61 protein-coding genes are annotated in these 51,617 nt (G+C 67.7%); 34 read left to right on the forward strand and 27 right to left on the reverse strand.

What is annotated here, in order from left to right; translation table 11 throughout:
* Positions 1 to 93 precede the first annotated feature (93 nt).
* Complete coding sequence (locus UK23_RS20055; RefSeq protein ID WP_156213241.1) at positions 94 to 456, reverse strand: hypothetical protein; 363 nt, start codon at positions 454 to 456, stop codon at positions 94 to 96.
* A gap of 279 nt (positions 457 to 735) precedes the next feature.
* Here UK23_RS20055 and rpmE point away from each other — a divergent pair, with 279 nt between their 5' ends.
* The 5 genes from rpmE to prmC all read left to right on the forward strand — a co-directional run bounded on the left by rpmE (position 736) and on the right by prmC (position 5,609).
* Positions 736 to 948, forward strand: a complete 213-nt coding sequence (gene rpmE, locus UK23_RS20060) for a 50S ribosomal protein L31 (protein WP_045313107.1) — start codon at positions 736 to 738, stop codon at positions 946 to 948.
* An 85-nt stretch (positions 949 to 1,033) separates the two neighbouring features.
* Complete coding sequence (gene prfA / locus UK23_RS20065; RefSeq protein WP_045313108.1) at positions 1,034 to 2,098, forward strand: peptide chain release factor 1; 1,065 nt, start codon at positions 1,034 to 1,036, stop codon at positions 2,096 to 2,098.
* A 22-nt stretch (positions 2,099 to 2,120) separates the two neighbouring features.
* Positions 2,121 to 3,329, forward strand: coding sequence for an acyl-CoA thioester hydrolase/BAAT C-terminal domain-containing protein (locus UK23_RS20070; protein WP_045313109.1), 1,209 nt, complete (start codon positions 2,121 to 2,123; stop codon positions 3,327 to 3,329).
* 9 nt (positions 3,330 to 3,338) lie between these two features.
* Positions 3,339 to 4,724 (forward strand): dihydrolipoyl dehydrogenase, encoded by a 1,386-nt coding sequence (gene lpdA, locus UK23_RS20075; RefSeq protein ID WP_045313110.1) that lies wholly within the window; start codon positions 3,339 to 3,341, stop codon positions 4,722 to 4,724.
* An 18-nt stretch (positions 4,725 to 4,742) separates the two neighbouring features.
* Positions 4,743 to 5,609: a peptide chain release factor N(5)-glutamine methyltransferase gene (gene prmC, locus UK23_RS20080; protein WP_045313153.1), complete on the forward strand. Its 867-nt coding sequence runs from the start codon at positions 4,743 to 4,745 to the stop codon at positions 5,607 to 5,609.
* Here the strand turns inward: prmC and UK23_RS20085 are convergent.
* From UK23_RS20085 to UK23_RS48800, 15 genes are all read right to left on the reverse strand, one after another.
* Positions 5,606 to 5,866 (reverse strand): hypothetical protein, encoded by a 261-nt coding sequence (locus UK23_RS20085; protein WP_045313111.1) that lies wholly within the window; start codon positions 5,864 to 5,866, stop codon positions 5,606 to 5,608. The genes prmC and UK23_RS20085 overlap by 4 nt on opposite strands.
* Before the next feature lie 558 nt (positions 5,867 to 6,424).
* On the reverse strand, positions 6,425 to 6,643 hold the full coding sequence (locus tag UK23_RS20090) for a hypothetical protein (RefSeq protein WP_045313112.1): 219 nt from the start codon (positions 6,641 to 6,643) through the stop codon (positions 6,425 to 6,427).
* A complete protein-coding gene (locus tag UK23_RS20095; RefSeq protein ID WP_045313113.1) occupies positions 6,640 to 6,948 on the reverse strand; it encodes a type VII secretion target in 309 nt (102 codons plus the stop codon). Before UK23_RS20095 ends, UK23_RS20090 begins: the two co-directional genes overlap by 4 nt.
* A 27-nt stretch (positions 6,949 to 6,975) precedes the next feature.
* Positions 6,976 to 7,218, reverse strand: coding sequence for a YbaB/EbfC family nucleoid-associated protein (locus tag UK23_RS51730; RefSeq protein WP_156213242.1), 243 nt, complete (start codon positions 7,216 to 7,218; stop codon positions 6,976 to 6,978).
* Positions 7,215 to 7,964: an ESX secretion-associated protein EspG gene (locus tag UK23_RS20100; RefSeq protein WP_045313114.1), complete on the reverse strand. Its 750-nt coding sequence runs from the start codon at positions 7,962 to 7,964 to the stop codon at positions 7,215 to 7,217. The genes UK23_RS51730 and UK23_RS20100 overlap by 4 nt, the downstream gene beginning before the upstream one ends.
* Positions 7,961 to 9,127, reverse strand: coding sequence for a hypothetical protein (locus UK23_RS20105; RefSeq protein WP_045313115.1), 1,167 nt, complete (start codon positions 9,125 to 9,127; stop codon positions 7,961 to 7,963). The genes UK23_RS20100 and UK23_RS20105 overlap by 4 nt, the downstream gene beginning before the upstream one ends.
* An 87-nt stretch (positions 9,128 to 9,214) precedes the next feature.
* Complete coding sequence (locus UK23_RS20110) at positions 9,215 to 9,751, reverse strand: DUF3558 domain-containing protein (RefSeq protein WP_045313116.1); 537 nt, start codon at positions 9,749 to 9,751, stop codon at positions 9,215 to 9,217.
* Positions 9,751 to 10,185: a type VII secretion target gene (locus tag UK23_RS20115; RefSeq protein WP_045313117.1), complete on the reverse strand. Its 435-nt coding sequence runs from the start codon at positions 10,183 to 10,185 to the stop codon at positions 9,751 to 9,753. Before UK23_RS20115 ends, UK23_RS20110 begins: the two co-directional genes overlap by 1 nt.
* A gap of 100 nt (positions 10,186 to 10,285) precedes the next feature.
* Positions 10,286 to 10,450 (reverse strand): DUF397 domain-containing protein, encoded by a 165-nt coding sequence (locus UK23_RS50390; RefSeq protein WP_082114814.1) that lies wholly within the window; start codon positions 10,448 to 10,450, stop codon positions 10,286 to 10,288.
* Positions 10,437 to 11,273, reverse strand: coding sequence for a helix-turn-helix domain-containing protein (locus UK23_RS20120; RefSeq protein WP_231114588.1), 837 nt, complete (start codon positions 11,271 to 11,273; stop codon positions 10,437 to 10,439). The genes UK23_RS50390 and UK23_RS20120 overlap by 14 nt, the downstream gene beginning before the upstream one ends.
* Before the next feature lie 78 nt (positions 11,274 to 11,351).
* Positions 11,352 to 11,474 carry a hypothetical protein gene (locus UK23_RS54620; protein ID WP_269112292.1) on the reverse strand — a complete coding sequence of 41 codons (123 nt, stop codon included), beginning with the start codon at positions 11,472 to 11,474 and terminating at the stop codon, positions 11,352 to 11,354.
* Positions 11,471 to 11,608: a hypothetical protein gene (locus UK23_RS51735; protein ID WP_156213243.1), complete on the reverse strand. Its 138-nt coding sequence runs from the start codon at positions 11,606 to 11,608 to the stop codon at positions 11,471 to 11,473. Before UK23_RS51735 ends, UK23_RS54620 begins: the two co-directional genes overlap by 4 nt.
* A gap of 25 nt (positions 11,609 to 11,633) precedes the next feature.
* Positions 11,634 to 11,789 (reverse strand): hypothetical protein, encoded by a 156-nt coding sequence (locus UK23_RS51740; RefSeq protein WP_156213244.1) that lies wholly within the window; start codon positions 11,787 to 11,789, stop codon positions 11,634 to 11,636.
* A gap of 84 nt (positions 11,790 to 11,873) precedes the next feature.
* Positions 11,874 to 12,932, reverse strand: coding sequence for a hypothetical protein (locus UK23_RS20125; protein WP_045313119.1), 1,059 nt, complete (start codon positions 12,930 to 12,932; stop codon positions 11,874 to 11,876).
* 75 nt (positions 12,933 to 13,007) lie between these two features.
* Entirely contained in the window at positions 13,008 to 14,273 is a 1,266-nt protein-coding gene (locus tag UK23_RS48800; protein ID WP_052684835.1) for a hypothetical protein, read from the reverse strand.
* Between the two features lie 247 nt (positions 14,274 to 14,520).
* Between UK23_RS48800 and UK23_RS20135 the strand changes: the two genes are divergently transcribed.
* The 13 genes from UK23_RS20135 (at position 14,521) to UK23_RS20195 (ending at position 28,226) form a co-directional block, all read left to right on the forward strand.
* Positions 14,521 to 15,171, forward strand: a complete 651-nt coding sequence (locus UK23_RS20135; RefSeq protein WP_045313120.1) for an L-threonylcarbamoyladenylate synthase — start codon at positions 14,521 to 14,523, stop codon at positions 15,169 to 15,171.
* An 81-nt stretch (positions 15,172 to 15,252) separates the two neighbouring features.
* Positions 15,253 to 16,392, forward strand: coding sequence for a glycosyltransferase family 4 protein (locus UK23_RS20140; protein WP_045313121.1), 1,140 nt, complete (start codon positions 15,253 to 15,255; stop codon positions 16,390 to 16,392).
* An 89-nt stretch (positions 16,393 to 16,481) separates the two neighbouring features.
* Complete coding sequence (locus UK23_RS20145) at positions 16,482 to 16,928, forward strand: hypothetical protein (RefSeq protein ID WP_045313122.1); 447 nt, start codon at positions 16,482 to 16,484, stop codon at positions 16,926 to 16,928.
* A gap of 150 nt (positions 16,929 to 17,078) precedes the next feature.
* Positions 17,079 to 17,858, forward strand: coding sequence for a F0F1 ATP synthase subunit A (atpB, locus tag UK23_RS20150; protein ID WP_156213245.1), 780 nt, complete (start codon positions 17,079 to 17,081; stop codon positions 17,856 to 17,858).
* A gap of 73 nt (positions 17,859 to 17,931) precedes the next feature.
* Positions 17,932 to 18,177, forward strand: a complete 246-nt coding sequence (locus UK23_RS20155) for an ATP F0F1 synthase subunit C (protein WP_419503895.1) — start codon at positions 17,932 to 17,934, stop codon at positions 18,175 to 18,177.
* A 29-nt stretch (positions 18,178 to 18,206) separates the two neighbouring features.
* Entirely contained in the window at positions 18,207 to 18,755 is a 549-nt protein-coding gene (locus tag UK23_RS20160; protein ID WP_231114589.1) for a F0F1 ATP synthase subunit B, read from the forward strand.
* A 3-nt stretch (positions 18,756 to 18,758) separates the two neighbouring features.
* Entirely contained in the window at positions 18,759 to 19,592 is an 834-nt protein-coding gene (locus tag UK23_RS20165) for a F0F1 ATP synthase subunit delta (RefSeq protein ID WP_156213246.1), read from the forward strand.
* Between the two features lie 46 nt (positions 19,593 to 19,638).
* A complete protein-coding gene (gene atpA, locus UK23_RS20170) occupies positions 19,639 to 21,285 on the forward strand; it encodes a F0F1 ATP synthase subunit alpha (RefSeq protein ID WP_045313125.1) in 1,647 nt (548 codons plus the stop codon).
* 8 nt (positions 21,286 to 21,293) lie between these two features.
* Positions 21,294 to 22,208 (forward strand): F0F1 ATP synthase subunit gamma, encoded by a 915-nt coding sequence (locus tag UK23_RS20175; RefSeq protein WP_045313126.1) that lies wholly within the window; start codon positions 21,294 to 21,296, stop codon positions 22,206 to 22,208.
* Positions 22,201 to 23,637: a F0F1 ATP synthase subunit beta gene (atpD, locus tag UK23_RS20180; protein ID WP_231114590.1), complete on the forward strand. Its 1,437-nt coding sequence runs from the start codon at positions 22,201 to 22,203 to the stop codon at positions 23,635 to 23,637. The genes UK23_RS20175 and atpD overlap by 8 nt, the downstream gene beginning before the upstream one ends.
* 128 nt (positions 23,638 to 23,765) lie before the next feature.
* Positions 23,766 to 24,974, forward strand: a complete 1,209-nt coding sequence (locus UK23_RS20185) for an MFS transporter (RefSeq protein ID WP_045313128.1) — start codon at positions 23,766 to 23,768, stop codon at positions 24,972 to 24,974.
* A 16-nt stretch (positions 24,975 to 24,990) separates the two neighbouring features.
* Complete coding sequence (locus tag UK23_RS20190; RefSeq protein ID WP_082114815.1) at positions 24,991 to 26,496, forward strand: ABC transporter transmembrane domain-containing protein; 1,506 nt, start codon at positions 24,991 to 24,993, stop codon at positions 26,494 to 26,496.
* On the forward strand, positions 26,493 to 28,226 hold the full coding sequence (locus UK23_RS20195; protein ID WP_045313129.1) for an ABC transporter ATP-binding protein: 1,734 nt from the start codon (positions 26,493 to 26,495) through the stop codon (positions 28,224 to 28,226). The genes UK23_RS20190 and UK23_RS20195 overlap by 4 nt, the downstream gene beginning before the upstream one ends.
* A 450-nt stretch (positions 28,227 to 28,676) precedes the next feature.
* Here the strand turns inward: UK23_RS20195 and UK23_RS20200 are convergent, their stop codons facing one another.
* Both UK23_RS20200 and UK23_RS20205 read right to left on the reverse strand, forming a co-directional pair.
* A complete protein-coding gene (locus UK23_RS20200) occupies positions 28,677 to 29,891 on the reverse strand; it encodes a hypothetical protein (protein WP_156213247.1) in 1,215 nt (404 codons plus the stop codon).
* Positions 29,882 to 30,370, reverse strand: coding sequence for a SigE family RNA polymerase sigma factor (locus UK23_RS20205; protein WP_045313131.1), 489 nt, complete (start codon positions 30,368 to 30,370; stop codon positions 29,882 to 29,884). The genes UK23_RS20200 and UK23_RS20205 overlap by 10 nt, the downstream gene beginning before the upstream one ends.
* A gap of 106 nt (positions 30,371 to 30,476) precedes the next feature.
* Here UK23_RS20205 and UK23_RS20210 point away from each other — a divergent pair, with 106 nt between their 5' ends.
* Entirely contained in the window at positions 30,477 to 30,842 is a 366-nt protein-coding gene (locus UK23_RS20210; protein ID WP_045313132.1) for a F0F1 ATP synthase subunit epsilon, read from the forward strand.
* Positions 30,843 to 30,864: 22 nt separating this feature from the next.
* The gene (locus tag UK23_RS20215; RefSeq protein ID WP_045313133.1) at positions 30,865 to 31,296 is read left to right on the forward strand and encodes a DUF2550 domain-containing protein; all 432 of its coding nucleotides are present in this window, start codon (positions 30,865 to 30,867) and stop codon (positions 31,294 to 31,296) included.
* A 59-nt stretch (positions 31,297 to 31,355) separates the two neighbouring features.
* Here the strand turns inward: UK23_RS20215 and UK23_RS20220 are convergent, their stop codons facing one another.
* Positions 31,356 to 31,928 (reverse strand): cob(I)yrinic acid a,c-diamide adenosyltransferase, encoded by a 573-nt coding sequence (locus UK23_RS20220; RefSeq protein WP_045313157.1) that lies wholly within the window; start codon positions 31,926 to 31,928, stop codon positions 31,356 to 31,358.
* Between the two features lie 10 nt (positions 31,929 to 31,938).
* Positions 31,939 to 32,754 (reverse strand): SDR family oxidoreductase, encoded by an 816-nt coding sequence (locus UK23_RS20225; RefSeq protein ID WP_156213248.1) that lies wholly within the window; start codon positions 32,752 to 32,754, stop codon positions 31,939 to 31,941.
* An 87-nt stretch (positions 32,755 to 32,841) separates the two neighbouring features.
* On the opposite strand from UK23_RS20225, the gene UK23_RS20230 reads away from it, so the two are divergent.
* Together UK23_RS20230 and murA are read left to right on the forward strand one after the other, a co-directional pair.
* The gene (locus UK23_RS20230) at positions 32,842 to 33,249 is read left to right on the forward strand and encodes a MarR family winged helix-turn-helix transcriptional regulator (protein ID WP_231114591.1); all 408 of its coding nucleotides are present in this window, start codon (positions 32,842 to 32,844) and stop codon (positions 33,247 to 33,249) included.
* 29 nt (positions 33,250 to 33,278) lie between these two features.
* Positions 33,279 to 34,541, forward strand: a complete 1,263-nt coding sequence (murA, locus tag UK23_RS20235; protein WP_045313135.1) for a UDP-N-acetylglucosamine 1-carboxyvinyltransferase — start codon at positions 33,279 to 33,281, stop codon at positions 34,539 to 34,541.
* On the opposite strand, the gene UK23_RS20240 is transcribed toward murA, so the two are convergent.
* Positions 34,538 to 34,825 (reverse strand): hypothetical protein, encoded by a 288-nt coding sequence (locus UK23_RS20240; RefSeq protein ID WP_045313136.1) that lies wholly within the window; start codon positions 34,823 to 34,825, stop codon positions 34,538 to 34,540. The genes murA and UK23_RS20240 overlap by 4 nt on opposite strands.
* Before the next feature lie 101 nt (positions 34,826 to 34,926).
* Here UK23_RS20240 and UK23_RS20245 point away from each other — a divergent pair, with 101 nt between their 5' ends.
* The gene (locus tag UK23_RS20245) at positions 34,927 to 36,921 is read left to right on the forward strand and encodes a protein meaA (protein WP_045313159.1); all 1,995 of its coding nucleotides are present in this window, start codon (positions 34,927 to 34,929) and stop codon (positions 36,919 to 36,921) included.
* A 17-nt stretch (positions 36,922 to 36,938) separates the two neighbouring features.
* Positions 36,939 to 37,697, forward strand: coding sequence for an enoyl-CoA hydratase-related protein (locus tag UK23_RS20250; protein ID WP_045313137.1), 759 nt, complete (start codon positions 36,939 to 36,941; stop codon positions 37,695 to 37,697).
* Here UK23_RS20250 and UK23_RS20255 read toward each other — a convergent pair.
* Complete coding sequence (locus tag UK23_RS20255; protein WP_045313138.1) at positions 37,612 to 38,466, reverse strand: helix-turn-helix transcriptional regulator; 855 nt, start codon at positions 38,464 to 38,466, stop codon at positions 37,612 to 37,614. The genes UK23_RS20250 and UK23_RS20255 overlap by 86 nt on opposite strands.
* Positions 38,467 to 38,568: 102 nt before the next feature.
* Between UK23_RS20255 and UK23_RS20260 the strand changes: the two genes are divergently transcribed.
* On the forward strand, positions 38,569 to 39,267 hold the full coding sequence (locus UK23_RS20260) for an SDR family oxidoreductase (RefSeq protein WP_082114819.1): 699 nt from the start codon (positions 38,569 to 38,571) through the stop codon (positions 39,265 to 39,267).
* Here the strand turns inward: UK23_RS20260 and UK23_RS20265 are convergent.
* Both UK23_RS20265 and UK23_RS20270 read right to left on the reverse strand, forming a co-directional pair.
* Complete coding sequence (locus UK23_RS20265) at positions 39,264 to 39,671, reverse strand: hypothetical protein (protein ID WP_045313140.1); 408 nt, start codon at positions 39,669 to 39,671, stop codon at positions 39,264 to 39,266. The two genes, UK23_RS20260 and UK23_RS20265, sit on opposite strands and share 4 nt — an antisense overlap.
* Positions 39,668 to 40,258 carry a DJ-1/PfpI family protein gene (locus UK23_RS20270; RefSeq protein WP_045313141.1) on the reverse strand — a complete coding sequence of 197 codons (591 nt, stop codon included), beginning with the start codon at positions 40,256 to 40,258 and terminating at the stop codon, positions 39,668 to 39,670. Before UK23_RS20270 ends, UK23_RS20265 begins: the two co-directional genes overlap by 4 nt.
* A 105-nt stretch (positions 40,259 to 40,363) precedes the next feature.
* On the opposite strand from UK23_RS20270, the gene UK23_RS20275 reads away from it, so the two are divergent.
* Complete coding sequence (locus tag UK23_RS20275; protein ID WP_045313160.1) at positions 40,364 to 41,284, forward strand: helix-turn-helix domain-containing protein; 921 nt, start codon at positions 40,364 to 40,366, stop codon at positions 41,282 to 41,284.
* Here UK23_RS20275 and UK23_RS20280 read toward each other — a convergent pair.
* Entirely contained in the window at positions 41,281 to 41,817 is a 537-nt protein-coding gene (locus UK23_RS20280) for an NUDIX domain-containing protein (RefSeq protein WP_045313142.1), read from the reverse strand. The two genes, UK23_RS20275 and UK23_RS20280, sit on opposite strands and share 4 nt — an antisense overlap.
* Before the next feature lie 54 nt (positions 41,818 to 41,871).
* Here UK23_RS20280 and nucS point away from each other — a divergent pair, with 54 nt between their 5' ends.
* Positions 41,872 to 42,531, forward strand: a complete 660-nt coding sequence (nucS, locus tag UK23_RS20285) for an endonuclease NucS (protein ID WP_045313143.1) — start codon at positions 41,872 to 41,874, stop codon at positions 42,529 to 42,531.
* On the opposite strand, the gene UK23_RS20290 is transcribed toward nucS, so the two are convergent.
* Positions 42,483 to 43,067 (reverse strand): hypothetical protein, encoded by a 585-nt coding sequence (locus UK23_RS20290; protein ID WP_156213249.1) that lies wholly within the window; start codon positions 43,065 to 43,067, stop codon positions 42,483 to 42,485. The two genes, nucS and UK23_RS20290, sit on opposite strands and share 49 nt — an antisense overlap.
* Before the next feature lie 169 nt (positions 43,068 to 43,236).
* Between UK23_RS20290 and UK23_RS20295 the strand changes: the two genes are divergently transcribed.
* From UK23_RS20295 to UK23_RS20310, 4 genes are all read left to right on the forward strand, one after another.
* Complete coding sequence (locus UK23_RS20295) at positions 43,237 to 44,928, forward strand: sodium:solute symporter family protein (RefSeq protein WP_045313145.1); 1,692 nt, start codon at positions 43,237 to 43,239, stop codon at positions 44,926 to 44,928.
* Positions 44,929 to 44,939: 11 nt separating this feature from the next.
* The gene (locus UK23_RS20300; RefSeq protein WP_045313146.1) at positions 44,940 to 45,173 is read left to right on the forward strand and encodes a hypothetical protein; all 234 of its coding nucleotides are present in this window, start codon (positions 44,940 to 44,942) and stop codon (positions 45,171 to 45,173) included.
* 234 nt (positions 45,174 to 45,407) lie between these two features.
* The gene (locus UK23_RS20305) at positions 45,408 to 46,421 is read left to right on the forward strand and encodes a DUF3558 domain-containing protein (RefSeq protein WP_156213250.1); all 1,014 of its coding nucleotides are present in this window, start codon (positions 45,408 to 45,410) and stop codon (positions 46,419 to 46,421) included.
* A gap of 76 nt (positions 46,422 to 46,497) precedes the next feature.
* A complete protein-coding gene (locus tag UK23_RS20310) occupies positions 46,498 to 48,003 on the forward strand; it encodes an aldehyde dehydrogenase family protein (RefSeq protein WP_045313148.1) in 1,506 nt (501 codons plus the stop codon).
* Here UK23_RS20310 and UK23_RS20315 read toward each other — a convergent pair whose 3' ends face one another.
* Positions 48,004 to 48,999, reverse strand: coding sequence for an ABC transporter substrate-binding protein (locus UK23_RS20315; protein ID WP_045313149.1), 996 nt, complete (start codon positions 48,997 to 48,999; stop codon positions 48,004 to 48,006).
* A gap of 143 nt (positions 49,000 to 49,142) precedes the next feature.
* Here UK23_RS20315 and dhaK point away from each other — a divergent pair, with 143 nt between their 5' ends.
* The 3 genes from dhaK to dhaM are packed head-to-tail and all read left to right on the forward strand — an operon-like array spanning position 49,143 to position 51,452.
* Positions 49,143 to 50,135 (forward strand): dihydroxyacetone kinase subunit DhaK, encoded by a 993-nt coding sequence (dhaK, locus tag UK23_RS20320; protein WP_045313150.1) that lies wholly within the window; start codon positions 49,143 to 49,145, stop codon positions 50,133 to 50,135.
* A gap of 1 nt (position 50,136) precedes the next feature.
* On the forward strand, positions 50,137 to 50,763 hold the full coding sequence (gene dhaL / locus UK23_RS20325; protein WP_045313151.1) for a dihydroxyacetone kinase subunit DhaL: 627 nt from the start codon (positions 50,137 to 50,139) through the stop codon (positions 50,761 to 50,763).
* The gene (gene dhaM, locus UK23_RS20330) at positions 50,760 to 51,452 is read left to right on the forward strand and encodes a dihydroxyacetone kinase phosphoryl donor subunit DhaM (RefSeq protein WP_045313152.1); all 693 of its coding nucleotides are present in this window, start codon (positions 50,760 to 50,762) and stop codon (positions 51,450 to 51,452) included. Before dhaL ends, dhaM begins: the two co-directional genes overlap by 4 nt.
* Positions 51,453 to 51,617: the final 165 nt, after the last annotated feature.

Consider the following 51,617-nt stretch of genomic DNA (forward strand, 5'->3'; position numbering starts at 1 on the left):
CGCCTGTTGCTCAGGGCGGCTGCGCGTTGCGTAGGTGGTGCGGTCCGGTGGGTCCCGTCACGAGTCGCACCGGAGCGAGCCACACCCGAGGGGTCAGCGGCAGTTCGAGGCTGGCTGGCTCTCGTCGTTCTGCACCAGGCACTGGAACACCAGGCCCAGTAGCACCGGCAAACCCACCACCGTGGTGACCAGCGCGGGGATCTCCACTGCGCCCACCACGACGCCGAACGCCAGGACTGCTGCCAGGTACGGCCAGCGCAGCCAGATTCGCTGCCACGGGCGCTTCCACCGCACGCCGCTCGACACGGCGGCCGCCACCGCCACGCCCGCGCCGGACACGACCGGTGACAGCGGCACCGTGGTCCAGGACGCGGTGATCAGGCCCGCCGACCCCATCAGGCCGAACACGGCGAAAGAGAAGAGGAACGGCACGGCCAGCCACAGGCGCTGGCTCACGGGCCGCTCGGCAGTGCAGAACACGGCACACAGTGTGATGGACGCTCACCAACAACACGGAGCCGTATGTGGCCGAACGGCTGCACCTTGCGCCGAACGGCGTATCAGGGACGTTAAGTGGTTGTGACTTCTGCCACCTGTGAGGTGCTGTGGAGGGCTCGGGAACAACCGCGTTTTTGCTGGTGTTGAAGCGTCTGGCAAACTAAATGGTCGAGTCCGGCTCCGGTTCACCCGTTCACCAACTGGGACCCGGCGGCCATCCTTGAAAGGGACAAGATCTTGAAGACTGGAATCCACCCGGAGTACACCGTCACCGAGGTGACGTGCAGCTGCGGCAACGCCTTCACCACGCGCAGCACCACCTCGGCGACCGAGGTTCGCGTCGAGATGTGCTCGAACTGCCACCCGTTCTACACGGGCAAGCAGCGCATCCTGGACACCGGCGGTCGCGTCGCGCGCTTCGAGGCGCGTTACGGCAAGCGCAACAAGTAGCTGCTTCAACGGCGCCTGACCTCGGCAAATTTGCCGGGGCAGGCGCCGTTTGCCGTCTTGCAGGCCACTACGAGGGAGTCCTGAAGTGTCGCAGTCGCTGGACAGTCTGCTCGCCGAGTACGACGAGCTCGAGAAGAAGCTCGCCGACCCCGCCGTGCACGCTGACCAGGCGGGCGCGCGCAAGCTCGGCAAGCGGTACGCCCAGCTCGGGCCCATCGTGAAGACGGCCAGGGAGATCGAGCAGGCGAAGAGTGACCTCGAGGCCGCCAAGGAGCTCGCGGCCGAGGACAAGGGCTTCCAGGAAGAGGTCGAGCAGCTCGAGGAGCAGCTCCCGAAGCTGGAGGAGAAGCTCACCGAGCTGTTGTTGCCGCGTGACCCGCACGACGGGGACGACGTGCTGCTCGAGATCAAGTCCGGCGAGGGCGGCGAGGAGTCCGCGCTGTTCGCCGGCGATCTGCTGCGCATGTACACGCGGTATGCGGAGCGGCACGGGTGGAAGGTCGAGATGCTCGACGGGACGGACTCGGACCTGGGTGGGTTCAAGGACGTCACGGTGTCCATCAAGACCAAGTCCGCCACGCCGGACGGGGTGTGGAGCCGGCTGAAGTGGGAGGGCGGCGTGCACCGGGTGCAGCGCGTGCCCGTCACGGAGTCCCAGGGGCGCATTCACACGTCCGCGGCCGGTGTTCTGGTCTTCCCGGAGACCGAGGAGACCGCCGAGGTCGAGATCGACGAGAAGGACCTGCGCATCGACGTCTACCGGTCGAGCGGCAAGGGCGGGCAGTCGGTCAACACCACCGACTCCGCGGTGCGCATCACGCACCTGCCCACCGGGATCGTCACGTCCTGCCAGAACGAGCGCAGCCAGTTGCAGAACAAGGCCCGCGCCATGCAGGTCCTCCAGAGCCGTCTGGTGGCTCTCGCCGAGGAGCAGAAGGCGCAGGAGCAGAGCGACGCGCGTCGCACCCAGATCCGGACCGTTGACCGGAGTGAACGGGTGAGGACCTACAACTTCCCCGAATCGCGAATTTCTGATCACCGGGTTGGGTACAAAGCGCATAACCTGGACCAGGTGCTCGACGGTGACCTGGACGCGGTGGTGGACGCGCTGGCCGCCGCCGACCGGGCAGAACGGCTCGCAGGCGGGTAAACCGACGTGAGAGGGGCGCGTTGTGGCCGAGATCCTGGTGAATCCACAGATAGCGCCTCTCGACCAACCGGTCGACATCGTCGTCGTGGGGCTGAAGCCCGGCAACGAGATCACCGTTCAACTGTCCACAGGCGACCGTGCGTCCCATGCCGTCTTCACGGCCGATGACCGCGGTGTCGTCGACCTGACCAGGCACGCGCCGGTGGACGGCAGCTATCGCGGCGTTGACCCGATGGGGTTGTTCTGGTCGATGGAGCGCACCGGGGGCAAGCCGAGCCCAATGTGCCTGTCGGTGGAGGGCGTGGGTGACCGCCTCCTCGAACGGTTGACCGTGCCCGAGGGCGTCGAGCGCGTCGAGGTGCGGGAGAACGGGCTCGTGGGCACGCTGTTCGCCCCTGAGGACGACGGCGCCGAGCTGCCGGGCGTGATCGTGCTCGGCGGGTCAGAGGGCGGGCTGCACGAGTCGGACGCGGCGTTGCTGGCCGCGCACGGGTTCGTGGCGTTCGCGCTCGGCTACTTCGGCATGAAGGACCTGCCTGAGCACCTCGTGGACATCCCGCTCGAGTACTTCGGCACGGCGATCGAGTACCTCTCCGAACGCTGCGGCGAGATCGGCGTCATCGGTGGCTCGCGCGGTGGTGAGCTGGCGTTGCTGGTTGCTGCGACGTTCCCGCAGATCAGGGCCGTGGTGAGCGTGGTGGGCAGCGGTGTGGTGACGCAGGGGATCGGGCCCGGTGCGAACCTGCTGCAGATCCTCCAGCACGACGCGGCGTCGTGGACCTTGAAGGGCGAGCCGCTGCCGTACCTGCCGTACTACGTGGGCGGCGAGCTGCGGTCGAAGATCGTCAACGGTGAACCGGTGCCGTTGCGGCTCGCTTTCGACACGTCGGACGGCATTCCCGAGGACACCGAGATCCGCGTCGAGAACATCGTCGGGGGTGTGTTGCTCATCTCGTCCGGGCACGACGACGGGTGGCCGTCGACCGAGCTGAGCGACGTCGCGATGCGGCGGCTGAAGGATCACGAGCACCCGTTCCCGTTCGAGCACGTCGTGTATCCCGAGGCAGGACACCTGATCGCGGCCCCGCCGTACCGTCCGGCTACCGAGGTGACCTATCCGGGGCCTGGTGTCACCTTCTCGGGTGGTGGTGTTCCGCAGGCCACAGCGCACGCTCAGGCGAACGCTTGGAAACGGACGGTTGAGTTCTTGCAGGAGCAGCTCGGGACCTAGGGTGTGCTTATGAGCGCACACTTTGATGTCGTGGTCGTGGGTGCGGGTCCCGGCGGGTACGTCGCCGCGATCCGTGCGGCTCAGCTCGGGCTGAAGACCGCCATCGTCGAGGAGAAGTACTGGGGCGGCGTCTGCCTGAACGTCGGCTGCATCCCGTCGAAGGCGCTGCTGCGCAACGCTGAGCTCGCGCACATCTTCACGCACGAGCAGAAGACGTTCGGCATCAACGTCGAGGGCACCGTCAGCTTCGACTACGGCGCCGCGTGGCAGCGCAGCCGCAAGGTCGCGGACGGCCGCGTCAAGGGCGTGCACTTCCTCATGAAGAAGAACGGCATCACCGAGTACAACGGGTGGGCCGACTTCACCGACGACCACACGCTGACCGTCGGGGACGAGACGATCACCTTCGGCCACGCGATCATCGCCGTGGGCGCCACGACCCGGATGCTGCCGAACACGCAGAAGTCCGACCGCGTCGTGACCTACGAAGAGCAGATCATGACCGAGCAGCTGCCCGAGTCGATCATCATCGCCGGTGCGGGCGCGATCGGCGTCGAGTTCGCCTACGTCATGCACAACTACGGCGTGAAGGTCACCATCGTCGAGTTCCTCGACCGGATGGTGCCGCTCGAGGACGAAGAGGTGTCCGCCGAGCTGCTCAAGCGCTACAAGAAGCTGGGCGTCGACGTGCGCGTCGGCACCCGCGTCGAGTCGATCGACGAGTCGGGTCCGAGGGTCCGCGTGACGGTGTCGAAGAACGGCGCTCAGGAAGTGCTGGAAGCCGACAAGGTCATGCAGGCCATCGGTTTCGTGCCGCGCGTCGAGGGCTACGGCCTGGAGAACACCGGCGTGAAGCTGACCGACCGCGGCGCGATCGACATCGACGGCCGCGGCCGCACGTCCGTGCCGCACATCTTCGCCATCGGTGACGTCACCGCGAAGCTGATGCTCGCGCACACCGCCGAGTCGATGGGCGTCATCGCCGCCGAGACCATCGCGGGTGCCGAGACGATGGAGCTCGACTACGTGATGATCCCGCGGGCGACGTTCTGCCAGCCGCAGATCGCGTCGTTCGGCTACACCGAGGCGCAGGCCCGCGAGAAGGGCTACGACGTCCAGGTCGCGAAGTTCCCGTTCACCGCGAACGGCAAGGCGCACGGCCTGGCCGACCCCGGCGGCTTCGTGAAGCTGATCAGCGACGGCAAGCACGGCGAGCTGCTCGGTGGCCACATCATCGGCCCCGAGGCCACCGAACTCCTGCCAGAGCTGACTTTGGCGCAGCAGTGGGACCTCACCGTCCACGAGGTCGCCCGCAACGTCCACGCGCACCCGACCCTGTCCGAGGCCGTGAAGGAAGCGGTGCACGGCCTGGCCGGGCACATGATCAACTTCTGAGATAACTTTGCGCTGATGATGAACCGGCAGCCGCTCCGTCTCGCGATCTCCGAGGCGGCCAAGATCCTCTCCGACGCGGGGGTGGACAGTCCGCGCGTCGACGCGGAGTACCTGGCCGCGCACGTGCTCGGGGTCGAACGCGGCCGGCTGCCGCTCATCCCGCTGGTCGATCCGCCGGTGATCGACCAGCTGCACAAGCTCGTCCTGGTGCGGGCCTCGCGCATTCCGCTGCAGCACATCCTCGGCTGGGCTCCGATGGGTTCGATCTCCGTCGAGGTCGGGCCGGGGGTGTTCGTGCCGCGCCCGGAGACCGAACTGCTGATGGAGTGGGGCCTGAAGGCGCTCGTCGGCGTTTCCTCACCCGTGGTCGTCGACCTCTGCACCGGCTCGGGCGCTCTGGCGTTGTCGATCGCCGCCGCCCGCCCGGACGCCGTCGTGCACGCGGTGGAGATCGACCCGCAAGCGCTCGCCTGGACGCGCCGCAACTCCGATCTTCGTGTCGCTGCCGGTGACACGCCGATTCTGCTGCACTCCGGCGACGCCACGGATCCTTCGCTGCTGTCCGATTTGGACGGTCTGGTGGACCTCGTGGTGTGCAATCCGCCTTACGTGCCAGAGGGTGTCGAGGTGCAGCCCGAGGTCGGCGTGCACGATCCGCACCACGCGGTGTTCTCCGGCGCGGATGGCCTGGACGTGATCCGGCACGTCGTCTCCGCTGCCGCCCGGTGGCTGCGGCCCGGCGGCTTCGTCGGGATCGAGCACGACGACACGCAGGGCGAGTCCGTGCCGGCGCTGCTCTCGGCGCGCCGGGTTCTGACGGACGTGGCTGACCATCTTGATCTGGCCGGACGCCCCCGTTTCGCGACCGCCCGCCGCGTCTCCTAGAACAGCACGTCGAAGGCTTTCTCCAGCTCTCTCATCTGCTCGCCGAGCCCGCGGTCGGCCAGCCGTTCCATCAGGACGGCCGTGATGTCCTTGCTGGGCTTGGGTTTGCGCGCCTCGACCCGCAGATCGTCGATGGTCTCGATGGTCGACGTCGGAGCCTTGGCGTCGTTCAGATCCTCGCGCAGCTCGTCGAGGAGCCGCAGGACCTCGCTGACGTCTCTGATGTGTCCGATGTGGACGAAATCCCGGTCACTCATGTGCTTCCCCCGCACTCCTCGCACGGCGTGCTGTCGTTGCTGCTCCCGGACAACCCGCCGGTGAGCCTGCAGGGCATCGAGAACGGCGCGGTCAGGCCCACCGCTCTGCCGGGCGCGCGCGGTCCGCGCGGCGAGACCGGCACGAGTACGAGCGGCTATCCACTCCCGGCGATCGGCGCCGGACGACCCCGGAATGGGTCCAGCGCCCTCCATGGGAGATGACATTGTCCTGTCCACTTTCTGTCATTGAATCGCACACCTGGCATCTGTGCTGGTCAGAGGCTTGGTGAGCGTGCTTTCGGTGCTCTTTCTGCTGTTTGCTGGCACAATAGTCGGTCCAGCTCGGAATTGACCAGACGCGGCCGAATTGCGAATTGTCAATGCGCCGAATGAGGGCTGTCGGGGTGCGCAGTGGTGGGCATGAGTTGCCAAATCCTGGCCAATAACCTGACGTTTGGTCACGTTGGGGCCAAACGGTCGTATCTTCTGACGTTGGGGAGGGCACGCGGTCACGCGCTCGAGGATCCGCCGCCTCGCGCGTGACCGCGTGTGCGCCACTCAGTTGCCAGTCGGCGACGGTTCGCGCACAGGACGCCTCGCCACGAACAGTATGAAGGCGGCGTTCAGGAGCACGGCTAGCGGCAGCAGCAGGCCGTACATCAGCGTGGTCTTGTCAGGTTCGAGGGAGTCGACCGTCTGGACGAACGACTCGACAGGCCCGGCACCCGCGTAGTTGTCGGGGTTCCACCCGTCCTGGTTGAACCCGGTCCAGCTCATCGGGGGCCTCCGAACCGGCCGCGGTTGTCATCCTCGTGGGATTCGTACGTCTGGGCCGTGGCTGTGGTGTCCTCGGAAGCGTTGCCCACGGCGGTCGCCAGTTCCTTGATCGCCGCGGTGGCGTCGTGGGCGAACTGCTGGGCACCAATGGCGAAGAAGGACAGCAGCTGGCCGAACGTGTCGCCGCCGAGGTCGACTGCGGCGGACTTGTCAGCTGCCGCGTCCAGGGCGTCCTGCCTGGCGCGCTGGCCCTTGGCGAACTTGTGGAGCTCGCTCGCGTCGACGCGGAAGCCGGGGCCGGTCATCGCAGCACGCTCCCGAAGCCGTCGTCGTCATCCGGCCTTTGGGTGCTTGGCGGCGCGGGCTTCTGCGCAGGGCCGTTCCACTCCACAATGGACGCCACCTGCTCGGCGGACTGGATCTGGGCCGTTGGGGGCGACGCGGACAGTCACCGCCTCGTTGGGAGAGGTGGCCGTGCTGCTCGCTTGCTGGATCTGCTCCTGCAGCTGCTGGGAGCGTTGCTGCAGCTGCTGCGCTTTGGACTCGAGGTCCGCGATCATCTGTTCCGGGTTCATCGTTCGCTCGTCATCGCCAGCACCTGGCCGAGGTGGCGGGCCAGCCCCATGTTGTCCGCCGGGCTGATGGTGAACCAGCCGCTGCGGGTCTCGACGTTGGAGTAGCGGCCCTGGTTCGTGTCGATCCAGGTGACCGGCGGGAAGTCGCGCTTCGTCCGTCCCTGTCCTATTTGGACGATGAAGTGGCCGTTGCCGATCGCCGGGCCGGTCAGCATTTGCTTCGCGATGCGCACATCGTCGTTGTCGGTGCTGCGGACGGCCTGCCGGAATCCTTCTTGTCGCTGCGGGGCTTCGAAGGCCTGGGCCGGCACGGTGACGAGCTTGCCGGGTCCTGGCCTACCCGGTGGCATCGCGTTGGCGAGGCTTGCCGCGATCTCGTTGGGCTGCACCAGGTTCAGCGTGAAGGTGGTGTCCTCCTGGGTGAACAGCACCGCGTAACCGCCCCGCGCCACCACGCTGGCGCGGACGACCTTCTGCTGGTTCAGGTCCGGCATGCACAGGGCGATGACGCGAAGTTCGGGGCGCGCCAACAGGTTCAGCGCGTCCTCGAGATCAGGCTCCGGCCTGCCCCGCCGTGCCAGATTGCGACGTTCGAGGTCGGCGTGCACGGCGGCCTTGATGCGGGCGCGCTCGTCGAGCGTCTCGCCGTGCTGGCTGACGTCGAAGGGGTAGGGGACGCTCCCCGCCCGCAGGTCCTCCCAGAGAACCTCGAACGCGGGCAAGGAGAGCTGGGCGATCTGCCTCATCCGCCGATCACCGGTGGCGCGACCATGCGATCGTCGTCGAAGAACTCATCGGTGGGGATGAGGTAGTTCGACTTGTGCTCCTTGTCCTCCTCGCCACCCTTGCCGCCACCGGCACCGCCCATGCCACCGGCACCGGCCGCCCCAGCTTTGCCGGCCGCACCCGTGGCCGAGCCTGCCGCACCTGATCCGCCGGCGCCCATGACGCCCGCACCACCACCGGGGTTGGACGGTCCGAAGCTTCCCCCGCCACGACCGGCCGCGCCGCCCATGCCGCCAGGGCCCATGCCGCGACCACCGGCGCCGCCACCACCGCCACCACCACCGGGTCCACGTCCCGTGCCAGGACCGCCCAGGCCGGGCCGGCCGGGCTGACCACCGCCGGGCGGACGCATGCCGGGAGGCAACATGCCGGGCGGGGTGAACGGAGGCCGGTTCGTGCCGCCACCGGGCGGGTTGTTCTGGTTGCCGCCCGGCGGAATCGTCGGCTGGTTCGTCGGCGGCGCGACCCAGGACGGGTTCGTGGTGCCGTTGTTCCCACCGGGAGGCGTCATCGCGGGCACGTTCGGCATGCCGGTGTTGCTGAACCGCTGGTTGCTGTTGACGTTGCTCAGACTGTGCGAGCTGTTGGTGCTGCTCGTTTGCGTGACGCCTTGGTCGTTCGTGACCTGCGGGGTGGATTCCATGGTGGGCATGGACATCGCGGCCGACATCATCGTGTTGTCGCGCGTCTGCATGACCTGAACAGCCTCGGCCTTGGCCTCTTGCTGCTCGTTGTGCTTCATGAACATCTCGACGGGCGAGGCGACCATCGCCGGGGGGAAGATGACGGAGGCGCCCGCCCATTTCTTGGCGATGTCGAGGGGGTTGAAGTCGACCGGCTCGGGCATGCTCTTGTTCGCCTGAACCGCCGCGTCCCGCTGACTGGCGATGGCGTTCGAGGTGCGCGTGAATCCTTCGCCCGTGGTGTCGGCGAACGTCCCCACCTTGCCGAGCGCTCCCCGGACCGCCTCGGCCGCCTTGCCCGTCCACCCTGTCTGCGACCCGTTGACCAGGATGTTGAAGTCGGTGGCCAGTTCCTTGAACTTGCTGCCGAGCGCGCCCCAGCCGTCGATCACCAGGTTCGCGTCGGTCGGGCTGTACTTCTCGGTTACCAGCTTCTTCATTTCTTCATGCGGCTGGCCGGGGTAGTTCGCGTTCGGGTGTGGAACGGTGGGTTTGACGGGTGCCATGAGAATCCCCCTCGGGCGGCGTTAGGGCAGTTTCGGTGCGATCAGATCGGCGGCTTTCGAGGCGCGCTGACAGGCGGCTGCGGTGTCCTCGGAGCTGAGGTCCAGTGTTGCGATCACCAGAACAGACGACGACTCGGTCACCGAGATGCCGATGGTGCAAGCGTTCTTGGCACCGTCCTGCGCCTCGACCTTCTTCGCCTTGAACTTGCCGACCTGAGTTTCCGTGATCTTGTCGCCGTCGAGGTTCAGATCGTTGACACCTGCCTTCGAGCGGATGCCTGCGCTGACACCTCCGTTGCCGCTGATGTTCCACGCGCAAGCGTCGGCAGTGCCGACCTGTTTGGCTTTGCCCGGATACGTGAGGCCGAGGCTCTTGACGTCGGCTTCGGTGAGCAGATCACAGGGTTTGATCGCTTCGAGACCTGAAGCCGAGCCGGAGTCGGTGGTAGGAGTCGCGCCACCGCTGGTAGGCGTCGGTGTGGGGTTGCCCGCGGTGCCGGTGCACCCGGCGGTCAGAGCGGCCAGACCGATCGTGGTGGCGATGAGAATGCGCTTCATTACTTCCCGTCGAGTTTCTTCAGTGAGTCGGCGTGCGCCTGGTCCGTGTTGTGGTAGGTGGCCCGGCTCTTCTCGATCTGTGTCTTCAGGTCGTCGATCGCCTTGCTGAGATCTTTGAGCGTTTGCTGACCGGCTCGGCCGAAAGTTCTGTTTTCCTTGCTGATCTGCTCGGCGTATCCACCGCCCAGCTTGGTGTCCGCGCTGAGGTGCAAGGCGCTGTCCTGGACCTCGTTGAGCGCGTCCTTCATCTCGGTCAGCTTCTTGATCATGGTGTCGACCAGGTGTGGGTCGACGGACAACTGCTGAGTCTCCACTGCGACGGCTACAGCTTTGCTGGCCTCGGCAACGGCCTGGAAGCCGCCGGTGAAGATGTCGGTCCAGGAGCCGCCCGATAGGGCTCCGACCTTGCCGCTTGCCGCTACTTCTTCGGACACAGAAGCTCGACCCTCCCCGATTGCGCTCTGTGGTCGGCTCATGACCTTACAGTTGTGCGCCCGTTCGGGGGATGCGTTGAACTACTTAACCCTGTTTGGGCTAAAACTTCACTCTGGTCAGGAAGGTTCTGAACGCGCTGAGTGAGAATAAAAGTGCAGGTCCGGACGTGTGCTTGGAGTCACGGACGCCCGCGTGGGAGGTGGTCAACGCCACCTCGACGCAGTTCTCCTGGCTGCCGCTGTAGCTGCTCTTACGCCAGTTCACCCTGCTCCCATCGACCCGCCAGCTCGGTGATCACCTCTGCCGATTCTCCCTCGGGCAAGGCGCGCCGGACCAGGAGCCGAATGGCTTTCTCGTACGACTCGATCTCCTCGGGCTCTTCCAGGAAGAGGCTGGAAGTGAGGTTTTCCAGGTAGACCACCTTGTGGCCACTCTCTCGCTTGAGCAGCAGAAACGCGCCGTTCACGCCTGCATGGGCGCCGGAGTTGGCGATCACGCGAAGCGAGATGTTCGCGAGTTGGGCAGCCTCGACGAGGTGGAGAAGCTGGCGGTGCATCGTCACTGGGCTACCGATCCGCCGCCTCAGTACCTGCTCGTCGATGAGCGCGAGCATCCGCGTTGGCTCAGGTCGGAGCAGGATCGAGTGGCGCTGTGACCGGACCGCTAGGCGATGAGGTATCTCGTCGGCTGGGATCAACTCGCATTCGTGCAGGAGAGCTTCGGTGTAGACGGGGAGTTGGAGCAGGCCGGGAACGTTCGTGCACTCGTAGTTGACGATGAGGTCGGCCTTGCGCTCCAGGTTGAGCAGAGTGCGGACGCGTTCGTCGAACGTGGGTTTGGCGCGCTGCCACCAGCCGCGCCGGTCCACCTCGTGGGCGAGCGTCAGCAGTTCGGTGCGGAGTGGGCCGACGCAGCCGTAGATGGCGAGCAGGGCCGCGACGTCCTCGGTGGAGCCTTCGCGGAGGCCGTTCTCCAAGCGGCTCATCTTCGTGGCGGAGGCGTCGATGAGTTCACCGGCGCGTTCCAGGGACAGGCCTGAGGCCTCGCGGAGGCGGCGCAGGTCGTCTCCCAGCTCCTCGGCGCGCACGGTGAGGTTCATGTGGACGATGGTGCCGGGTTGCCGGAGGGCGAAAAGGGGGTTGCGGCCCAGGCAAACCCGATCGGGTCACCTGAGGAGGTCGGAGACCTTGCCGTATGTGCAGAGTTCCTGTGGTGGCAAGGGAGTCAGGAAGCCGATCGCGGCTGTGGCCACCAGGAGCAGCGCGAGGCCGATGAGCGGGCGCTTCACTGGTCGTCTGCCAGGAGGGCGTTGCCGAGATCGCGGGCGAACTCGCCCACCTTTTCCAAGCCGGTGTCCGGCCAGGCCGAAGAGAGTTCGATGATCTCTTCGCCGAGCTGGACGAGGTTCGACGGGTCGGGCATGAAAGGCCTCCAGTTGAACGAAAGTTCAGCCCACGCGACGGAAGTTTCCGGCGCTGAGGTGCGTGACCAGCCGCTCGAGCAGCTCCATCGGCACGGTGTCGGCGCACCACGCGTTGAGGCACAACCTGCAGATGACGTTCAACTGGTCGGGCGGCTCGAACGTGCCGAAGACGGCGGTCACGGGATGTGGGCAGAGCACGACCTCAAGGAAGCCAGCAGACATCCTGAACGGGAAGGTGTTGCCCCACGGGCAAAACCGATCGGGTCAGCGGAACACCCCAGCCGAACGGATCACTTGAGTGGCGTTGGCGTTGGACACGGTGACACTCACGTTGTCGGCGAGAAACGACCCGGCAGCTTCGCGGTGGTAGCGGGCTGCCGCGTCGGGGCGATCCCACACCACGAGATCCACCTGCAGGGTGCGGCGCGGACCCGAGTCGGTGATGTTGCTGCGCTTGCAGGAGAGTTGGACTCGTCGGGAGTTGCCGCGGCCGGCCTCGGACTCCGGGATCGGGGCGAACAGCGGGTAAGAGCCGTCCACAATGGACGCGAAACCGTCGGAGGACGGGAAGGCTGCCGCGTAGGCCTCGGCACTGGCGACGGTGCACGGGTCCTTCACGTTGCTGGTGGGAGCGTCGTAGGCGTGGCGCATCGGAGCGGTTGGGCCGGCGGAAATTCGGGACAGCACAAAGGGTTCCAGCTTGGACATGAGGGCGTCGACCTCGAACGCCCCGGTGGACTTCGCAACCTGCAAGGAGATGGAGACGACCAGGTCCGCATTCCAGATCGCGAGGTGCTCGGAGTCCTCCTCACGCCAGGAAGCGACCGACATGCCGGCAGCAGAGCGGACCGGCGAGCCGAGAACGGTCGCCTGGTCCGCCAGGTGGGTCAGCGTGGCGGTGGTGTTGAACGGCGTTTGGTTCACCGAGACGTCCACGACCTCGTGGCCCCACAGCGTGTAGGAGCAGGTGCTGACCGGGTTGGAAGACGGAGAAGCAGCCGGGACGTCGCCGGCCAGGTGCGAGTGGGTGATGGCGTGGTCGCGGGAGAGCCGGGCGCCCATGGACGACAGCCCGGAGAACGTGACCAGCGCGCAGGCGTCGTGGACCGGGACGCCGCCGTACTGGAGGGCTGGACCGTCGCCCGGCATTTGGAACATCACGGCGGACGAAGGGTCGCCGTTCACCTCGCCGGGCAGGTCGTCGTTGATGCGCAGCAGGACGAAGGGAAGCCCGAACAGGCCGACCATCGAGAAGAAGACCAATGCCAGGAAGACCGCGATCCCGATGAGCGCAGGCGCGGCGAGGTCGTTCTGTTGTTTCATCAATCCCCCCAGGTCGACGCCAAAGTAACTAGCCGAAGCTGAGGGGACGCTGAGTGGCCAAAGCCCTTGCCGCAACTACTTCTGCACGCCCTGTTCCGCGATGTGCCGCGCCGCCGGTAGCAGTTCGTCGCGCAGGCCCTCCACAGGCGGCAGGGTGTACGAGGCCGGTCCTCCGTGGTCACCCTGCACGCTGACGTTGACCTCGCCCAGTTGGAAGTCGAGCACCCAGTCGATCTGGAGGTTGGTCATGCACGCCTGACCCGTGCCCAGGGAGGGAGTGATCGCCACCGGTGGGCCGAAGGGGTGTTTGTCCGCGGGGTCGCACTGGTACGCGTTCCGGTCGATCGCAGCCTGCGGCTTGTCCCACATCCTCAGGGAGGCTTCCAGGACGCGGTAGTTCGCCACGTCGAGGCTCGCTTCGGGGGCGATGTTGTAGCGCTGGCACAGCGCGCCGCCCTGCAGAGCCGACTCCGGATGCCGTTCCATCGGTGTGTCGGATGCGAAGACGTGGAACTGGGTCTTGACCAACGCGGGCAGGCCGGCGTTCGGGTAGGACTTCCGGTACGCGTCCGCGCTCGCGACGTCGCACGGGTCCTTGAACTTGCCGGCGAACGGCTCGGGGTAGATGTGGAGCATCGGTGCCGTCGGGCCCTTCTGGATCGCGGCCTTCACCAGCGACTCCAGCTTGTCGGCGAACGCCTTGGCGTCCAACGAGCCGTACGGCTGCTTCTTCTCGGTTTGGAAGGAGACCTCGACGATCAGGTCCTGCTGCCAGAGGGAGATGTCCCAGGTGTTGTTCTTGTGGTCCTGGTAGTTGGCGACGGAGAAGCCGTCGGCCTGGTGGACCGTGTGGCCGCCGCGCTCCGGCTTGCCCTTCCGGGACTCCATGTCCTTCTGAGCGGTGAACGGTGGCTGGTACACGAAGACCTGTACCCACTCGAGGCTCTTCATCGAGTAGTAGCAGTGGGTCAGCGGGTCCAGCGTGCCCTGGGGGAGCGCCTTGTCCGCCGGGACGTCGATGTCCACGTAGTCGTGGCCGACCGGGAACTGGTCGGTCAGCGTGATGCCGAGGTTCGTCAGGTCCGCCATGGTGAGCAACGAGCACGCGTCGTAGACCGCCGTGTCGCCGTACTTGCGCGGTGGGCCTTCGCCGGGCTGCTGCTGCAACAGTGCGGGAGCAGCGGCGGTCGCCTCCGATGAGGTCGACGGCGCCTCCGGCGTGGAGCTGGAATCGCGGTTCAACAAGAGGAACGCACCCGTGCCTCCGCCTGCCAGCAGCAGCACCAGAACCACGGCGAGCCCGACGAACAGGCCTGTGCGGGACTTGCGCGGTGGAGGCATGGGCGAGCCGTGATGTGGATACGCGGGTCCCTGGAACGGTTGCGGCTGGAACTGCCCTGGATGCGGCGGCCCTTGCTGTGGGCGCGGCGGATACTGCTGCATGACTTCCCCCAGATCGATCAGACGAGGGGAATCTAGTGAACTGGGGCCGTTCGGCGGGGTGGGTTCGCCCGGTCTGGTGAGTGGATGCGGGGCTAAGGCGGGCCTTGCGAACACCCGATCGGGGTGGCTGGCTAGGCTCACCGAGGTGAGCACGGTCTACGACTGCAGCGAACCGAGCAACCGCGCGGCGGGTCTCGCCGCCGCGGCCGGTGCGGTGCGAAGCGGACGCCTTGTCGTCCTTCCCACCGACACCGTTTACGGGATCGGCTGCGACGCGTTCGACGCCGAAGCCGTCCGGAGCCTTCTCGACGCCAAGGGGCGCGGGCCTGACATGCCCGTCCCGGTGCTGGTCGGGTCCTGGACGACGATCGACGGGCTGGTCCTCAGCGTGCCCCGGCAGGCGCGGGCGCTCATCGAGGCCTTCTGGCCCGGTGGGCTCAGCATCGTGTTGCCGCACGCGCCGAGCCTGGCCTGGGATCTCGGGCAGACGCGCGGCACGGTGATGCTGCGCATGCCGTTGCACCCGGTCGCGTTGGAACTCCTCCGCGACGTCGGGCCCATGGCCGTGTCCAGCGCGAACCGGACCGGGCACGCGCCGGCCGCGAGTGCGCAGGAGGCGCGCGACCAGCTCGGTGACGCGGTGCCGGTGTACCTCGATGGGGGGCTGAGCGGCGAGAACATCGCCTCCACCATCGTCGACCTCACCGGGCCGGACGCGCTGATCCTCCGCGAGGGGGCCGTGAGCAAGAAGGAAGTCGACGAGGTGCTCGGCATCGAGGTCGAAGTCGCCCGCTGACCAGCGGGTGCCAGAATTGATCATGTCGCCGCGAGTACCGTGGCGAGCACCCCGAACTGCTCCCGATTGATTGGTAGGCCCGTGGGGCCCGCATCCTCGTTCGTCCTTCCCGTGCGCGAGTACCTGCTCGTCGCGTTGATCGCTGCCGTCGTGACGTTCCTGCTCGTCGGGCTGGTGCGCGCGATGGCGTTCCGGCTCGGGGCGGTGGCCTACCCGCGGCAACGTGACGTGCACGTGCAGCCGATGCCGCGCATGGGTGGTGTCGCCATCTACGGCGGCGTGCTGTGCGGCATGTTCGTGGCGCACCAACTGCCGGTGCTGCGGGCGGCGTTCGACTTCTCCAACGACCCGTGGGGCGTCATCGTCGCGGGCGGCGTCATCGTGCTCGTGGGCGCGATCGACGACAGGTTCGAGCTCGACTCGCTCACCAAGCTCGCCGGGCAGGTGACGGCGGCGGGCATCCTGGTGCTCTTCGGTCTGCAGTGGATGATCGCGTGGGTGCCGTGGGACGGCGGCGCGACCATCAGCCTCGACCAGAACCAGGGCGCGCTGCTGACGGTGCTGCTCGCGGTCACCATGATCAACGCGATGAACTTCGTCGACGGCCTGGACGGGCTGGCCGCCGGCATCGGGCTCATCGCCGCCGCGGCGACGTGTGCGTTCTCGATCGGCCTGCTCGTCGAACGGCAGGGCGCGGTCGAGGCCTACCCGCCCGCGCTGATCGCCGCCGCGCTCGCCGGCGCCTGTCTGGGCTTCCTGCCGCACAACTTCAACCCCGCGCGCATCTTCATGGGCGACTCGGGCTCGATGCTCATCGGTCTCATGCTCGCCGCCGCCACGACCAGCGCGTCCGGCAAGATCAACCAGGCCACCGGCAGTGCCGCGGACCTGCTCGGTCTGCTCTCGCCGCTGATCGTCGTGGCCGCCGTGCTGTTCGTGCCGCTGCTCGACCTGCTGATGGCGATCATCCGGCGCACCCGACGGGGTGAAAGTCCGTTCTCGCCGGACAAGATGCACCTGCACCACCGGTTGCTGGAGATCGGCCACTCGCAGCGGCGCGCGGTGCTGCTCATCTACTTGTGGGCCGGTGTGCTCGCGTTCGGCGCGGTGGCGCTCACGTTGTTCGACCCGATCATCGTGGCCACGTGCTTCGTCATCGGGTTGATCGTGACGTTTGTGGTTTCGGTGATCCCGAGGCTCAGGGACGCCCGCAAGCCGTAAACGGCGTTCATCTTGTTTGGGTCCGCTTAACCGTCGTTAACTCCGCCCCGCGCGCAAGCACGACCGGCGCAGTTCCTACACTTCGGGACATGAGCGACGCGGACAAGGCCGTCACGCACGAGCTGACCGTCCAGCGGCTCGCCGGGGAAATGTTCCGCGCGGCCGCCTGGGCCGCACTCGGCACGTTTGTCCTCGGCGTCGTCGTGTCAACTGTGATCTGGGGGACCGCTGGTCTCATCGGGTCATTGATCGGTGGTGCGATCGCCATCGCTTCGAGCCTCGCGACGTTGTTGTTGATGCGCAAGACCGCAGCACTCGATCCCATGTTCGTGATGGTCGCCGCACTCGGTGGATTCATGGGCAAGCTGATCGTGCTGCTACTGGCGGTGATCTTGTTGCGCAACCAGCCGTGGCTCGAACCCAAGGCACTGGGAATCACCCTGGTGGCGACGGTGCTCGTGACGTCGTTCCTGGAGGCCAGAGCCTCCAAGCGCAGCCGTAGTCAGATGGTGGTCCCCGCCTCCGAAGGCGCCTGAGACCTGCTGATATGGTCCGCGCAGACCAGGGACACCCGATAGCAGGGGTGCCTCTGGTAGTCGCTTGCGAACCGTAAGGTACGTTAAGTCCAGATCGTGACGATTCCCCCGGCGGAGTGAACGCCGGCCGGGAGAACCGGAAGGAACACAGTGACCGAGATGGTGCTGGCTTCGGGTGACAAGTTCGTCGCCCCTGGTGTGAAGGACTTCTTCCTCCCGCCGATCTTCGGCGAGGTCACCAAGCCGATGGTCCTGCTGGTGCTGTCGATCCTGATCATCGGCGCCTTCTTCATCGCGGCGAGCCGCAACCTGAAGCTCATCCCTGGCAAGTTCCAGTTCGCCGCCGAGTCGGTTTACGACTTCGGGCGCAACAACATCACCAGGGAGCAGATCGGCGCGAAGGACTTCAAGCCCTTCGTCCCGCTGATCCTCACGATCTTCTGCTTCGTCCTCGTGAACAACCTGTTCGGTCTCATCCCGATCATCCAGTTCCCGACGATGTCGCACATCGGCTTCCCGCTCGCCGTTTCGTTGCTGGTTGTTTACCCGGTGTACCACTTCGTCGGGTTCAAGCGGCACGGCTTCGTGGGCTACTTGAAGCACCAGACGGTTCCGCCGGGCGCGCCGTGGTTCGTGCTCCCGCTGCTGATCCCGATCGAGTTCTTCCAGAAGTTCATCCTGAACCCGCTCACGCTGGCGATCCGAGTTTTCGCCGCCATGTTCGCGGGTCACCTGTTGCTGCTGGTGTTCACCCTGGCTGGTGAGTTCCTGCTGCTGAACGGCGGTCTGACCGTCATCGTGGCGCCGGTGTCCTTCGCCTTCGCCCTCGCGCTGACCTTCCTGGAGGCGCTGATCATGTGCCTGCAGGCCTACATCTTCGCGCTGCTGTCTGCCAGCTACATCGGCATGGCGCTGGCAGAAGAGCACTGAGAAACACAAAGCCTCCGATCCGCGAAGACTCGCGGACCGAGTTGGAAAGGGAACAGCAACAGTGAGCGCTCTCATGGTCGCCCAGGAAGCTTTTAACGGGAACATCAACCCGGGTCTCGCAGCCATCGGCTACGGCCTCGCGGCGATTGGCCCCGGTATCGGTGTGGGTCTGATCTTCTCCTCGGTCATCAGCGGCACCGCCCGTCAGCCCGAGGCCCGTGGCGTCCTGCTCGGTCTCGCGTGGACCACCTTCGCCATCGTCGAGGTCCTCGCGCTGATCGGCTTCGTCGTGTACTTCATCGCGACCGCCGGCGCCTGACCTAACCCTTCAACGCGTTAGGAGACGTCGTGTACCGCACCCTGATCCTGGCAGCGGAAGAGCCGCACAACCCGGTTGTTCCGCAGCTGGCTGAGGTCATTCTCGGTCTCGTCGCGTTCCTGCTCCTCTTCTTCGTCATCAAGAAGTTCGTGTCGCCGAGGTTCGAGGCGCTGTACGCGGAGCGGACGGCCAAGATCGAGGGTGGCATCGAGAAGGCGGAGCAGGCTCAGGCCGAAGCTCAGCGCACTCTCGAGCAGTACAAGGAGCAGCTGGCCGAGGCTCGCGCCGAGGCCGCGCGCATCCGCGACGACGCGCGGGCCGAGGGCCTGCAGATCATCGAGGAGCTGCGCGAGCAGGCGCAGGCCGAGTCCGCGCGCATCGTCGCGCAGGGCCAGCACCAGCTGGACGCTCAGCGCGCCCAGATCGTCGCCGAGCTGCGTGCCGACCTCGGCCGCACCGCCGTCGAGCTGGCGAGCAAGGTCGTGGGCGAGTCCCTCGAGGACGAGGCCCGCCGCCGCGGCACCGTCGACCGCTTCCTCAACGAGCTGGACGCCGTCGCGGCGCCGGCGAGCAAGTAGAGGCTGCCGATGACGTTGCATGCCGCAAGTCGTGAAGCTCTGGCAGCCGCTGAACTGCGGCTGCTGGAGCTGGCCGACGCCACCACGTCGACGAACGAGCTCGCCAAGCTCGGCGAGGAGCTCTTCGCCGTGCTGGGCCTGCTGGTCGAGCAGCGGACGCTGCGCGGCGCGCTCGCCGACGCCTCGTCCGAGGCCGCCGGTCGTGAGCGGCTCGTCCGCGGCCTGTTCGCGGGCAAGGTGAGCGACGCGACGCTGCAGGTGCTGGTCGCCGTCGTGACCGCGCGCTGGTCCAGCCCGCGTGAGCTCGTCGACGGCGTCGAGTCGCTCGCCCGCACCACGCTGCTGGTGCGTGCCGAGCGCGACGGTCAGCTCGACTCGGTGGAGGACGAGCTGTTCCGGCTCGGCCGCATCGTGGCGGGCTCGAACGAGCTCGAGCTGCTGCTGGCGGACCCCGCCGGTGCCGTCGAAGGCAAGGTCGCGCTGGTCGACACCCTCATCGAGGGAAAGGTCAGCCCGGTCACCAAGACGCTGGTGGACCAGCTGGTCCGCCACCCGCGCGGTCTTCGCGTCGCGAACGGCCTCGGCGAGCTCGCCGACCTGGCGGCCAAGCGCCGTCAGCGTTCCGTCGCGCACGTCCGTTCCGCGGTGGCACTGACCGCGGAGCAGGTCGACCGCTTGACCGCGACGCTGACCACGATCTACTCGCGTCCGATCGCCCTGCACGTCGAGGTGGACGCCTCGCTCGCGGGTGGTCTCCAGATCAAGATCGGCGACGAGATCATCGACGGAAGCATCGCCGGCCGGTTGGCGGCACTGCGCCGCAATCTCGCCAGCTAGCCCCCGAGCCCTTTCCCAAGAACGAAGAAGTGAGAGCAGGAACGACATGGCGGAGCTGACGATCTCGTCGGACGAGATCCGCAGTGCGATCGAGAAGTACGTCTCGAGCTACTCCCCGGAGGTCAGCCGGGAAGAGGTCGGTACCGTCTCCGAGACCTACGACGGCATCGCCATCGTCGAGGGCCTTCCGGGCACGATGACCAACGAGCTGCTCGAGTTCCCCGGTGGCGTCCTCGGCGTCGCCCTGAACCTCGAGGTCCGCAACATCGGTGCGGTCATCCTCGGTGACTTCGACAAGATCGAAGAAGGCCAGGAGGTCCGCCGGACGGGCAAGGTCCTGTCCGTGCCGGTCGGCGACGGCTTCCTCGGTCGCGTCGTCAACCCGCTGGGTCAGCCGATCGACGGCCTCGGCGACATCGTCGCGGACGACACCCGCGCCCTGGAGCTGCAGGCCGCGTCCGTGCTGCAGCGTCAGCCGGTGTCCGAGCCGATGCAGACCGGCATCAAGGCCATCGACGCGATGACCCCGATCGGTCGCGGTCAGCGTCAGCTGATCATCGGTGACCGCAAGACCGGCAAGACCGCGGTCTGCATCGACACGATCATCAACCAGAAGAAGGCCTGGGAGTCGGGCGACCCGAAGCAGCAGGTCCGCTGCGTCTACGTCGCCATCGGCCAGAAGGGCTCCACCATCGCGGGCGTCAAGACCGCGCTGGAGGAGGCGGGCGCACTCGAGTACACGACGATCGTCGCCGCCCCCGCTTCTGACTCGGCCGGCTTCAAGTGGCTGGCGCCGTACACCGGCTCCGCCATCGGCCAGCACTGGATGTACCAGGGCAAGCACGTCCTGATCATCTTCGACGACCTGACCAAGCAGGCAGAGGCGTACCGCGCGATCTCGCTGCTGCTGCGCCGCCCGCCGGGCCGCGAGGCCTACCCCGGCGACGTCTTCTACTTGCACTCGCGTCTCCTCGAGCGTTGCGCGAAGCTGTCGGACGAGCTCGGTGGCGGTTCGATGACGGGTCTCCCGATCATCGAGACCAAGGCGAACGACGTGTCGGCGTACATCCCGACCAACGTCATCTCGATCACCGACGGTCAGTGCTTCCTCGAGTCCGACCTGTTCAACGCCGGTGTCCGCCCGGCCGTCAACGTGGGTATCTCGGTTTCCCGCGTCGGTGGTGCCGCGCAGATCAAGGCGATGAAGGACGTCGCGGGCTCGCTGCGTCTCGACCTGTCGCAGTTCCGCGAGCTGGAGGCCTTCTCCGCGTTCGCGTCCGACCTCGACGCCGCGTCGCGCGCCCAGCTGGACCGCGGTGCCCGTCTGGTCGAGCTGCTCAAGCAGGGCCAGTACTCCCCGGTCCCCGTCGAGGAGCAGGTCGTCGAGATCTTCGCCGCGACCAAGGGCCACCTGGACGACGTCCCCGTCGGCGACATCCGCCGGTTCGTCGCGGACTTCAAGGACTCGCTGCGCCGCAACCACGCGGACCTGCTGGGCAGCATCGTCGAGACCAAGAAGTTCCCCGAGGACGCCCAGAAGCGCGTTGTCGCCGCCGTAACCGAGTTCAAGAAGCAGTTCACCGCTTCGGACGGCACGACGATCGTCAACGAGGCGCCCGAGAAGGCGATGGACGCCGACAAGGTCGCCCAGGAGTCGGTGAAGGTCCACAAGCCCGAGCCCACCAAGAAGTGATCTGAGCCATGGGCGCACAGATTCGGGAGCTTCGCCAGCGGATCCGAACGGTCAACTCGACCAAGAAGATCACGAAGGCCTACGAGCTCATCGCCACGTCTCGCCTTGCCAAGGCGCAGACCAGGGTCGCGGCCTCGCGTCCCTACGCGGACGAGATCACTAACGTGCTCTCCGCGTTGGCCGAGGCCTCGGCGAACCTCGACCACCCGCTGCTGACGGAACGCGAGAACCCGAAGCGCGCCGCCATCCTCGTCGTGACCAGCGACAAGGGCATGTGCGGTGGTTACAACGCCAACGTCCTCAAGGCCGCTGAGCAGCTGATCCAGCTGCTCAAGTCCGAGGGCAAGGAGCCGGTGCTGTACGTGACCGGCCGCAAGGCGATCGGGTACTACACGTTCCGCCGCCGCGAGGTCACCGCCTCGTGGAGCGGGTTCTCGCAGACCCCGAACTACATCAACGCCGTCGAAGCCGGTGACGCGCTGGTGGAGGCGTTCCTGGAAGGCACGGAGAACGGTGCGCAGGGCGTGGACGAGATCCACGTCGTGTACACGGAGTTCAAGTCCATGCTGAGCCAGACGCCGACCGCCAGGCGGATCGCGCCGATGGACGTCGAGTACACCGGTGAGTCCCCCAAGGGCCCGCGTGCGGTGTACGACTTCGAGCCCAGCGCCGAGGCGCTGCTCGGTGCGATGCTGCCCAAGTACGTGAAGACTCGCCTGTTCTCCGCCATGCTGGAGGCGGCAGCTTCGGAGTCCGCTGCTCGTCGTACGGCCATGAAGGCCGCGACGGACAACGCGACGGAGCTGGTCCGGAACCTCAGCCGGGCGGCGAACTCGGCCCGTCAGGCCCAGATCACCCAGGAGATCAGCGAGATCGTCGGTGGCGCCTCCGCGCTTACCGGTGGCGCAGGAAGTGATGAGTGACATGAGTGCTACTGCCACCACCACCCGCACCGGCCGTGTGGTCCGGGTGATTGGTGCGGTCGTCGACGTGGAGTTCCCGCGCGACGCCGTGCCGGAGCTGTTCAACGCTTGCCACACGGAGATCACCTTCGAGGCGGTCGCCAAGACGCTGACCCTCGAGGTCGCGCAGCACCTCGGCGACAACCTGGTCCGCTGCATCTCGATGCAGCCGACCGACGGTCTCGTCCGCGGCGCCACCGTGACCGACACGGGTGCCGCGATCTCGGTGCCGGTCGGCGACGTCGTCAAGGGCCACGTCTTCAACGCCCTCGGTGACTGCCTCGACTCGCCCGGCCTCGGCCGCGACGGCGAGCAGTGGGGCATCCACCGCAAGGCGCCCGCCTTCGACCAGCTCGAGGGCAAGACCGAGATCCTCGAGACCGGCATCAAGGTCATCGACCTGCTCACCCCGTACGTCAAGGGCGGCAAGATCGGCCTGTTCGGCGGCGCGGGTGTCGGCAAGACCGTGCTCATCCAGGAGATGATCACGCGTATTGCCCGTGAGTTCTCCGGTACGTCGGTGTTCGCCGGCGTCGGTGAGCGCACCCGTGAGGGCACCGACCTCCTCCTGGAAATGGAAGAGATGGGTGTTCTCGGGGACACCGCTCTCGTCTTCGGTCAGATGGACGAGCCGCCCGGCACGCGTATGCGCGTCGCGCTGTCCGCTCTCACGATGGCGGAGTACTTCCGCGACGTGCAGAACCAGGACGTGCTGCTCTTCATCGACAACATCTTCCGGTTCACCCAGGCGGGTTCCGAGGTGTCGACCCTGCTGGGCCGCATGCCTTCCGCCGTGGGTTACCAGCCGACGCTGGCGGACGAGATGGGTGAGCTCCAGGAGCGCATCACCTCGACGCGCGGTAAGTCGATCACGTCGCTGCAGGCCATCTACGTGCCCGCGGACGACTACACCGACCCCGCCCCGGCGACGACCTTCGCCCACCTGGACGCGACGACGGAGCTTTCCCGTCCGATCTCCCAGAAGGGCATCTACCCGGCCGTCGACCCGCTGTCGTCGTCGTCTCGAATCCTCGAGCCGTCGATCGTCGGCGAGGAGCACTACCGGGTCGCCCAGGAGGTGAAGCGAATCCTGCAGAAGTACAAGGAGCTGCAGGACATCATCGCCATCCTCGGTATGGACGAGCTCTCCGAGGAGGACAAGGTCCTCGTCGGTCGCGCGCGTCGTCTCGAGCGCTTCCTCGGCCAGAACTTCATCGTGGCCGAGAAGTTCACGGGTCAGCCCGGTTCGTTCGTGCCGATCAAGGACACGATCGAGGCGTTCGACCGCGTGTGCAAGGGCGAGTTCGACCACTTCCCGGAGCAGGCGTTCTTCTCCTGCGGCGGGTTGGACGACGTCGAGGCCAACGCAAAGAAGCTGGCCGGCAACTGAGCTGGCTCTGAGCTTTTCGAAGGGCCGTTCCTCCACTGTGGAGGGGCGGCCCTTCGGCTTTCCCGGCGTACATGAAGTTTCCGGTGGATGGAAACCGCACTCCCGGCTCCTGGGTCTGACGTCGCACGATGCACAGCACATCAGGCCCCTCGCCGAGGAGGAGAGCGCGCGTGAACAAATGGGTGTTGCCGTTGTGCTGGACCGCGGTCCTGCTCGACGGATTCGATCTGGTCGTGCTCGGCACCGTCATTCCCGTGCTGCTGCAGGAAAAGCTGCTCACGACGGCGTCAGCGAGTGCGGTGTCCACGGCGGGTCTGTTCGGGATGATGATCGGCGCGCTGATCATCGGGACCATCACGGACGTCATCGGGCGGCGCAAGGTCATGATCTTCGCGGTGGCCGCGTTCTCGGTGTTCACGCTGGCCTGTGCGTTCGCCCACGACGCCACGACGTTCGGTGTGCTCAGGTTCCTCGCCGGGGTGGGGCTCGGCGGGTGTCTGCCCACGGCGATCGCGTTGGTCAACGAGGCGAGGCCTCAGCAGGGTGGGCGGGCCACGACGCTCATCATGACCGGGTATCACGTGGGTGCGGTCATCACGGCGCTGCTCGGGATCGTGTTGATTCCTCAGCTCGGGTGGCGGGCGTTGTTCGTGGCGGGTGCGTTGCCCGCGTTGGTGCTGATTCCCTTGATGGTCAAGCACTTGCCGGAGACCGCGGTGCGGAAGGCGCCTGCGCTCGAGGCGGTCGGGTCGCTGTTCAAGCCCGGGCTGCGGAAGGCCACTGTGGCCTTCTGGGCGGCCTCGTTCATGGGGTTGTTGTTGGTGTACGGGTTGAACACGTGGCTGCCGCAGATCATGCGCAGTGCCGGGTACGACCTCGGGGCGGCGCTGGGGTTGCTGCTGACGCTCAACATCGGTGCGGTGATTGGACTTCTGATCGCCGGTGCGGTCGCTGACAGGGTGGGGATCCGGCCGGCGGCGATCGGATGGTTCGCGGGCGCGGTGGTGTTCTTGGCGTTGCTGAGCATCAAGCTGCCCGGGGTGACCATCTACGCGGCCGTGTTGCTGGCCGGGTGCTTCGTGTTCAGTGCGCAGGTGCTCGTTTATGCGTATGCCGGGCGGGTTTACGAGGAGAACCGGGCTACTGGCATCGGGTGGGCTGCCGGCATCGGACGGTTGGGAGCCATCAGCGGGCCGTTGCTCGGTGGAGCGCTGTTGTCGGCTGGGCTCGCTTATCCGTGGGGCTTCTACGCGTTTGCGGTCATCGCGGCGTTGGGCGCTACGGCCGTTGGTGCGATTGGGCTGAAGGCGAAATCGGTCGTGGCGAGCTCCGGCTGATGGCAAGGTCGGGTGCATGGCCCGACATGTTCCCTACGACGATCCCGGAAGCCCGGATCTCCGATCGCCCTGGCGGTACCTGTGGTGGCTGGTGCGCATGCAGCGGTGGCGGGTGCTGGCCGGGGCGTGGTGGGGGTCGCTGTGGATGTGCGGGCTGATCGTGCCGCCGTACCTCATCGCCAGGGCTGTCGAGGTCGGGCTCCGAGGTGGCGATCGCGCTGGGCTGGTGTGGTGGTGCGGGGCGCTCGTCGTGGTCGCGGGGCTGCTGGCGCTCGTCGGGGTGGCGCGGCACCGGACCATGACGCTGGTGCGGACCGATGCCTCGTTGCGGACGGCTCAGGTGGTCGTGCGGCACGTCACCCGGCTGGGTGGAGTGGTGCGGCGGAAGGTTTCCACTGGTGAGCTGACGTACCTGCAGAGCGGGGACACGGCTCGGATCGCGCACGCGTTGACCAGCACCGGGCCCGGGGTCGGGGCTGTGGTCGCGTACGTGGTTACTGCGGTGCTGCTGGTGAGGATCTCGCCGCTGGTCGCGGTGGTGGTGTTGCTGGGCGTGCCGGTGCTGGCGGTCGTCACCGGTCCCGTGTTGCGGCGGTTGCACGGGGTGGAGGCCGGGTATCGGCAGAGCCAGGGGGAGTTGAGCTCGCGGGCGGGCGACATCGTGGCCGGGCTGAAGGTGTTGTCCGGGATCGGTGGGAAGCCGGCGTTCGCCGAGCGGTTCGAACGCAAGTCGCGCGAGGTTCTGCGCGATGGGTACCGGGTTTCGGTGTGGCTGAGCTGGGTGCAGGCGCTGACCTGGGGGTTGCCCGCGCTGTTCCTGGCCGTGGTGACGTGGATCGTGGCGCGGATGGCCGTGACCGGGGCCGTCTCGATCGAGGAGATGCTGGCGGTCTACCTCTACGTCACGACGTTGATCGTGCCGGTCAGCTTCTTCATGGAAGGGGCCGACGCCATTCCGCGGGCGTTGGTGTCGGCGCGGCGGGTGGTCGAGATCTTGCGGCTGCGGCCGGAGTCCGATGTGGACGACGCTCCGGTCCTCGACGTCAAGACCGGTGCGTTGACGGTGGTGGTGTCGGCGAACGCGACGGCGGCGAGGGAAGCCGTCGATCGGTTGCCGGGAGTGGTGGCGGACAACGACGACTACCTGTTCGCCGGGTCGGTGCGGGACGCGGTGTCGGTGGCCGAGCACGGCGATGGTGAGCTGGAACGGGCGATCTGGGCGGCCGCCGCGGTGGATGTCGTGGAGGCGTTGCCGGACGGGCTCGACTCGCACCTGGAGTCCCAGGGGCGCAACGTTTCCGGTGGGCAGCGGCAGCGGCTCAGGCTCGTCAGGGCGTTGCTGAGCGAACCGGATCTGCTGGTGCTGGTGGAGCCGACGTCGGCGCTGGACGCGGTCACGGAGGCGGCGGTGGCGCGGAGGGTGAAGGAACAGCGGCAGGGGCGGACCACCGTGGTCGTGTCCTCGTCGCCGTTGTGGATCGGACAGGCGGATCAGACGGTGTTCCTGGAGGGTGACCGATGACGGCCAGGCTGCCGATCGCGGACCGGCGCGAGGTGCGTCGCGCGGCGGTGCGGCTGATGCGCGGTGAGCGGCGTGCGCTGGTCGTCGTGCTGGTGCTCACGGCGCTGACGGCGTTGACCGGGCTGGTCGGGCCCTACCTGCTCGGGAAGATCGTGGGCGGGGTGCAGGCCGGGACGCTCACGCTGTCCACTGTGGACCTGATCGCGCTGGGCGTGCTGGCCGCGGCGGTCGTGCACCTGTTGCTGGTGCGGTACAGCGCGGTGCAGACGACGCGTCTGGGCGAGCGGTTGCTGGCCTCGTTGCGCGAGGAGGCGGTGGCGCGGTCGATGGCCCTGCCCGCGCGGGTGGTGGACCGGCTGAGCGTCGGAGATCTGCTGACGCGCGTGACGAGTGACGTCGGCACGGTCGGGCAGGCGTTGCGGGACAGCGTTCCTGAGGTGCTCACGGGTGTGGTGCACCTGGTCGTGGTGTTCGCGGCGACGTTCCTGCTGGACCCGGTGCTCGGTCTCGTCGCGCTGGGCGGGACGCCGTTCGTCGTGTGGGTCCTGCGCTGGTATCTCGCTCGTGCGCGCGCTGCGTATCTCGCGGAGAGCGAGGCGAACGGCGACGTGGCGGAGATCTCCGCGGCGGTCGGTGAGGGCAGCCGGACGATCGAGACGTACGGGCTGCGGGAGCGGATGGTGGGGCTCGCGGACGACACCATCGCGCGCTCGTACCGGACGCGGCTGAGGACGTTGTGGCTGCGCAACGTGCTGTTCCCGGTGGCAGGCTTCCTGAACACCCTGCCGACCGCGCTGGTGCTGCTCGTCGGCGGGTTCGTCTACGCGGCCGACGGCGTGCGGATCGAGGTCGTCGTCACGGCCGCGCTGTGGGCGTGGCGGCTGGTCGAGCCGATGGACCGGATCATGTTCTGGGTCGAGTTCCTGCAGCGCGGCGGGGCGTCGTTCGCGCGGATCGAGGGGATCGGGGCGCAGATCGAGCCGCCGCCAGCTGTCGGTGTCCCGGAGAGCGACCGCATCGAGGTTCGCGGGGTGCGGTACTCCTATGTGGACGGACATGAGGTGCTGCACGGCGTGGACCTCGTGGTGCAGCCGGGAGAACGGCTCGCGGTCGTCGGCGTGTCCGGTGCCGGCAAGTCGACGCTGGGCAGGTTGATCGCCGGAGTGGACCGGCCCGCGGAGGGTTCGGTGCTCGTGGGTGGCGTGCCGGTCGCGGACCTGGTGGCGGCGGGCGAGCAGGAGATCGTCCTCGTCACGCAAGAACATCACGTGTTCATCGGGACGTTGCGGGAGAACCTGGCGATGGCCGCGCCGAACGCGCCGGACGAACGGCTCGTCGAAGCGTTGCGGACCGTGGACGCCGGGTGGTTCGACGAACTGCCGGACGGGCTCGACACCGTGCTCGGCGCGGGCGGGCTGGAGCTGGATCCCGCGCGGGCACAACAACTCTCGCTCGCGCGGGTGGAGGTCGCCGACCCGCACACCCTGGTGCTGGACGAGGCGACGTCCTCACTCGACCCGGCCACGGCCAGGCACGCCGAGCGCGCGATCGCGGCCGTGCGGGAGAGCCGCACGGTGATCGCGATCGCGCACCGGCTGCAGACCGCGCGGGACGCCGACCGGATCGCGGTCGTCGACGCGGGCCGCATCGTGGAGCTGGGGTCGCACGACGACCTGGTGGCCAGGGACGGCACCTACGCGACGCTCTGGCGCTCCTGGCACGGCACCTAGTAGTTGCTGGACCTGCCTGGCCCAGTCGATTTTGGTGCGCTGGGCCAGGGCGTGGACACGGGCGCCGTCCGCGCAGGGGCTCTGTCCACACGAAGATCGAGCAGGTGCCGCACCGGACGTATTCGCTGTCCTCGCAGGCGTTTCGGCCTGGCGGGCACCGGACGGGCCGGGTCGTACGGGCGGGCGTAGATGGCGAGCACGCCCTCCACGCGGGCGGCGAACTCCGCGTGCGCTCGTGGTCCAGGTTCGGGATGTCCTCGGGGAGCTCGACGTGTCTTTCCAGCAGCCGCAACGACCACCGGGTATGCCTCGCCGGCGGTGCCGAGCACGCCAGGGCAACGCCGGCCGCACCCCGGTCACAGTCAGCCGAAGCAGCTCTTCACGATCCCGCGCGGTCAACCTGACCGGTCGCTTCAACAAGACCTGCTGGACAACAGCTTCGACACGCTGCTAGATCGGCACCTGGACCGAGTCGCCGTCAGCCAGTCCGACGGCCACCGACGTCGTACCCGCGGGCGCTATCCAGGCGTCAGGGCGGCGGTCCGGCCCGATCCGGAACCCGAAGTCGGCCACGACGGTCCCCAGGTCATCTGGCAGCCGCACCCGTGCCGGCAGCCGCGCGCCCTTGCTCGTCCTCGAGCCGGCCACCCCCTGGGAGAACGTGCCGTTCGCCCGGTAGATGGCGGCGTACGTCTCGCCGTTCGCCTCGAACACGGAGGCGAACCTGCCGTCCGGCAGCCACGCGCGCACCTGCCACTGGCCGAACGCGCCGTCAGCCACGAGGTAGTCGAGCACTCCGGCCCGTTGCATGTCCCGGAGCGAGAACATCGACTTCGTCTGGGGGTGCTCGTCCTGCTTGTCGGAAGCCCACACGCTGTCGTTCCAGCCGAGGCCGGTGTGCGGCTTGAAGGCACCCTCCGGTCCGTAGTCCTGCTTCGCCATCAGCGGTTCCTGGAGGAAGTCGTCGTCTGCGGGCTGGGTGTCGGATCGCACGAACACCGGCTTGTTCTCCTGCGGGGTGCTCACCACGGCCACGCCGGTTCCACCCGTCTCGAGTGCCCACCACTTCCGCGACAGCCGGCCGTCCTCGCCGCGCACCGGTTGTTGTGACCAGTACACGGTCCGGCGCAGGGTCAGCACGACGTTCGTCGACTGGTCCGCGCCGAAGCGGTAGATCCCGCGTTCGCGTTCGCCGTCGAGGAGGAGCTCGCGATCGACCACCTCGTTCGTCGCGACCAGACCGACGAGGGTCATCGGCGTGGGCGTGCTCGCCACCCGGACCGGCTGCACGATCAGCACCGCCGGTCCTGACGGTGTGCGGCCCGCCCAGAAGACGTGTGCGGGAGCGGAGAAGTCGGTGATGCGGTCAGGTGCTTTCTGTGTGCTTTGCCACACGCGCAACGCCTGCTCGATGTCCGTCCGGCTGGACGCGAGGTCACCGCTCGTGGCCGCCGTGAGCCGTTCGTCGTGCGTGAGCAGCGGGTCGGAGGGATGGCGGGTCAGCACCACTCCCGTGATCACGCCCGCGACCAGCGCGATCGCCGCTGTCACGGACAGGAGCTTGCGTGTGTGTCGTCGTCGCCCACCGGCCATTACGTCCCCCACGAATCCGGGCCGCACGTCCAGGTCTGCCGTCGCGGCCTCCATTGCTTCCTTCAGTTCCACGTCAGCACCTGCTCACCCATCAGTTCCCGCATGCGGGCGAGGCCCCGCGAGGTCTGGCTCTTCACCGTGCCGATGCCGCAGCCCAGCGTGCGGGCGGTCTCGGCCTCGCTGAGGTCGTCGAAGAACCGCAGCACCAGAACCGCGCGCATCTTCCGAGGCAGCTGCCCCAACGCGCGCACCACGCTGTCCGCGTCCACGACCTGCTGTTCGTGCCCCCGAGACGTAGGTACCGCCCCCAGTTCCAGCGGTGCCTCCGGCTTGCGGGACCGTCTGCGCCAGCGGTTCGCGGCCGCGTTGGCCAGTGCCGTGCGCGCGTAGGCTTCCGGTGAGGTCCTGATTCGGCGCCACTTGCCGTACATGCTCATGAGGACGTCCTGCAGAATGTCCTCAGCGGCGCCTTTGTCGCCGCCGCACAGCAGGTAGGCGGTGCGCAACAGAGCCTGTGAGCGCAACGCCACGAAGTCCTCGAAGTCCTGCATGTCCCCCCTTCGGCGGTTGTCGAAGGTACTGACACCGGGCGGGGCGGCAAGGTTGTCAGGCGACCGTTTAGACTCAGATCGACTCCAGACGACGAGGGAGATACGCGTGGCCGAGATGACCGTTGAACTGGTCGCCGTTGAACGCCGCCTGTGGTCCGGCAAGGCCACCTCAGTTTCGGCGCAGACGACCGAGGGCGAGATCGGCATCCTGCCCGGTCACGAGCCCGTTCTCGGTCAGCTGGTCGAGGGTGGTGTGGTCCGCATCCGCACGACGGACGGTGGCCTCGTCACCGCCGCCGTGCACGGTGGCTTCCTCTCCGTGACCGGCACCGGCGTATCGATTCTCGCCGAGGACGCCGAGCTCGCGGGTGAGATCGACGTGGCCGCGGCCCGGACGGCGCTGCAGGACGCGGACGATGCAGAGCGCGCACGTGCGGCAGCGCGCGTGCGGGCCGTGGAACAGTCGGCCTGAGACCGGGCGCGAGGGCCCAGCCGTGGGGATCACCGAGATTGCCGGACTGATCCTGCTCGTGGTGGCGGTGGTCATCGCCTACTTCGCCTGGCGCCGGATCCGGTTGCTGCGCGAGGGCGGTGTGCACGTAGCGCTGCGCAGCCAGTTCGACGATCGCGGCCGTGGCTGGCACCTGGGCGTGGGGCACTACCGGGGCGACCAGTTCGCCTGGTTCCGGGTGCTCTCGCTCGGGTCGGGGCCGGATCAGATGATCGCCAGAGACGGCCTCGAGATCGACGCGCGCCGCGAGCCCACCGGGCCGGAGGCGTACGCGATGCCGGCCGGGGCCACGGTGCTGCGCTGCAAGGTCGGCACTGGCGAGATCGAGATCGCGATGGGCCCGGACGCGCTCACCGGATTCCTGTCCTGGCTCGAGTCGTCGCCTCCTGGCCGGACGATTCCCTGGGCCTCTTAGCACGATGAAGGGCGCCTTCATCCACCCCTGACGTGGATGAAGGCGCCCTTCGTCGTTCGCTAGGCGTTCTCGCCGGGCTGCCAGAGGACGTCGCCGTCCGGGTTCGCCACCCTGGCCAGGATGAAGAGCAGGTCCGACAGCCGGTTCAGGTACTTCGCCGTGAGCACGTTGGTGTGCTCGGCGTCGGCCTCGATGAGCGACCACGCACGCCGTTCCGCGCGGCGGGCGATGGTGCGGGCCTGGTGCAGGAGGGCGGCGCCGGGGGTGCCGCCGTTCAGGATGAACGAGTCGAGCTTGCCCAACCGCTCGTTGAACGTGTCGCAGTAGCCCTCCAGGCGGTCCACGTAGGCCTGGGTGATGCGCAGCGGCGGGTACTTCGGGTCCGGCACGATCGGCGTGCAGAGGTCCGCTCCGACGTCGAAGAGGTCGTTCTGCACCTTGCGCACGACCTCGAAGACGTCAGGGGCCAGCTGACCGAGCGCGAGGGCCACGCCGAGCGCCGCGTTGGTCTCGTCGACGTCCGCGTACGCCTCGATGCGAGGCGAGGTCTTGGGGACGCGCGAGAAGTCGCCGAGGCCGGTCGTGCCGTCGTCGCCGACCCGCGTGTAGATCTTCGTGAGATGTACCGCCATGACCGGCACTCTAGGAGATCCACCCGGAGGTCAGCTTCTGCACGGCCGAGCCGTCGAGGTCGGCGAGCTTCACGCCGTTGAACTGCCGAGCCCAGTCGGACGTCTGCACGCGGAACGGCGGCTGCTCGGCGGTGAGGGCCTCCATGATCGTCGCGGCGGCCTCGTCGGGCGTCTGGGCGCCGGAGAACGACGTGGAAGTGCGGCCCACGTAGGCCTTGAGCTGCGGTGCGTACGGGCCTGCCGCTTCGAAGACGGTTTCGACGTCCACGCCCACGTTGGCGACGAACTCGCTGGCCACGGCGCCGGGCTCCACGACGGTGACGGTCACGCCGTGCTGGGCGGCGACCGGCGCGAGGCTCTCCATCATGCCCTCGACCGCGAACTTGGCCGCGCAGTATGCCTCGTTGAACGGCTGGCCCACGACGCCGCCGACGCTCGTCACGGTGATCAGGCGGCCGCGTGCGGCGCGCAGGTGCGGCATCGCGGCCTTGGTGACCTGCACCACGCCGAAGAAGTTGGTCTCCATGACCTTGCGGAAGTTGTCGACCGAGTCGGTCTCGACCGTGCCGATGTGGCCGGCGCCCGCGTTGTTGACCACGGCGTCGAGGCGGCCGTAGTCGCGGATCACGCCGTCGATCGCGGCGGTGATGGAGTCGCCGTCGGTCACGTCGAGCTGGCGGACGTCGATGTCCGGGCTCGCGGCGCGCAGGGCGTCGGCACGGGAGGTGTCGCGCATCGTGGCCACGACCTGGTGACCGGCCTCGGCGGCCTGGACCGCGGCGGAGAGACCGATGCCGGACGACGTGCCGGTGATCAGGACGATCATGATGCTCCTCAGTTCATGTCCATAATAGTTATTGACATGAACTAGTATGCCTCGCAATAGTTCATGACGTCAACTATGATGCTCGTCATGGACAAGGTCAGCTCGGAGGTCGTGTCGCTGCTCGCGCGGATCGTGCAGCGCTACACCAAGGAGTACGAGCAGGCCGCCGCTGCGCAGGACCTGACGTCCGTTCAGGCAAAGGTGCTGGTGGCGCTGGACGAGCCGCAGCCGATGCACTGGATCGCCGACAAGCTCGGATCCGAGCGGTCCAACGTCACCGGGATCATCGACCGGCTGCAGGCACGCGGGCTGGTGGAACGGCGGCCCGGTGAGCAGGACCGGCGGGTGAAGTACATCGTCGCCACGGACGAGGGGCAGCGGCTGGCCCGGGAGTTCCAGGCCGCGCTGCAGTTCGCGGCAGAACCGCTCGCCTCGCTGGGCGCGGCTGATCGTCGTCAACTGAGGGATCTGTTGCAGCGCATGCTGAGTGACTAGGTCTGTGCGCAGGTACGTAGGATTGCCGCGTGAGCGAGCATTTCCGAGTACACGGTGGCGCACGTCTGGTCGGCGAGGTTGATGTCGTCGGCGCCAAGAACAGCGTCCTCAAGCTGATGGCCGCTGCTCTGCTCGCGGAGGGCACAACAACCCTCACTAACTGCCCCGACATCCTCGACGTGCCGCTGATGGCGGACGCGTTGCGCAGCCTCGGGTGCGAGGTCGAGCTCGAAGGTGACGTGGCGCGGATCACGACGCCGCAGGAGCTCAGCTACCACGCGGACTCCGAGGCGATGGGCAAGCTGCGGGCGTCGATCTGCGTGCTGGGGCCGCTGGTCGGCCGGTGCAAGCGCGCGGTCGTGGCGTTGCCGGGTGGTGACGCGATCGGCTCGCGGCCGCTCGACATGCACCAGAGCGGGCTGGAGAAGCTCGGCGCCAAGACGTGGATCGAGCACGGTTGCATCGTCGCCGAGGCCGAGGGGCTGCACGGCGCGCAGATCTGGCTCGACTTCCCGAGCATGGGCGCCACCGAGAACATCCTGATGGCGGCCGTGCTGGCCAACGGCACGACGGTGATCGACAACGCCGCGCGCGAGCCCGAGATCGTCGACCTGTGCCTGATGCTCACGCAGATGGGCGCGAAGATCGAGGGCGCGGGCACGTCCACGCTGACGGTGCACGGCGTGACTGAGCTCAAGCCGACCGAGCACCGCGTGATCGGCGACCGGATCGTTGGCGCCACCTGGGGTTTCGCCGCCGTCATGACGCGCGGCGACGTGCGCGTGCGCGGCGTGAACCCGCACCACCTCGACCTGGTGCTGGAGAAGCTGCGCATGGCGGGCGCCGAGGTGACCGTCTACGAGGGCGAGGACGAGGGTTTCCGCGTCGTCATGGACGGGCGGCCCAAGGCGGTCGACTTCGTGACGCTGCCGTACCCCGGTTTCGCCACGGACAACCAGCCGTTCGCGATCGCGCTGTCGGCTGTCTCCGAAGGCACGTCGATGATCACCGAGAACCTGTTCGAGGCGCGGTTCCGGTTCATCGACGAGATGATCCGGCTCGGGGCCGACGCGCGCACGGACGGTCACCACGCGGTGATCCGCGGCGTCGAGCAGCTGTCGAGCGCACCGGTCTGGGCTTCGGACATTCGCGCTGGTGCCGGGCTCGTGCTGGCCGGTCTGTGCGCGGACGGGGCCACCGAGGTCTACGAGATCTTCCACATCGAGCGCGGTTACCCTGGGTTCGTGGAAAACCTCCGCAAGCTCGGTGCCGACGTGGAGCGCGTCAGCTAGGTCTTCAGCACGAGCCGCGCGTTCGCGACGTCCGCCGGGAACACCATCACCCGGTACGGCGCGTGCCGCGAACGCGTGGCGCGCACCCCGTTCGCCTTCAGCTTCCGCACGAGGACGTTCGCGGCCTCCTCCGTGGGCACGATCGCGACCTCGCTCAACAACCCGAAGTCCGAGCCGTCCAGATCCGGCACGGCCCGCTTGTCGTTGCCCACGAAGTACCTCAACGCCAGAGCCAGCAGTCCGAGCACCCCGAACACGACCACTGCCTGGTAAATCGCCGTCACCCCTTCATCATGCTCTTGCGGTCACGATTCAGTGAGCAAGCGCACGCGCAGCAATGGTTACCGGCCAGTACGCTCCGATGAACGACATGTGGGAGGTTGCTGTGCCGTACCCAGCTGACCGTGAGCGCGACCGCCCCTGGGTGATGCGGACGTACGCGGGTCACTCGTCGGCCGCGGCTTCCAACGCGCTCTACCGCCGCAACCTCGCGAAGGGCCAGACGGGGTTGTCGGTGGCGTTCGACCTGCCGACGCAGACCGGTTACGACCCGGACGACGAGCTCGCGAAGGGCGAGGTCGGCAAGGTCGGCGTGCCGATCAGCCACATCGGCGACATGCGGCAGCTCTTCGACCAGATCCCGCTCGCCGGCGCCAACACGTCGATGACGATCAACGCGACGGCCATGTGGCTGCTCGCCATGTACGTCACCGTGGCGGAGGAGCAGGGCGCGGACCCGTCGACGCTGGCCGGCACCACGCAGAACGACATCATCAAGGAGTACCTGTCCCGCGGCACTTACGTGTTCCCGCCGGGACCGTCGCTGCGGCTGATCACCGACATGGTCGCGTGGACCGTGTCGAACGTGCCCAAGTGGAACCCGATCAACATCTGCAGCTACCACCTCCAGGAGGTCGGCGCGACGCCGGCGCAGGAGGTCGCGTACGCGATGTGCACGGCGATCGCGGTCCTCGACTCGGTGCGCGACTCCGGCCAGGTGCCGGTCGAGAAGTTCGGTGAGGTCGTCGCCCGCATTTCCTTCTTCGTGAACGCCGGTGTGCGGTTCATCGAGGAGATGTGCAAGATGCGCGCGTTCGCCCAGCTGTGGGACGAGATCACGCTGGAGCGCTACGGCGTCGAGAACCCGAAGCACCGCCGGTTCCGCTACGGCGTGCAGGTCAACTCGCTGGGTCTCACCGAAGCCCAGCCGGAGAACAACGTCCAGCGCATCGTGCTGGAGATGCTCGCGGTGTCCTTGTCACGCAACGCCCGTGCCCGCGCGATCCAGCTTCCCGCGTGGAACGAGGCGCTCGGCCTGCCGCGTCCGTGGGACCAGCAGTGGGCCCTGCGCATGCAGCAGGTCCTGGCCTACGAGACGGACTTGCTGGAGTACGACGACATCTTCGACGGCTCGCCGGTGATCGAGGCGAAGGTGAACGAGATCCTCGCCGGTGCGCGCGAGGAGATCGACCGCGTGCAGGCGATGGGCGGTGCCGTCGCGGCCGTCGAGTCCGGCTACATGAAGTCTCAGCTGGTGTCGTCGCTGGCGGACCGCCGTCGTCGCGTCGAGTCCGGCGAGGAGATCGTCGTCGGTGTCAACAAGTTCGACACCACCGAGCCGTCGCCTCTGCAGGCCGAGGGCGCCAACGCGATCGAGACCATCGACCCGATCGTCGAGATGCACGCGGTCGAGGCGATCCAGCAGTGGCGCGCTTCCCGTGACAACGCCGCGGTTGCCGCGGCTCTGGATTCGTTGCGCGAGGCCGCGAAGACCGACCAGAACCTCGTCGAGGTGACGCTGGCTTGTGCGCGTGCCGGCGTGACGACCGGTGAGTGGTCGCAGGCGCTGCGTGAGACGTTCGGCGAATACCGTGCGCCCACAGGCGTTTCCGGTGCTTCGGCCTCGGGTGAGGCCGGCTCGGAGATCGCACGCGTGCGGGACCGGGTGCGCGGGACAGGCGAGGAGATCGGCGAGCGGCTGCGCATGCTGGTCGGCAAGCCGGGTCTCGACGGCCACTCCAACGGCGCCGAGCAGGTCGCCGTGCGTGCCCGCGACGTCGGCTTCGAGGTCGTCTACCAGGGCATTCGCCTCACGCCGTCGCAGATCGTGGCCGCGGCCGTGCAGGAGGACGTGCACGTCGTCGGCCTCTCGATCCTGTCCGGCTCGCACCTCGAAGTCGTGCCCGCGGTGGTCGACGGACTGCGCGAGGCCGGTGCCGGTGACATCCCGGTGATCGTCGGCGGCATCATCCCGCCGGACGACGCTTTGAAGCTGCGTGAGCGCGGTGTGGCGCGGGTGTTCACGCCCAAGGACTACGAGCTGACCGAGATCATGGACGAGATCGTCACCGTGATCCGCGAGGTGCATTCCTTGGCCTAGCGGCCTAGATTCGGGGCATGGTCGACGTTGCGCGTGAGGGCTCGGTTGTCCGCATCACGATGAACCGCGCGGCGAAGCGCAATGCGCTCTCCGCCGAGCACCTGACCGAGTTGCTGGAGGCGTTCCGGGAGGCCGGTTCGTCCGACGCGGCCGGCATCGTGCTGGCTGCCGAGGGGCCGGTTTTCAGTGCTGGGCACGACTTCGCGGATGTGCACGCCCGTGACGAAGAGGGCGTGCGGCTGCTGCTGGAGCTGTGCACGGTGCTGATGAGGACCATTCAGGCCGTGCCGCAGGTCGTGATCGCGCGCGTGCAGGGGTTGGCGACGGCTGCCGGGTGCCAGCTGGTGGCGTCGTGCGATCTCGCGGTGGCCTCGCTGGACGCCGGATTTGCCTTGCCCGGTGGGAAAGCCGGGTGGTTCTGCCACACGCCCGCGGTGCCGGTCGCGCGGTCGGTGGGGCGCAAGCGGTTGATGGAGATGGTGCTCACCGGGGACGTCGTGGACGCTGCGACGGCCGTGGAGTGGGGTCTGATCAACCGCGCGGTGCCGGCCGCGGAGCTCGATGAGGCCGTTGACGAGTTGCTGGCGCGGGCCACGAGGGGCAGCCGGGCGTCGAAGGCCGTGGGCAAGCGGACGATCTACGCGCAGCTGGACCGGCCGGAGGCCGACGGCTACGAGATCGCGCTGGCCGTCATGGCCGAGACGTCGCAGTCCCCGTCAGCCAAAGAGGGGCGGGCGTCGTTCCTGGAGAAGCGGCCGCCCGTGTGGCCCGACTAGTCGCGAGAAGGCTCAACGCGTCGGCGTTCGGGCCCGGCTCGGCCCGGTAGATCACGAGGAACTGGCCGGGTGCCTCGCGGACGTCGAACGAGTGGTAGTCGAGCTTCAGCGGGCCGACCGCGGGATGCACGAACTCCTTGGCGTCCTGGGTCTTCCCGCGCACCTCGTGCTGCTCCCACAGCTGTTCGAACACCGGGTGCCGGTTGAGCTCGGCCACCATCTGCCGCAGGCGCGGCGATTTCGGGTCGGCCGTGCCGCGCAGGTGTGCGACGGTGCTCTGGGCCACCCAGTGCCAGCGCGGGTAGAAGCTCGTGGCGGCCGGGTCGAGGAACGTCATCCTGGCGGCGTTGTCGGCCGGGGTGAACGGCTCGTACAGGGCTTCGGCCAGCGGGTTCACGGCGAGGATGTCGAGCAGCGAGTTCATCACGAACGCCGGCATGTCGTGCATTCCGCTGATGAGCTGCCTCAGTTCGGGGCTCACGACGTCCGGTGCGTGGCCCTCGTCGGCGACGACTCCGGCCAGGCGGTGCAGGTGGTTTCGCGCGTCGGTGTCGAGCCTGAGCGCGCGGCTGAGCGCGTCCAGGACCTGGGCCGACGGGTTGGTCTCGCGGCCCTGTTCGAGGCGGGCGTAGTAGTCGGCGCTGACGCCCGCCAGGACGGCGACTTCTTCTCTGCGCAGGCCCTTGACCTTGCGCTGGGTGTGGCTGGGCAGGCCCGCGTCCTCGGGATTGACGCGGGCGCGGTGGGCCTTCAGGAACTCGCCGAGCACGTCTCCGAGGTTATTCGGCCGCGCGGACTTCTGCCCGGGTGTGCCACACCTAGGGAAAAGGTGTCCTGGCTGGCGCTGTTTCCGCTGGTCATCGTTGTGGACATGAGCAAAGTCGTGTTGATCAGTGGAGCTTCCAGCGGCATTGGCGAGGCCACGGCCCGTGTGCTGGCCGAGGCAGGGCATCAGGTGTTCCTCGGGGCGCGGCGGGAGGACCGGCTGGCTGCGTTGGCTGCCGAGATCGGTGGTGCCCACGCGCCGCTGGACGTGACCTCGCGCGAGTCCTTCCAGTCCTTTGTGGACGCTGCGGTCGAGAGGTACGGGCGGGTGGACGTCCTGGTGAACAACGCGGGCGTGATGCCGTTGTCCCTCGTGGAGTCGCTGAAGGTCGACGAGTGGGACCGGATGCTCGACGTGAACGTGCGTGGCGTGCTGTACGGGATCGCCGCGGTGCTGCCCCGGTTCACCGATGGCGGTCACGTCGTCAACGTCGCCTCGATCGCCGCTCATCTGGTCGTGCCCACGGCCGCGGTGTACTGCGCGACGAAGTACGCGGTGCGGGCGCTGTCCGAGGGACTGCGGCAGGAGCGCACCGACCTGCGGGTCACCGTGATCTCGCCCGGTGTCACGGAGTCCGAGCTGGCGGACACCATCACGGAGGACTACGCGACGTCGATGATGGCGGAGTACCGCAAGATCGCGCTGCCGGCCTCTGCCATCGGTGACGCCATCAGGTACGCGATCTCACAGCCCGCCGAGGTCGACGTCAACGAGATCGTGGTGCGGCCGGTGGCGCAGCGCTAGGCCCCGGTCGTCGAGCCCGGCCGGAGGATCATCAGCACCGTCACGGTGGCCCACAACAGGTTGAAGAGGCCTGTGTACATCGCCAGGTGCTCGACGTCGTCGGACTTCAGCGCCTTCTCCTGGCCGGGCAGGATTTTGAGGGCCAGCACGAACGCGGCGGCGGTGGTGAGCGCGATCGACACGATCACCCAGGGGTGGCCGGTCACGCCCATCACGCCGGCCGTCGCGAAGCCGAAGACCGGTACCGAGATGCCGATGAGGGCGTAGACGCGGCAGATCCGGTGCAGGAGCTCTGGGTTGCCGTCGTCGCGGACGGCTTTGGGGAACATGCTGGCGGCCACGGTGACCGGGCCGATGGCGATGATCGCGGCCAGGACGTGCAGCGAGAGGAACAGCTTGCTCACGCGGCCCTCCAGGCGGTGCCGCGGCGTTCGTGGGCGAAGAGGGTTTCGACTTCGAGCGCTTTCTGGGCGCCGACCTCGCGTTCCACCAGGTAGAGGCCCAGGTCGACGCCGGAGGTCACGCCGGCGGCGGTCACGAGGTCGCCGTCGTCGACAATTCGCGCGCGGACGGCGTTGACGCCCATGGACTCCAGCGCGCGCAGGCCGAGGTGGTTGGTGGTCGCGGTGCGACCGCCGATCAACCCCGCCATCGCCAGCACCAAGGACCCGCCGCACACGGTCGCGACCGTCAGCCCGGGCGTGTCGAGCGCTTGTTCCATCGGCCCGGCGAGGGTGCCGGCGGCTGCGGCCAGCAACGGGACGATCTCGTCCTCCGCAACACCCGCAGCACCTGGGACCAGCACGATTCCTGGTCGTTCCGGATCGAGTGCGGCTGTTGCCTTCAGCGACAACCGCGCACCGCTCTCCACTTCACGCGGGCCTTCCGCGGTCACCAGTTCGGCGTGGATTCCGCCTGCTGTCAGCGTCTCGTACGGCCCGATCGCATCCAACGGGTCGAACCCGTCGAACAACACCACCTGAGCGAGCATCCGCCCTCCTTCGTCTGTGATCACGACGGTAGGAGCCACGCGAGCCGGCGAGAACTGGCTGGAATGCCATGTTCCAACGGATTCTCGCCAGCTACGGTGGACGTCATGCACGAGGTGGCGGTACTGGTGATGGACAGCGTCGTCCCGTTCGACTTCGCCGTGGGGGTCGACGGCTTCAACTGGACCGGCCGGTACCGGGTGCGAGTCTGCGGTCCGAAGAGGACTGTGAAGGCCGAGCTGTTCGAGCTGAAAGTGCCGCACGGACTGGAGTTGCTGTCCGAAGTGGACACGATCGTGCTGCCAGGCCACGATCCGGACCTGGTCGTTCCCGAACGCGTGCTCGAGGCGCTCAGGCAGGCGGCGGCGAGAGGGGCGCGGATCGCGTCGATCTGCACGGGCGCGTTCGTGTTCGCCGCTACCGGCCTGCTGGACGGGCTGCGGGTGACGACGCACTGGCTGGGGGCCGAGGAGTTGCAGGCGCGGCATCCGGAGATCGAGGTCGACCCGGACGTGCTCTACGTCGACAACGGGCAGTTCCTGACGTCGGCGGGTGCCGCGGCCGGGCTGGACCTGTGCCTGCACATGATCCGGCGCGACCACGGTTCGGCCGTGGCGGCGGATGCGGCTCGGATGGCCGTGATGCCGCTCGAGAGGGAAGGAGGGCAGGCGCAGTTCATCGTGACGCCACCCGCCACACCGCAGGGCGCGGAGCTCGAGCCCGTGCTGCGCTGGATGGAGGCCAACGCGGCGCGCGACCTGACGCTGGTGGAGATCGCCGGCCGCGCGGGGATGAGCACGCGGACGTTGAACCGGCGGTTTCGCGAGCAGACCGGCACGACGCCGTTGCAGTGGCTGCACAGGGCGAGGATCAGGAATGCCCAGCACCTGCTCGAAACCACCAGGCAACCCGTCGAGGTGATCGCGGGCAAGGTCGGGTTCGGGTCGGCCACGGCGTTCCGCGACAGGTTCAAGCGGATCGCCGGGACGTCACCGCAGAACTACCGGGCGGCGTTCCAGCAGAACTAGGGCTGAGAGTGCTCGTGCAGCAGCAGGAGCGTGTAGGCGGCGATCGACTGCGCGTCGGTGATCTCGCCCTTCGCGATCATCGTCTCGAAGGCGGCGCGCGGGAACCAGGCCGAGCGCATGTCCTGCTCCTCGTGCTCCCGCTCGTGGAAGCCCTCGGTCAGCTCGGTAGCGAGGAACACCCGTCCGCGCTGCGACGACATGCCCGGCGCGACGTCGATCACGCCCAGCTCGGTCATCTTGCCCGCGCGCAGGCCGGTCTCCTCGCGCAGCTCGCGGACGGCGAGCGAGAACGGGTCGGCGGAAGCCCGGTCCGGAGCCGTGCCCTGAGGGAACTCCCAGCGCCGCATCCCGATCGGGTACCGGAACTGCTCGACGAGCCGCACCCGTTCGCCGTCGAGCGGGATGATCAGCGCGAAGTCCGGCTTGTCGATGACGCCGTAGATGCCGGTAGTGCCGTCCGCGCGCCGGATCTCGTCCTCGCGAACGGTCATCCACGGGTTTGCGTACACCTCACGGGTGCCGAGGCTCTCCACGCCACGGACCGTACCTAACGTCCCGTTTCTGGACACACCCCGTAGCCTGTCGCGGTGCGTCTCGTCATCGCTCGCTGCCAGGTCGACTACGTAGGCCGACTCACCGCCCATCTGCCGATGGCTCAGCGACTCCTGCTGATCAAGGCCGACGGCTCGGTGTCGATCCACTCCGACGACCGTGCCTTCAAGCCGTTGAACTGGATGAGCCCGCCCTGCTGGCTGATCGAGGACCCGGACATCTGGACGGTGCAGAACAAGGCGGGGGAGAAGCTGATCATCACCCTCGAAGAGGTCATGCACGACTCCAAGCACGAGCTGGGCCCGGAACCCGGACTGCAGAAGGACGGCGTCGAAGCCGACCTGCAGAAGCTCCTCGCCGAGCACGTCACGACGCTGGGCGACGGCTGGACGTTGGTGCGCCGCGAGTTCCCGACCGCCATCGGCCCGGTGGACCTGATGTGCCGCGACTCCTCGGGCGTCTCGGTCGCCGTGGAGATCAAGCGGCGGGGCGAGATTGACGGCGTGGAGCAGCTCACCCGGTACCTGGAGCTGCTGAACCGCGACCCGTTGCTCGCGCCGGTGCAGGGTGTGTTCGCGGCGCAGCAGATCAAGCCGCAGGCACGAGTGCTCGCCGAGGACCGCGGGATCCGGTGTGTGGTGCTGGACTACGACGCGTTGCGCGGCATCGAGCCGGACGAGTTCCGCCTGTTCTGATAGGCCACCATGAGCGTGTAGTCCCACGAGTCGAGCCGGCTGTGGTCGAGTTCCCGCAGCCGTTCGATCGCAAGACACACGGCGCCCGCGTCGGCCAACGCGCCGACCTCGTTCCGCACCGCCCGGGGCAGCGCTTCCCAGCCCGGCCCCCGGCCACAGGGTTCGCAGATCTCGCCCTGGTTGTGGTCGCAGCCCAGGAGCGGCCGGTCGCAGGACGGGCACGTCCAGCTCGCGTGCCCGTAGTCGGCTTCCGCGCAGGAGCAGGTCCTCTTCAGCGCTCTGCTGCCGTAGGAGGCCAGTTTCATGTACTCCATGGTGGGAAGTCGCCCCCCGGCGAGCTCCGCCAGCAGGTAGCCGGCCCGGATCGGGCTGGTCGCGTCGATCATCGCGCCGACCTCGTCCCGGACGGCCTGTGGGAGCGCTTCCCAGTCCGGTCGCGACTGGCAGGTGTTGCAGACATCGGCGTTGTCGCCAGGGCCGATGACCGCCCCACGGCACAAGGGGCACAGCCAGATCGTCTGCCGGTGATCAGTCACCGGGCCAGTGTCGGCACCCCCGATGCCCGCCGCATCCCATTTCTGATGAGCGCCCCAACTCAGGTCGTGGTTTCGTGATCACGCACACGGGGTAAGACCCCGCGCACCTGGAGTAGTGTCCTCTCCTGGTCGTTCATGTTCGACTTTGTGGAAGTCTGGGAGGTGGGCCGTGCGAGTGCTGGCCGAAGCGGACCTGCGGCTTGACGCGGGACCGATCGACTACGCGTTGCTCGTCATCTACTTCGTGGTGGTGCTCGGCATCGGCGTGATGGCACGACGATCCGTCAGCTCCAGCCTCGACTTCCTGCTGTCGGGGCGATCACTGCCGGCGTGGGTCACCGGGCTCGCGTTCATCTCCGCGAACCTCGGCGCGCTCGAGCTCATGGGCATGACGGCCAACGGCGCGCAGTACGGCCTGGCGACCGTGCACTACTACTGGATCGGCGCCATCCCCGCGATGGTGTTCCTCGGTCTCGTGATGATGCCGTTCTACTACGGCTCCAAGGTGCGCAGCGTTCCCGAGTTCATGCGCCGGCGGTTCGGCAAACCGGCTCACCTCGTCAACGCCATCAGCTTCGCCGTCGCGCAGATCCTGATCGCGGGCATCAACCTGTTCGCGCTCGCGGTGATCATCGACGCACTGCTCGGCTGGCCGCTGCCGGTGTCGATCGTGGTCGCGGCGCTGGTGGTGCTCGCGTACACGACGCTCGGCGGTCTGAGTGCGGCCATCTACAACGAGGTTCTGCAGTTCTTCGTCATCGTGGCCGCGCTCGCGCCGCTCACGATCATCGGCCTGATCAAGGTCGGCGGCTGGCAGGGGCTGGTCGAGAAGGTCACCGACCAGGAGCAGCTGAGTGCGTGGCCCGCGACGGAGCTGACCGGCATCCAGAACCCCGTGTGGAGCGTCATCGGCCTGGTGTTCGGTCTCGGCTTCGTGCTGTCGTTCGGTTACTGGACCACGAACTTCGCCGAGGTGCAGCGCGCGATGAGCGCGAAGTCCATGTCGGCGGCCAAGCGCACGCCGATCATCGGTTCGTACCCGAAGGCGCTCATCCCGGCGATCATCATCATCCCCGGCATCATCGCCGCGGTGATCGTGCCGGAGATGGCGCAGCTCAAGTCCGGCGACACGAGCAGTGGGGTCGTCTACAACAACGTGCTGCCACTGCTGATGCGCGACCTTCTGCCCAACGGCATCCTCGGGATCGCGATCACGGGTCTGCTGGCGAGCTTCATGGCCGGTGTGGCGGCGAACGTCAGCTCGTTCAACACGGTCTTCACGTACGACCTGTGGCAGGACTACATCAAGAAGGACCGGCCGGACGAGTACTACCTGCGCGTCGGACGGCTGGCCACGGTCGGTGCGTGTGTGCTCGCGATCGGCACGGCGTTCATCGCGGCGGCGCTCGGCGGGTCCAACATCATGGACTACATCCAGGCGCTCTTCTCGTTCTTCAACGCGCCGCTGTTCGCGACGTTCATCGTCGGCATGTTCTGGAAGCGCATGACGCCCACCGCCGGTTGGGTGGGTCTGCTCGCGGGCACGTTCACCGCGATGTTCATCTACGCGATCTCGGAGCCGTCGTTCGGCATCAAGCTGCTGGAGCTGCCCGGTCAGGGCGCGAGCTTCCTCGGCGCGGGTCTCGCGTTCGTGGTGGACGTCGTCGTGTCGGTCGCGGTCAGCCTCGTCACGCGGCCGAAGCCGGACAGCGAGCTGGTCGGGCTGGTCTACAGCCTGACGCCCAAGGAAGACCGCTCGCACTCCACCACCGGCGAGGACGCGGGCTGGTACCGCTCGCCCGCCCTGCTCGGCGGCGGAGTGCTGGCGCTGACGACCGTTCTCTACATCGTCTTCGGCTGAGGGAGGCCGTCATGAGGCTGTTCGACCTGCGACTGATCATCGCTTTCCTCTTCGGCCTGTACGGCGTTGTACTGGTCGTCATAGGCGTCGGGTTCACGTCCGACGCGGACCTGAAGAAGGCCGAAGGGGTCAACATCAACCTGTGGGCCGGCATCGCCATGGTGGTGCTGTCGGCGTTGTTCGCCGTGTGGGCGACGCTGCGGCCTCAGTTCGCGGACAAGAGCGAGCCGCTCAAGGAAATGTGAGCTACGACTGCGGACGGCCTGGGTAAACAGGGTTGAAGGCCTCGATCGTCCACGCGTCGAGCCAGTTGAATGCGCGGCGAATTCGGTTAACCACGTCTCTCCTTCTGTCGGGGTCTTCACCAGGTACAGCGCGTTGATCTTCTGAATCGTTCCCGTAGCGCTGGGTGACATGTGCCACGGGGGAAGTCGGGGTACCGCCCACGAACGTCCGAGAAGGTCGCTACCGTGCACGTCGTGCTCCGTTTTCGTGCCACGGCCGTGGTCGCCGCCGCTGCTCTGCTGATGGCCGGCTGCGCGACCGGTCCCGGTCTCGCCAAGACCCACTCGCCGCGCCGCACCGTGCAGGCGGGGGCGGACGCGAGCTCGACCGACCCGTCGACCAAGCCGTCCGCGCAGCCGAACAAGCCGGTCGACCCGGCGTTCGCGGCGGAGCGGATGCGGCTGGTCAACCCGTGCGCGTTGATCGACAAGGACGTGTTGCAGACGGTCGGCACGCCGTCGAGGTACACGAGCAGCAACTACACGCGCTGCTCGAACTACATGAAGGACAAGGCCGGCAAGACGCTCAACATCAGCGTCGACGTCGGCTACACGTTGACGTCCACCGACCTGAAGAACGCGAACAAGCAGCTCGCCGGCCTCAAGAGCAGCGAGCAGAAGCTGACGTCGTCGTGCTTCGTCACCGCGGTCACGCAGGAGAACCCAGGTCAGGCCCTGCGGATCCAGGTGAGCACGGGCAGTGGCAACGAGGCGGTGGCCGACACGTGCGAGCCTTCGCGCAAGGTGCTCGAGGGTGCCGTCCGCAAGGCCAAGGGCAACCCGCAGAAGTACACCCCGCTCAAGGGTTCGCCGGTCGAGGTCGACCCGTGCGCGATCGTGGACAGGGCGACGCTCGCGCCGGTGGTCGGTGCCTCGCCGCGGTCACTCGCGTTCGGTCTGCACCAGTGCTCGTGGTCCGGGCAGGGCGCGTCGATGGAGCTGGAGTTCAAGACGGCGCGCATCCCGAAGGACGGCAAGTTCGACCGCGACTCGGCCGAGGTCGACCTCGGTGGCGTGAAGGGGTACCAGGTGCTCAAGGACGGGCCGTTCCCGACCTGCGAGCTGGTCGTCGTCCGCACGAAGGACTCCAGCGACGCCGGCGAGATCGCGGAGTTCCAGGTGGGCGCGTCGAAGGAGAAGACGACGGACCGCTGCCAGGCGGCGCAGGCGTTCGCCAAGGCAGTGCTCCCAGCCCTGCCCAGCGCCTGACGGGGCCAGGCGGGGGCTGAAAGTTCTTCAAGTACGCGTTAGTGTCGAGGTTACTGGCGAGTACCCGGGAGGGCTCATGACGCAGACCGCTTCGGACAGCGCGCTGTCGGCCGATGGCGAGCAGCGGCGGTTCGCTTCACTGGACCCGCGCACGGGCGAGGTCGTCGCGCATCACCCGATCCACACGGCGGCCGAGGTCGAGGACGCGGTGTCCTCGGCACGCGATGCCTCCGCGTGGTGGGCCGGCCTCGGATTCGAGGGGCGCAAGACCAAGCTCGACGCGTGGCGCAGAGTGCTGTCGAAACGCGCCGACGAGTTCGTCGCGCTGATCAGCGCGGAGACCGGCAAGCCCGCCGACGACTCGCGGGTCGAGATCGCTCTGGTCATGGACCACCTGCACTGGGCCTCGCGCCATGCGGGCCGTGTGCTGGGCAAGCGCCGGGTGTCCTCGGGCATGCTGATGTTCAACCACAGCGCGACGCTGGAATACCGGCCGTTGGGCGTCATCGGCGTCATCGGGCCCTGGAACTACCCCGCGCACACGCCGATGGGTTCGATCTCGTACGCGCTCGCTGCGGGCAACGCCGTGGTGTTCAAGCCTTCTGAGTTCACGCCTGGTGTGGGCACGTTCCTCGCGTCGACGTTCTCCGAGGCCGTGCCGGAGTACCCGGTGTTCCAGGTCGTGACGGGCTTCGGTGAGACGGGCGCGGCGCTGTGCACGTCCGGCGTCGACAAGCTGGCGTTCACGGGCTCCACGCGGACCGGCAAGAAGGTCATGGCCGCGTGTGCCGCGACGCTGACGCCGGTGCTGGTCGAGTGTGGCGGCAAGGACGCGCTGATCGTCGACACCGACGCCGACCTGGTGGCCGCTGCCGAGGCCGCGATGTGGGGCGCGGTGTCCAACGCGGGCCAGACGTGTGCGGGCGTCGAGCGCGTGTACGTGGCCGAGGAAGTGGCCGACGAGTTCATCGAGATCGCCGTGAAGCGGGCGCTCAAGCTCAAGCCGGGTGGCGAGCCGAGCGCGAACCTCGGGCCGATCACGATGCCGTCGCAGGTGGAGATCATCCGCGAGCACGTGCAGGACGCGCTGGACCGCGGTGGCAAGGCTCTGGTGGGTGGTCCCGACTCGATCAGGCCGCCGTACGTCGAGCCGGTCGTGCTGACGGACGTGCCGGAGGACTCGCTCGCGATCACCGAGGAGACGTTCGGGCCGACCGTGGTGATCAACCGCGTGCCGAACGCGCTGGAGGGCGTGCGGCTGGCGAACCAGTCGAAGTATGGGCTGGGCGCCGCCGTGTTCTCCCGTTCACGCGGCGAGGAACTGGCGCGGGAGCTGCGGGTCGGCATGGTGTCGGTCAACGCGGTGCTGACGTACGCGGCGATTCCCGGGCTGCCGTTCGGTGGCGTGGGCGACTCCGGGTTCGGGCGCATCCACGGCGAGGACGGGCTGCGCGAGTTCGCCTACCCGAAGGCCGTGACGAAGCAGCGCTTCAAGGCTCTGCTCAACATGACCACGTTCGACCGGTCCTCGTTGGCGGGCAAGCAGATGCTGCGGCTCGCCCGCCTCCTCTTCGGTCGGTGATCAGGCGCCGAGCTGGGTCCTGAGGTCGTCGAGGACGACGTTCGCGGCGAGCACGCCGAGGCCGAGGAAGTAGGTCTCGTCGAGCACCGGCTTGGCCTTGCCCGCCTTCACGGCGTTCAGGCCGCTCCACAGCGGGCCGCCGAGGACGCCTGCCTGCGCGGTCTTGGCCGGGTCGCCGTAGGTGGAGTAGACGATGAAGTCGCCGTCGGCCTTGCCGATCTGCTCCGCGCTGACCTCGGCGGCCAGGTCGTCGACCTGGGACGGGGTCGGCTGGCCGATCTTGGCGTCGGTCAGGATCGTGCCGATGAATGACTTCTTGGCGTAGAGGCGGATCTTGCCCGGCATGAAGCGCAGCGCGGTGACGGTCGGGCGCACGCCGAGCTTCTTCTCGACGGCGTTGCCGGTCTCGGTGGCCTTGTTCGTGTAGTCCTCGAGCATCTTCGCGGCGTCGGCCTGGCGGTCGAGCGCGGCGGCGTTGAGGAGGAAGTTCTCCTTCCACACGTAGCCGGGGCGCACGGAGAAGACGGTCGGGGCGATCGCCGAGAGCTTCGGGTAGAGGGCCTCGGCACGCAGTTGGCTGCCGAGGATCAGGTCCGGGTTGAGCTTGGTGATGGCCTCGAGGTTGAGGTTGTTGGTCGTGCCGACGTTCTCCGGCGTGCCGCCCTTGTCGCCGATGTAGGACGGCATGGTCGGCGAGCCGTCCGTGTACGCGATGCCGACGGGCTTGATGCCGAGGGCGACGACGTTGTCGAGCTCGCCGGTGTCGAGCACGATCACTCGTTCGGGTTTCTTCTCGAGCTTGGTCTCGCCCATCGCGTGCTTGATCGTGCGGGGGAACTCGCCGGGCTTCGCCTGCGTGCCGAAACCGTTGCTCAGCTCGTAGGCCTTGCCGAAGTCCTCGCCGCCCTGGGCGACGGTGGGCTTGTCAGGCGTGCTCGAGCCGCAGGCGGTCAGGGTTAGCGCGACTGCGACGAGCAGCGCTGCTCTCTTCGACACGACGTTGTTCCTCCGCTACCTGGAGTGATGTTGACCAGCGTTTATTAGGGCAGCCTAACGGTACCGGGGTCCTTTGCCCGTTCCGAGTGTCAGACCCCCGGAGTAAGAAGGAACACGGTCACCGCCGATCGGGAGGGCTCTCGATGAAGAAGATCATCAATGATCCGGAAACCGTGGTTCAGGACGCGCTGCGGGGGATGCAGGCTGCCCATCCCGATCTGCTGTCCGTGCACTACGACCCGGCTGTCGTGGTGCGCGCGGACGCCCCGGCGCAGGGCAAGGTCGCGATCATCTCGGGTGGCGGGTCCGGCCACGAACCGCTGCACGGCGGGTTCGTCGGGCGCGGGATGCTCGACGCGGCCTGTCCCGGCGCGGTCTTCACGTCGCCGACGCCGGACCAGGTCGCCTCGGCCGTGTCGCTGACCGATGGTGGCGCGGGTGCGTTGCTGATCGTGAAGAACTACACCGGCGACGTCATGAACTTCGAGATGGCCGGTGAAATCGCCGATTCCGAGGTGCGCTCGGTGGTGATCGACGACGACGTGGCGGTGCAGGACTCGCTCTACACGGCCGGCCGGCGCGGGGTCGGCGGCACGGTGCTGCTGGAAAAGATCGTGGGCGCGGCGGCGGACCGCGGCGACTCGCTGGACGCTTGTGTCGCTCTGGCCGAGCGGGTGATCGCGTCGGTGCGGTCGATGGGCCTTGCGCTGACCGCGTGCACGGTGCCGCACGTGGGCACGCCTTCGTTCGAACTGGCCGACGACGAGATGGAGATCGGGATCGGCATCCACGGCGAGCCGGGTCGCCAGCGAGTGCCGGTCGGGACGGCTTCCGAGATGGTGTCGGCGTTGCTCGATCCGATTCTGGAGGACCTGCCGTTCTCCTCCGGTGATCGGGTGCTGCTGTTCACGAACGGCATGGGCGGCACGCCGTTGATCGAGCTGTACTTGGCGCACGGGATCGCGGAGCAGTTGCTGGCTGATCGGGGGATCATGGTGGAACGCAGGCTCGTCGGGCCTTTCATCACCAGTCTGGAGATGCAGGGCATGAGTCTCACGCTGCTGAAGCTGGACGACGAGATGGTTTCGCTGTGGGATGCGCCGGTGCACACTCCCGCGTTGCGGTGGGGGGTCTGAGGTGGGGTGCACGGCTGCTGACGTGGTCGCGGCGTTGCGATTGGCGGCCGGGGTGATCCAGGAGCACCGCGATGAGCTGGTGCGGCTGGACCAGGCGATCGGGGACGCTGATCACGGCGAGAACATGCGGCGCGGCTTCACCGCGTTGTTGTCCCGTTTGGACAGTGAGGAAGCCACCTCTCCCGGCAAGGTTCTGAAGCTCGTGGCCACCACGCTCATCTCCACAGTGGGCGGTGCGGCGGGCCCGTTGTACGGCACGGCTTTCCTGCGGGCCTCAGCCGCGGTCGGAGATCTTCAGGAGCTGGACTGCGACGCCGTGGCCCGCGCCCTGCAAGCCGCTCTGGACGGCGTGGTGGCGCGCGGCAAGGCCGTGGTCGGCGACAAGACCATGGTCGACGCCCTGACCCCAGCCATCGCCGCGGCCGCATCCGTGGACGGTTCCGTGGCCGCGGTGCTGTCCGCCGCAGCCGACGCGGCGGCCGAGGGTGCGGAGTCGACGGTGCCCATGGTGGCGCGCAAGGGGCGTGCTTCCTACCTGGGTGAGCGCAGCGCCGGCCACCTCGACCCAGGTGCCCGTTCGACAGCCCTGCTGCTGCGAGCGTTCGCTGATGCGGCGGCCAAGGCATGACGGCGCGCATAGGTCTGGTCATCGTGTCCCACAGCGACATGCTCGCCAACGGAGTAGCCGAGCTCGCCGGCCAGATGGCCCCGGACGTTGCTGTTCTACCTGTGGGCGGTACGGAGGAAGGCTCGCTCGGTACCGACTACGGCTCGGTGGTCGAGGCGCTGGCCGATGCCGACTCCGGTGCCGGCGTGGTGGTCCTCTACGACTTGGGCAGCGCGAAGATGACCGCTGAGATGGCGGTGGAGTCTGCTGACGAGCCCTCTCGGTACACCGTTGTGGACGCGCCACTCGTGGAAGGTGCCGTTGCCGCGGCTGTTGCGGCTCAAGGTGGGGGCTCTCAGGCAGAGGTGGCCGCTGCGGCGGAGGGAGCATCCGGTGAAGCTCCCGCGGCGATCACATCCCGGCCCGCACTGCATTTGGTGCAGGGGGCTGTGTCGGCTGAGGTGTTGTTGACCAATGAGGTCGGGTTGCATGCGCGGCCGGCTGCGTTGCTCGCGCGGACTGTTGCTGAGCTCGATGCCGATGTGGTGGTGCGGTACGGGGAAGGGGAGGCCAACGCGGCGAGTGTGCTGGCGTTGATGGGGCTCAGTGCGCCTGGGGGTGAGGCGATCACTGTGGTGGCTACTGGGAAGGACGCTGGGGAGGCGGTTCGGCGGATTGAGGAGTTGGCGGAGAGGGGGTTTGACGACTGAGCTGTCTGGTTCGTTGGTCGTGACCTTGCTGTCCGCGGCCGGGTGGGGGGTCGGGTTGGGTTGGGCGGGTTCTGTTGCGTGCGAATCGCGACTTTGGGCTGGTGGTCGGGTTGCGTTGAGCGAGTCCCGTTGCGTGCGAACCGCGACCGGGCGGGTGGTCGCCTT

It is taken from the genome of Lentzea aerocolonigenes, assembly GCF_000955955.1.
GTDB classification, from domain to species: Bacteria; Actinomycetota; Actinomycetes; order Mycobacteriales; family Pseudonocardiaceae; genus Lentzea; species Lentzea aerocolonigenes_A.

What these genes read in the sequence shown, in the direction of transcription:
- UK23_RS20095 (WP_045313113.1), bottom strand. Translation starts at nt 6,948, where the DNA reads ATGACCGGCCCCGGCTTCCGCGTCGACGCGAGCGAGCTCCACAAGTTC.
- UK23_RS20250 (WP_045313137.1), top strand. Translation starts at nt 36,939, where the DNA reads ATGGTCGACGTTGCGCGTGAGGGCTCGGTTGTCCGCATCACGATGAAC.
- UK23_RS20145 (WP_045313122.1), top strand. Translation starts at nt 16,482, where the DNA reads ATGAGCGACGCGGACAAGGCCGTCACGCACGAGCTGACCGTCCAGCGG.
- UK23_RS20190 (WP_082114815.1), top strand. Translation starts at nt 24,991, where the DNA reads ATGGCCCGACATGTTCCCTACGACGATCCCGGAAGCCCGGATCTCCGA.
- UK23_RS51730 (WP_156213242.1), bottom strand. Translation starts at nt 7,218, where the DNA reads ATGAACCCGGAACAGATGATCGCGGACCTCGAGTCCAAAGCGCAGCAG.
- UK23_RS20205 (WP_045313131.1), bottom strand. Translation starts at nt 30,370, where the DNA reads ATGCAGGACTTCGAGGACTTCGTGGCGTTGCGCTCACAGGCTCTGTTG.
- UK23_RS20105 (WP_045313115.1), bottom strand. Translation starts at nt 9,127, where the DNA reads ATGAAGAAGCTGGTAACCGAGAAGTACAGCCCGACCGACGCGAACCTG.
- UK23_RS48800 (WP_052684835.1), bottom strand. Translation starts at nt 14,273, where the DNA reads ATGCCTCCACCGCGCAAGTCCCGCACAGGCCTGTTCGTCGGGCTCGCC.
- UK23_RS20185 (WP_045313128.1), top strand. Translation starts at nt 23,766, where the DNA reads ATGCACAGCACATCAGGCCCCTCGCCGAGGAGGAGAGCGCGCGTGAAC.
- UK23_RS20220 (WP_045313157.1), bottom strand. Translation starts at nt 31,928, where the DNA reads ATGGCGGTACATCTCACGAAGATCTACACGCGGGTCGGCGACGACGGC.
- UK23_RS20310 (WP_045313148.1), top strand. Translation starts at nt 46,498, where the DNA reads ATGACGCAGACCGCTTCGGACAGCGCGCTGTCGGCCGATGGCGAGCAG.
- lpdA (WP_045313110.1), top strand. Translation starts at nt 3,339, where the DNA reads ATGAGCGCACACTTTGATGTCGTGGTCGTGGGTGCGGGTCCCGGCGGG.
- UK23_RS20230 (WP_231114591.1), top strand. Translation starts at nt 32,842, where the DNA reads ATGGACAAGGTCAGCTCGGAGGTCGTGTCGCTGCTCGCGCGGATCGTG.
- atpD (WP_231114590.1), top strand. Translation starts at nt 22,201, where the DNA reads ATGAGTGACATGAGTGCTACTGCCACCACCACCCGCACCGGCCGTGTG.
- UK23_RS20270 (WP_045313141.1), bottom strand. Translation starts at nt 40,258, where the DNA reads ATGCTCGCTCAGGTGGTGTTGTTCGACGGGTTCGACCCGTTGGATGCG.
- UK23_RS20100 (WP_045313114.1), bottom strand. Translation starts at nt 7,964, where the DNA reads ATGAGGCAGATCGCCCAGCTCTCCTTGCCCGCGTTCGAGGTTCTCTGG.
- UK23_RS20275 (WP_045313160.1), top strand. Translation starts at nt 40,364, where the DNA reads ATGCACGAGGTGGCGGTACTGGTGATGGACAGCGTCGTCCCGTTCGAC.
- UK23_RS20090 (WP_045313112.1), bottom strand. Translation starts at nt 6,643, where the DNA reads ATGAGCTGGACCGGGTTCAACCAGGACGGGTGGAACCCCGACAACTAC.
- UK23_RS20175 (WP_045313126.1), top strand. Translation starts at nt 21,294, where the DNA reads ATGGGCGCACAGATTCGGGAGCTTCGCCAGCGGATCCGAACGGTCAAC.
- UK23_RS20195 (WP_045313129.1), top strand. Translation starts at nt 26,493, where the DNA reads ATGACGGCCAGGCTGCCGATCGCGGACCGGCGCGAGGTGCGTCGCGCG.
- UK23_RS20225 (WP_156213248.1), bottom strand. Translation starts at nt 32,754, where the DNA reads ATGATCGTCCTGATCACCGGCACGTCGTCCGGCATCGGTCTCTCCGCC.
- UK23_RS20085 (WP_045313111.1), bottom strand. Translation starts at nt 5,866, where the DNA reads ATGAGTGACCGGGATTTCGTCCACATCGGACACATCAGAGACGTCAGC.
- prmC (WP_045313153.1), top strand. Translation starts at nt 4,743, where the DNA reads ATGAACCGGCAGCCGCTCCGTCTCGCGATCTCCGAGGCGGCCAAGATC.
- dhaM (WP_045313152.1), top strand. Translation starts at nt 50,760, where the DNA reads ATGACGGCGCGCATAGGTCTGGTCATCGTGTCCCACAGCGACATGCTC.
- UK23_RS20260 (WP_082114819.1), top strand. Translation starts at nt 38,569, where the DNA reads ATGAGCAAAGTCGTGTTGATCAGTGGAGCTTCCAGCGGCATTGGCGAG.
- UK23_RS51735 (WP_156213243.1), bottom strand. Translation starts at nt 11,608, where the DNA reads ATGCCCGACCCGTCGAACCTCGTCCAGCTCGGCGAAGAGATCATCGAA.
- UK23_RS20125 (WP_045313119.1), bottom strand. Translation starts at nt 12,932, where the DNA reads ATGAAACAACAGAACGACCTCGCCGCGCCTGCGCTCATCGGGATCGCG.
- atpA (WP_045313125.1), top strand. Translation starts at nt 19,639, where the DNA reads ATGGCGGAGCTGACGATCTCGTCGGACGAGATCCGCAGTGCGATCGAG.
- UK23_RS20110 (WP_045313116.1), bottom strand. Translation starts at nt 9,751, where the DNA reads ATGAAGCGCATTCTCATCGCCACCACGATCGGTCTGGCCGCTCTGACC.
- UK23_RS20155 (WP_419503895.1), top strand. Translation starts at nt 17,932, where the DNA reads ATGGTCGCCCAGGAAGCTTTTAACGGGAACATCAACCCGGGTCTCGCA.
- dhaK (WP_045313150.1), top strand. Translation starts at nt 49,143, where the DNA reads ATGAAGAAGATCATCAATGATCCGGAAACCGTGGTTCAGGACGCGCTG.
- UK23_RS20300 (WP_045313146.1), top strand. Translation starts at nt 44,940, where the DNA reads ATGAGGCTGTTCGACCTGCGACTGATCATCGCTTTCCTCTTCGGCCTG.